This is a genomic window from Kribbella pittospori (assembly GCF_004331465.1).
Classification (GTDB): Bacteria; Actinomycetota; Actinomycetes; order Propionibacteriales; family Kribbellaceae; genus Kribbella; species Kribbella pittospori.
Genome location: NZ_SJKB01000001.1, coordinates 396,446 through 452,138 on the forward strand (window position 1 = coordinate 396,446; position 55,693 = coordinate 452,138).

At 68.1% G+C, this 55,693-nt stretch carries 54 protein-coding genes and 1 riboswitch (1 of these 55 only partly in view); of the genes, 33 read left to right on the forward strand and 21 right to left on the reverse strand.

Annotation, left to right across the window (positions count from 1 at the left end; all coding sequences use genetic code 11):
* The 4 genes from E0H73_RS01870 to E0H73_RS01885 all read right to left on the reverse strand — a co-directional run.
* On the reverse strand, window positions 1–160 hold the start of the coding sequence (locus E0H73_RS01870) for a hypothetical protein (RefSeq protein ID WP_131350322.1). Its footprint begins 380 nt before the window's first position; the window shows 160 of its 540 coding nt (coding positions 1–160); it begins with the start codon at window positions 158–160; the stop codon falls past the left edge of the window.
* 58 nt (window positions 161–218) lie between these two features.
* Window positions 219–1,103: a sigma-70 family RNA polymerase sigma factor gene (locus E0H73_RS01875; protein ID WP_131350324.1), complete on the reverse strand. Its 885-nt coding sequence runs from the start codon at window positions 1,101–1,103 to the stop codon at window positions 219–221.
* A gap of 160 nt (window positions 1,104–1,263) precedes the next feature.
* Window positions 1,264–1,770, reverse strand: coding sequence for an SRPBCC family protein (locus E0H73_RS01880; protein WP_131350326.1), 507 nt, complete (start codon window positions 1,768–1,770; stop codon window positions 1,264–1,266).
* Window positions 1,767–2,087, reverse strand: coding sequence for an ArsR/SmtB family transcription factor (locus E0H73_RS01885; protein ID WP_131350328.1), 321 nt, complete (start codon window positions 2,085–2,087; stop codon window positions 1,767–1,769). The genes E0H73_RS01880 and E0H73_RS01885 overlap by 4 nt, the downstream gene beginning before the upstream one ends.
* 104 nt (window positions 2,088–2,191) lie before the next feature.
* Here E0H73_RS01885 and E0H73_RS01890 point away from each other — a divergent pair, with 104 nt between their 5' ends.
* Both E0H73_RS01890 and E0H73_RS01895 read left to right on the forward strand, forming a co-directional pair.
* Window positions 2,192–3,061, forward strand: a complete 870-nt coding sequence (locus E0H73_RS01890; protein WP_165555459.1) for an exodeoxyribonuclease III — start codon at window positions 2,192–2,194, stop codon at window positions 3,059–3,061.
* Entirely contained in the window at window positions 3,061–4,182 is a 1,122-nt protein-coding gene (locus E0H73_RS01895) for a hypothetical protein (RefSeq protein WP_131350330.1), read from the forward strand. Before E0H73_RS01890 ends, E0H73_RS01895 begins: the two co-directional genes overlap by 1 nt.
* Here E0H73_RS01895 and E0H73_RS01900 read toward each other — a convergent pair.
* Window positions 4,175–4,675, reverse strand: coding sequence for a mycothiol transferase (locus E0H73_RS01900; protein ID WP_131350332.1), 501 nt, complete (start codon window positions 4,673–4,675; stop codon window positions 4,175–4,177). The two genes, E0H73_RS01895 and E0H73_RS01900, sit on opposite strands and share 8 nt — an antisense overlap.
* 74 nt (window positions 4,676–4,749) lie before the next feature.
* Between E0H73_RS01900 and E0H73_RS01905 the strand changes: the two genes are divergently transcribed.
* A complete protein-coding gene (locus E0H73_RS01905; protein ID WP_131350334.1) occupies window positions 4,750–5,781 on the forward strand; it encodes an aldo/keto reductase in 1,032 nt (343 codons plus the stop codon).
* On the opposite strand, the gene E0H73_RS01910 is transcribed toward E0H73_RS01905, so the two are convergent.
* Window positions 5,762–6,370 carry a hypothetical protein gene (locus E0H73_RS01910; protein ID WP_131350336.1) on the reverse strand — a complete coding sequence of 203 codons (609 nt, stop codon included), beginning with the start codon at window positions 6,368–6,370 and terminating at the stop codon, window positions 5,762–5,764. The genes E0H73_RS01905 and E0H73_RS01910 overlap by 20 nt on opposite strands.
* 26 nt (window positions 6,371–6,396) lie before the next feature.
* Between E0H73_RS01910 and E0H73_RS01915 the strand changes: the two genes are divergently transcribed.
* A complete protein-coding gene (locus tag E0H73_RS01915) occupies window positions 6,397–7,140 on the forward strand; it encodes a DUF5995 family protein (RefSeq protein ID WP_131350338.1) in 744 nt (247 codons plus the stop codon).
* Here the strand turns inward: E0H73_RS01915 and E0H73_RS01920 are convergent.
* Complete coding sequence (locus E0H73_RS01920) at window positions 7,137–7,841, reverse strand: M50 family metallopeptidase (RefSeq protein ID WP_131350340.1); 705 nt, start codon at window positions 7,839–7,841, stop codon at window positions 7,137–7,139. The genes E0H73_RS01915 and E0H73_RS01920 overlap by 4 nt on opposite strands.
* Window positions 7,842–7,981: 140 nt before the next feature.
* On the opposite strand from E0H73_RS01920, the gene E0H73_RS01925 reads away from it, so the two are divergent.
* Genes E0H73_RS01925 through E0H73_RS01940 form a run of 4 tightly spaced genes read left to right on the forward strand, consistent with a single transcriptional unit; the run spans window position 7,982 to window position 12,593 of the window.
* Window positions 7,982–10,057, forward strand: coding sequence for a S41 family peptidase (locus E0H73_RS01925; RefSeq protein WP_238163754.1), 2,076 nt, complete (start codon window positions 7,982–7,984; stop codon window positions 10,055–10,057).
* An 18-nt stretch (window positions 10,058–10,075) separates the two neighbouring features.
* On the forward strand, window positions 10,076–11,314 hold the full coding sequence (locus E0H73_RS01930) for an aconitase X (protein ID WP_131350344.1): 1,239 nt from the start codon (window positions 10,076–10,078) through the stop codon (window positions 11,312–11,314).
* Window positions 11,311–11,736 carry an aconitase X swivel domain-containing protein gene (locus E0H73_RS01935; protein WP_131350346.1) on the forward strand — a complete coding sequence of 142 codons (426 nt, stop codon included), beginning with the start codon at window positions 11,311–11,313 and terminating at the stop codon, window positions 11,734–11,736. The genes E0H73_RS01930 and E0H73_RS01935 overlap by 4 nt, the downstream gene beginning before the upstream one ends.
* Complete coding sequence (locus tag E0H73_RS01940; RefSeq protein WP_165555460.1) at window positions 11,733–12,593, forward strand: neutral zinc metallopeptidase; 861 nt, start codon at window positions 11,733–11,735, stop codon at window positions 12,591–12,593. Before E0H73_RS01935 ends, E0H73_RS01940 begins: the two co-directional genes overlap by 4 nt.
* Here the strand turns inward: E0H73_RS01940 and E0H73_RS01945 are convergent.
* Window positions 12,563–13,747 carry an MFS transporter gene (locus E0H73_RS01945; protein ID WP_131350350.1) on the reverse strand — a complete coding sequence of 395 codons (1,185 nt, stop codon included), beginning with the start codon at window positions 13,745–13,747 and terminating at the stop codon, window positions 12,563–12,565. The two genes, E0H73_RS01940 and E0H73_RS01945, sit on opposite strands and share 31 nt — an antisense overlap.
* Before the next feature lie 236 nt (window positions 13,748–13,983).
* On the opposite strand from E0H73_RS01945, the gene E0H73_RS01950 reads away from it, so the two are divergent.
* Complete coding sequence (locus E0H73_RS01950; protein ID WP_238163755.1) at window positions 13,984–14,805, forward strand: phosphatase PAP2 family protein; 822 nt, start codon at window positions 13,984–13,986, stop codon at window positions 14,803–14,805.
* Here E0H73_RS01950 and E0H73_RS01955 read toward each other — a convergent pair.
* Both E0H73_RS01955 and E0H73_RS01960 read right to left on the reverse strand, forming a co-directional pair.
* Window positions 14,748–16,952 carry a bifunctional SulP family inorganic anion transporter/carbonic anhydrase gene (locus tag E0H73_RS01955; protein ID WP_131350352.1) on the reverse strand — a complete coding sequence of 735 codons (2,205 nt, stop codon included), beginning with the start codon at window positions 16,950–16,952 and terminating at the stop codon, window positions 14,748–14,750. The two genes, E0H73_RS01950 and E0H73_RS01955, sit on opposite strands and share 58 nt — an antisense overlap.
* A gap of 174 nt (window positions 16,953–17,126) precedes the next feature.
* The gene (locus E0H73_RS01960; RefSeq protein WP_131350354.1) at window positions 17,127–17,774 is read right to left on the reverse strand and encodes a nuclear transport factor 2 family protein; all 648 of its coding nucleotides are present in this window, start codon (window positions 17,772–17,774) and stop codon (window positions 17,127–17,129) included.
* Between the two features lie 92 nt (window positions 17,775–17,866).
* Here E0H73_RS01960 and E0H73_RS01965 point away from each other — a divergent pair, with 92 nt between their 5' ends.
* Genes E0H73_RS01965 through E0H73_RS01975 form a run of 3 tightly spaced genes read left to right on the forward strand, consistent with a single transcriptional unit; the run spans window position 17,867 to window position 19,452 of the window.
* Window positions 17,867–18,247 (forward strand): winged helix-turn-helix transcriptional regulator, encoded by a 381-nt coding sequence (locus tag E0H73_RS01965; RefSeq protein ID WP_131350356.1) that lies wholly within the window; start codon window positions 17,867–17,869, stop codon window positions 18,245–18,247.
* A gap of 7 nt (window positions 18,248–18,254) precedes the next feature.
* Entirely contained in the window at window positions 18,255–19,028 is a 774-nt protein-coding gene (locus E0H73_RS01970) for an SDR family NAD(P)-dependent oxidoreductase (protein WP_131350358.1), read from the forward strand.
* Between the two features lie 37 nt (window positions 19,029–19,065).
* Window positions 19,066–19,452 (forward strand): MerR family transcriptional regulator, encoded by a 387-nt coding sequence (locus E0H73_RS01975; protein ID WP_131350360.1) that lies wholly within the window; start codon window positions 19,066–19,068, stop codon window positions 19,450–19,452.
* On the opposite strand, the gene E0H73_RS01980 is transcribed toward E0H73_RS01975, so the two are convergent.
* The 4 genes from E0H73_RS01980 to E0H73_RS01995 form a co-directional block, all read right to left on the reverse strand.
* A complete protein-coding gene (locus E0H73_RS01980) occupies window positions 19,433–20,158 on the reverse strand; it encodes a DUF427 domain-containing protein (RefSeq protein WP_131350362.1) in 726 nt (241 codons plus the stop codon). The two genes, E0H73_RS01975 and E0H73_RS01980, sit on opposite strands and share 20 nt — an antisense overlap.
* Before the next feature lie 70 nt (window positions 20,159–20,228).
* Window positions 20,229–22,298, reverse strand: coding sequence for a fibronectin type III domain-containing protein (locus E0H73_RS01985; protein ID WP_238163757.1), 2,070 nt, complete (start codon window positions 22,296–22,298; stop codon window positions 20,229–20,231).
* Between the two features lie 75 nt (window positions 22,299–22,373).
* Entirely contained in the window at window positions 22,374–23,000 is a 627-nt protein-coding gene (locus E0H73_RS01990; protein ID WP_131350366.1) for a GNAT family N-acetyltransferase, read from the reverse strand.
* 119 nt (window positions 23,001–23,119) lie between these two features.
* Complete coding sequence (locus E0H73_RS01995; protein ID WP_131350368.1) at window positions 23,120–24,658, reverse strand: MFS transporter; 1,539 nt, start codon at window positions 24,656–24,658, stop codon at window positions 23,120–23,122.
* 109 nt (window positions 24,659–24,767) lie between these two features.
* On the opposite strand from E0H73_RS01995, the gene E0H73_RS02000 reads away from it, so the two are divergent.
* Complete coding sequence (locus tag E0H73_RS02000; protein ID WP_202867168.1) at window positions 24,768–25,655, forward strand: LysR substrate-binding domain-containing protein; 888 nt, start codon at window positions 24,768–24,770, stop codon at window positions 25,653–25,655.
* Window positions 25,656–25,670: 15 nt separating this feature from the next.
* On the opposite strand, the gene E0H73_RS02005 is transcribed toward E0H73_RS02000, so the two are convergent.
* Complete coding sequence (locus E0H73_RS02005) at window positions 25,671–26,297, reverse strand: dihydrofolate reductase family protein (RefSeq protein WP_131350370.1); 627 nt, start codon at window positions 26,295–26,297, stop codon at window positions 25,671–25,673.
* 130 nt (window positions 26,298–26,427) lie between these two features.
* Between E0H73_RS02005 and E0H73_RS02010 the strand changes: the two genes are divergently transcribed.
* Window positions 26,428–27,288 (forward strand): LysR family transcriptional regulator, encoded by an 861-nt coding sequence (locus E0H73_RS02010; RefSeq protein ID WP_131350372.1) that lies wholly within the window; start codon window positions 26,428–26,430, stop codon window positions 27,286–27,288.
* On the opposite strand, the gene E0H73_RS02015 is transcribed toward E0H73_RS02010, so the two are convergent.
* Complete coding sequence (locus E0H73_RS02015) at window positions 27,285–28,097, reverse strand: UbiA family prenyltransferase (RefSeq protein WP_238163758.1); 813 nt, start codon at window positions 28,095–28,097, stop codon at window positions 27,285–27,287. The two genes, E0H73_RS02010 and E0H73_RS02015, sit on opposite strands and share 4 nt — an antisense overlap.
* A gap of 18 nt (window positions 28,098–28,115) precedes the next feature.
* Here E0H73_RS02015 and E0H73_RS02020 point away from each other — a divergent pair, with 18 nt between their 5' ends.
* Genes E0H73_RS02020 through E0H73_RS02030 form a run of 3 tightly spaced genes read left to right on the forward strand, consistent with a single transcriptional unit; the run spans window position 28,116 to window position 30,693 of the window.
* Complete coding sequence (locus E0H73_RS02020) at window positions 28,116–29,168, forward strand: type III polyketide synthase (protein WP_131350374.1); 1,053 nt, start codon at window positions 28,116–28,118, stop codon at window positions 29,166–29,168.
* A complete protein-coding gene (locus tag E0H73_RS02025; protein WP_131350376.1) occupies window positions 29,168–29,680 on the forward strand; it encodes an isoprenylcysteine carboxyl methyltransferase family protein in 513 nt (170 codons plus the stop codon). The genes E0H73_RS02020 and E0H73_RS02025 overlap by 1 nt, the downstream gene beginning before the upstream one ends.
* Entirely contained in the window at window positions 29,677–30,693 is a 1,017-nt protein-coding gene (locus E0H73_RS02030) for an NAD(P)/FAD-dependent oxidoreductase (protein ID WP_131350378.1), read from the forward strand. The genes E0H73_RS02025 and E0H73_RS02030 overlap by 4 nt, the downstream gene beginning before the upstream one ends.
* 231 nt (window positions 30,694–30,924) lie before the next feature.
* Here the strand turns inward: E0H73_RS02030 and E0H73_RS02035 are convergent, their stop codons facing one another.
* Window positions 30,925–32,472 carry a helix-turn-helix domain-containing protein gene (locus tag E0H73_RS02035; RefSeq protein WP_131350380.1) on the reverse strand — a complete coding sequence of 516 codons (1,548 nt, stop codon included), beginning with the start codon at window positions 32,470–32,472 and terminating at the stop codon, window positions 30,925–30,927.
* A 90-nt stretch (window positions 32,473–32,562) separates the two neighbouring features.
* Between E0H73_RS02035 and E0H73_RS02040 the strand changes: the two genes are divergently transcribed.
* The 3 genes from E0H73_RS02040 to E0H73_RS02050 all read left to right on the forward strand — a co-directional run bounded on the left by E0H73_RS02040 (window position 32,563) and on the right by E0H73_RS02050 (window position 35,535).
* Complete coding sequence (locus E0H73_RS02040) at window positions 32,563–33,828, forward strand: NAD(P)/FAD-dependent oxidoreductase (protein ID WP_131350382.1); 1,266 nt, start codon at window positions 32,563–32,565, stop codon at window positions 33,826–33,828.
* Between the two features lie 245 nt (window positions 33,829–34,073).
* The gene (locus E0H73_RS02045) at window positions 34,074–34,475 is read left to right on the forward strand and encodes a VOC family protein (protein WP_131350384.1); all 402 of its coding nucleotides are present in this window, start codon (window positions 34,074–34,076) and stop codon (window positions 34,473–34,475) included.
* Window positions 34,476–34,623: 148 nt separating this feature from the next.
* Window positions 34,624–35,535: a hypothetical protein gene (locus tag E0H73_RS02050; protein WP_131350386.1), complete on the forward strand. Its 912-nt coding sequence runs from the start codon at window positions 34,624–34,626 to the stop codon at window positions 35,533–35,535.
* Window positions 35,536–35,566: 31 nt separating this feature from the next.
* Here E0H73_RS02050 and trxA read toward each other — a convergent pair whose 3' ends face one another.
* Complete coding sequence (trxA, locus tag E0H73_RS02055) at window positions 35,567–35,956, reverse strand: thioredoxin (RefSeq protein WP_131350388.1); 390 nt, start codon at window positions 35,954–35,956, stop codon at window positions 35,567–35,569.
* A 152-nt stretch (window positions 35,957–36,108) separates the two neighbouring features.
* Window positions 36,109–36,984 (reverse strand): aldo/keto reductase, encoded by an 876-nt coding sequence (locus tag E0H73_RS02060; protein ID WP_131350390.1) that lies wholly within the window; start codon window positions 36,982–36,984, stop codon window positions 36,109–36,111.
* 769 nt (window positions 36,985–37,753) lie between these two features.
* Here E0H73_RS02060 and E0H73_RS02065 point away from each other — a divergent pair.
* The 8 genes from E0H73_RS02065 to E0H73_RS02100 all read left to right on the forward strand — a co-directional run bounded on the left by E0H73_RS02065 (window position 37,754) and on the right by E0H73_RS02100 (window position 47,954).
* Window positions 37,754–38,653 (forward strand): conjugal transfer protein, encoded by a 900-nt coding sequence (locus tag E0H73_RS02065; protein ID WP_165555461.1) that lies wholly within the window; start codon window positions 37,754–37,756, stop codon window positions 38,651–38,653.
* 49 nt (window positions 38,654–38,702) lie between these two features.
* On the forward strand, window positions 38,703–38,990 hold the full coding sequence (locus E0H73_RS02070; RefSeq protein WP_131350394.1) for a hypothetical protein: 288 nt from the start codon (window positions 38,703–38,705) through the stop codon (window positions 38,988–38,990).
* Entirely contained in the window at window positions 38,991–39,575 is a 585-nt protein-coding gene (locus tag E0H73_RS02075; protein ID WP_131350396.1) for a hypothetical protein, read from the forward strand.
* Window positions 39,572–42,760 carry an ATP-binding protein gene (locus tag E0H73_RS02080; RefSeq protein ID WP_131350398.1) on the forward strand — a complete coding sequence of 1,063 codons (3,189 nt, stop codon included), beginning with the start codon at window positions 39,572–39,574 and terminating at the stop codon, window positions 42,758–42,760. Before E0H73_RS02075 ends, E0H73_RS02080 begins: the two co-directional genes overlap by 4 nt.
* Complete coding sequence (locus E0H73_RS02085; protein WP_131350400.1) at window positions 42,757–44,760, forward strand: MraY family glycosyltransferase; 2,004 nt, start codon at window positions 42,757–42,759, stop codon at window positions 44,758–44,760. Before E0H73_RS02080 ends, E0H73_RS02085 begins: the two co-directional genes overlap by 4 nt.
* Before the next feature lie 156 nt (window positions 44,761–44,916).
* Window positions 44,917–45,702 (forward strand): hypothetical protein, encoded by a 786-nt coding sequence (locus E0H73_RS02090; protein WP_131350402.1) that lies wholly within the window; start codon window positions 44,917–44,919, stop codon window positions 45,700–45,702.
* A gap of 15 nt (window positions 45,703–45,717) precedes the next feature.
* Complete coding sequence (locus E0H73_RS02095; protein WP_131350404.1) at window positions 45,718–46,866, forward strand: VldE C-terminal domain-containing protein; 1,149 nt, start codon at window positions 45,718–45,720, stop codon at window positions 46,864–46,866.
* 41 nt (window positions 46,867–46,907) lie between these two features.
* Window positions 46,908–47,954, forward strand: coding sequence for a M48 family metalloprotease (locus tag E0H73_RS02100; RefSeq protein ID WP_131350406.1), 1,047 nt, complete (start codon window positions 46,908–46,910; stop codon window positions 47,952–47,954).
* Between the two features lie 108 nt (window positions 47,955–48,062).
* Here the strand turns inward: E0H73_RS02100 and E0H73_RS02105 are convergent, their stop codons facing one another.
* Complete coding sequence (locus E0H73_RS02105; RefSeq protein WP_131350408.1) at window positions 48,063–49,181, reverse strand: winged helix DNA-binding domain-containing protein; 1,119 nt, start codon at window positions 49,179–49,181, stop codon at window positions 48,063–48,065.
* A 211-nt stretch (window positions 49,182–49,392) separates the two neighbouring features.
* On the opposite strand from E0H73_RS02105, the gene E0H73_RS02110 reads away from it, so the two are divergent.
* The 5 genes from E0H73_RS02110 (at window position 49,393) to E0H73_RS02130 (ending at window position 54,805) form a co-directional block, all read left to right on the forward strand.
* Window positions 49,393–50,853: a M36 family metallopeptidase gene (locus E0H73_RS02110; RefSeq protein WP_131350410.1), complete on the forward strand. Its 1,461-nt coding sequence runs from the start codon at window positions 49,393–49,395 to the stop codon at window positions 50,851–50,853.
* Between the two features lie 40 nt (window positions 50,854–50,893).
* A complete protein-coding gene (locus E0H73_RS02115) occupies window positions 50,894–51,829 on the forward strand; it encodes an oxidoreductase (RefSeq protein ID WP_131350412.1) in 936 nt (311 codons plus the stop codon).
* A 62-nt stretch (window positions 51,830–51,891) separates the two neighbouring features.
* The gene (locus E0H73_RS02120) at window positions 51,892–53,496 is read left to right on the forward strand and encodes a CocE/NonD family hydrolase (RefSeq protein ID WP_131350414.1); all 1,605 of its coding nucleotides are present in this window, start codon (window positions 51,892–51,894) and stop codon (window positions 53,494–53,496) included.
* Window positions 53,497–53,643: 147 nt separating this feature from the next.
* Window positions 53,644–54,459, forward strand: a complete 816-nt coding sequence (locus E0H73_RS02125) for an aldo/keto reductase (RefSeq protein ID WP_165555462.1) — start codon at window positions 53,644–53,646, stop codon at window positions 54,457–54,459.
* A 3-nt stretch (window positions 54,460–54,462) separates the two neighbouring features.
* Window positions 54,463–54,530, forward strand: a riboswitch (guanidine-III (ykkC-III) riboswitch).
* Between the two features lie 20 nt (window positions 54,531–54,550).
* The gene (locus E0H73_RS02130) at window positions 54,551–54,805 is read left to right on the forward strand and encodes a CBU_0592 family membrane protein (RefSeq protein ID WP_131350418.1); all 255 of its coding nucleotides are present in this window, start codon (window positions 54,551–54,553) and stop codon (window positions 54,803–54,805) included.
* Window positions 54,806–54,815: 10 nt separating this feature from the next.
* Here the strand turns inward: E0H73_RS02130 and E0H73_RS02135 are convergent, their stop codons facing one another.
* Complete coding sequence (locus E0H73_RS02135) at window positions 54,816–55,661, reverse strand: hypothetical protein (RefSeq protein WP_131350420.1); 846 nt, start codon at window positions 55,659–55,661, stop codon at window positions 54,816–54,818.
* Between the last annotated feature and the right edge of the window lie 32 nt (window positions 55,662–55,693).

The following is a 55,693-nucleotide window of genomic DNA, read 5'->3' on the forward strand; positions in this document are numbered from 1 at the left end:
CGGTCGGCAGGTAGACGGCCGCGCGCGTCCCCGCGACCCACTTGCCGTTGGTCAGGCGGACGGCGGCCAGGATGTCTTCCTTGCCGCCAGGCGAGTGCCGGGACGCGATGGTCACCGCCTCGGTCAGCTCACTGGGCCAGGAACTACGCCTGAGTCTCACCTGCTCATCATCCCAGCCGCCACCAACCCAGCCCGCACCGCCCAGGTCTCCGCAGCGTTCAGGCGGCGTAGTCGCGGAGGTGGTGGTGGGCTCGGCGGCGCAGCTGGCGGAGGGCTTCTCGTTCGAGGGTGCGGACCTGGTCAGGAGGGAGGCTGAGTTGGCTGGCGGTCTCATCGATAGTGCTCGGTGTGTGGCCGCCCAGCCCGTAGCGGCGGTGGAGGACGGCTTGGTGCAGATCGTCAAGGAACTCCAGGTGATAGGCGATGTCCCGGCGGAGGCCGGCGTGCAGCACGACGGACTCGTCGTCGATCACAGGTTCGGAGTCGTCCAGATCGAGGGTCTCCGGATGGATCCGCCACGCCTGGGCGCGTTCCACCCGAGCCACCGACAGGCCGGTCTCCGTAGCGAGCTCTTGAGTGGTGGGATCGCGGCCGAGGGTCTGGGTGAGCTCGTGCCGGATCGATGCCAGCCGCCCGGAGTCCGTGTACGCCTGGGCAGGCATCCGGACCAGCCGCGAGCGGTCGGAGATCGCCCGCCCGATCGCCTGGCGGATCCACCAGATCGCGTACGTCGAGAACCGGTGGCCGAGGCGGTGGTCGAACCGCTCGACCGCCCGCATCAACCCGATGTTGCCTTCCTGGATCAGATCGAGCAGCGAGATGCCCTTCCCGGTGTACCGCCGGGCCAGCGACACCACCAGCCGCAGGTTGCACTCGATCATCCGCCGCCACGACTGCTTGCCGAGCGCGACCACCTGCTGCAGGTCGGCCGGGTCGTGCCGGCCCTGGTCGCCGGCCAGACGCTCCGCCGCGAGCAGCCCGGCCTCGATCCAGTACGAGAGCTCCTTCACCTCCTCCAGAGTCAGTAGTTCGTGGTTCCCGATGTCGCGCAGGTAGGCGACCAGTGCGGTCCGGTCAGCCGGCTCGCAGTCCAGTTCAGCCATCCGTTCCCCTCTCTCCTGCCCAAGAGAGTGCCGCGATTCGGCCGCCCGGAACGGACTGACTTTCCGTCGGTGGATAACTACGCGACGTCACCGCGGGCCTGTGGATGAACACCGGCCGCCACTGCAACAGAGCCGTATGATGCCCGCCGGAGAAGGAGATTCAGGACCAAGCAGGGTACGACGACGCCACCTCGGCGTACCGGTCCGACCAGTTGGGCACCGCAGCCCCCGCCAGATGCGCGTCCAGGCGGTCGAAGAAGGCATGCGTGCCAGGCATGAACCCCTGGGCATTCGTGACCGACAGGCCGGTGTGGGTGAAGGTCAGCAGGGTCCCGTCACCGTCCACGGACAGTTCGTACCGCACGACACTGTCCTCGACGATGCGCTGGTGCCACTCGTGCTCGAACACGTGCGGCGGGTCCCACACGAGGATGCGGCCTGTCAGGCGCTTGGCGTCGGGTGCGGCCGGTGGCTCGTCCGGCATCATCTCGATCGTGCCGCCGCTGCGCCCGTCGATCACGGTCTCGCCGAACCAGGCCTTGCGTTCCAGCGGATCGGTGAGCGCGGCCCACACAGCGTCGATCGGATGCGGCAGGTGGCGCCGGAACGTCATCGTCGCGCGGTCGCCGTCGATGATCAGGTCGCCGTAGCGGTCTTGCGTGGTCATTCGGTGGGCTCCTTCTGGTTGTCGGCCAAGTGGTTCTCGAGGGCGTCGAGGTGCCGCGGCCAGTACCTGCGGTAGCGGCTGATCCAGTTCTCGATCTCGATCAGGCGGTCGGCGCGCAGCGCGTAGATCCGGCGCTGACCGTCCGGCCGGACATCGACCAGACCGACCTCGCGGAGGATCCGCAGGTGCCGCGAGACCGCCGGCTGGGTGAGCTTGTGCAGGTGCGCGACCAGCTCACCGGCCGGCCGCTCGCGTTCGGACAGCAGGTCCAGCAGTTCCCGCCGGCTCGGCTCGGCGATCGCCTCGAAGACGTCCATGCCGAGAAGTATTACAGCAAGCGTATATACACTTCAAGTGATATGTCTCTGAGCCTACAACAACGGGGCTGAAATGGTCCGTCCCGAGGTCTACCGTTGGCCGGGTGCGAGTGGCTACCTGGAACGTGAACTCGGTCAAGCAGCGGTTGCCCCGGTTGCTGGGGTGGCTGGACGAACGGCAACCGGATGTGGTGTGCCTGCAGGAGACGAAGCTGGCGAACGACGCCTTCACCGCGTTGCTCGGTGATGAGTTGGCCGGCCGCGGCTACGAGACGGCTCTGTACGGCGAGGTGCAGTGGAACGGCGTAGCCCTGCTCTCCAAGGTCGGTCTCGAGGACGTGGTGACCGGCGTCGCCGGCGCGCCGGGCTTCCCCGATCCCGAGGCTCGCGCCGTCGCAGCGACCTGCGGTGGCATCCGGATCCACTCGCTCTACGTTCCGAACGGGCGCACCCCGGACTCCGATCACTACCACTACAAGCTCGCCTGGCTGGCCGCTCTACGCGACGTGATCGCCGCCGGTCCCGCCGACCAGATCGTCTGTGGTGATATGAACATCGCCCCGACCGACGCCGACGTCTTCGACCCAGCGGCGTACGTCGGTGAGACCCACGTGACCGCGCCGGAGCGACAGGCGCTGGCCGACCTGATGAGCGCCAAGGGCCTGCACGATGTCGTCCGCGATCGGTGGCCGGACAACCGCGTTTTCAGCTACTGGGACTACCGCGCCGGCATGTTCCACCAGGACCTCGGCATGCGGATCGACCTGATGCTCGCCACTGATCCGGTCGCCGACCGGGTGAAGGCGGCATGGATCGATCGCAAGGCCCGCAAGGGCACCGGTCCGAGCGACCACGCGCCCGTGATCATCGACCTCGATGTCGCGCCCGACGGCGATATCGGCCCGGTCGTGCCACCGCCGTCCGCGCCGCGGACCGGCCGCAAGTCCACCACCAAGCTTCCCCAGAATCGCTGATGCGTCGCCTGGTCGCGGCCATCGCGCTGATGGCAGTCCTCGCCGCGTGCAGCGGGGAGAAGAAGCAGCCACCGGCACCGCCCGCGGTGGCCTGGTCGAAGGTCGACGTCGGCTCGGAGCCCGTCGCACTCCGGGCGTACGGCGATCAACTGCTGATCGGCCTGCGGAATCGCGGCGCCAAGGTCGTCCCGGGTCTCGTCCTCCTCGACCAGGGGAAACAGACCCCGATCGCGATCAAGCCGAACCCGGCGAGCCCGTACGCCTACGAAGCGGTCTGGTACTCGATCGCCTACGACGGCAAGCACCTCCTCGCCCTCGGCGGCGCGTCGGGTGGCGCGCACTCGAACACCCGCTGGACCGTGTGGACGGGCTCGGTCGCCGGCGGCCTGATCGAGCGCCCGCAGGTCTTCTGGACCTTCGGCGGGCAGGACGCGGGCGACCTGTTCTCGGCCGTCATCACCTCGTCCGGCGGCCGCGCCCTCCTCGGATCCTGGGGCGGGGTCGAGACCGGCAACGACGCGACCGTCTGGCTGCCGCAGGGCGACGCCAAGTGGAACCGGCTGAGCTCGGCGAAGACCGCCCTGCAGAGTACGCCGTCCCTCCTCGTCGGGCCGGGCTTCGGGACGACGCTCGGCAAGAGCGTCGTGTTCGTCGGCTCCCAGGTGCGGCTCGCGCCGAACGTGGTCGCGCAGGAGGCCGCGGTCTGGCGATCGGCCGACCTCAACCAGGGCTGGACCCGGATCGTCCTGCCGGATCCCGGCAACCGCAGCCAGGCCAACACCGCGACCTGCAGCAAGGACTGCGTGATCTCCGGCTACGTGGACGGGAAGCTGGCGATCTGGCGGCTCGGTGCCGACGGCAAGGCGCAACGGCTCCAGGGGGTGCCGTCGATCCCGGTCGGCGACAAGGACAAGCTGCCGCCGCCGATCGTCGACGGTGACAAGATCGTCCAGATCGTTGCTCAGGACAACAAGGTGAAGGTTGTCACCGGGAACGGCGGCAGCTGGACGGTCCAGGAGTCGAGCGGTCCGCAGGGCCTGGTGACCGACGCAGCGGTCACCCAGGACCACAAGGTCTACCTCATCGCCGGCACGACGTTGTGGGAGACCACGCTCAGCTGAGCAGCCCCCGGACGTACGCCGCCTGTCCGATGTGCTCGAGGTCGTCGCCGATCACGCTGACCAGCCGCACGCCCATCGTCACCGGCGGCGTCCAGTTCCGGTCGACGATCTTGTCGAGATCGTCGTCGGTGACCAGCCGCAGGAACTCCAGCGTCCGCGCGTGCACGGCGTCGTAGTACCCGGTCAGCAACTCGGCCGACAGCTGCACCTGCCCGACCTGCTCGGAGGTGTGCCCGTAGCCGGTGTCGGCGGGATCGAACGGCAGCCCGAGGCGCTCGTGCCACCCGTCAGCGGTCAGGACCTGCTCGTACCCACCCACGCCGGCGACGTGGTCGTCCTGGATCCGGGTCAGGTGCCAGACCAGCCAGGCGATCGAGTTCGCCGAGTCGCCCGGCCGGGTCGCGAGCGTCTTCTCGTCCAGCCCGTCGACCACCCCGTGCACTTCCTCCTGGATCCGGCTGTATGCGTCGATCAGCAGTTCACTTGTGTTCATGGACAGCCACCGTAGTCCCCACTGCCGACAGTTCTAAGGTGGTCGCAGCAAGTCCGGACAAATGAGGAGCAACTGTGGAACACCGCACTCTGGGCGCCAGCGGAGCGATCGTCTCGACCTACGCGCTCGGCACCATGACGTTCGGCAATGAGACCGACGAAGCCGGCGCGCACGCGCAGCTGGACCGGTACGTCGCCGCCGGCGGCAACTTCATCGACACCGCGGACGTCTACACCGCCGGTGTCTCCGAGGAGATCGTCGGCAGCTGGCTGGCGAAGAGCAGCGCCCGCGACGACGTCGTCGTCGCCACCAAGGGCCGGTTCCCGACCGGCGACACCCCGAACGACGTCGGCACCTCCCGCCGTCACCTCCGCCGCGCCCTCGACGCGTCCCTGAACCGGCTCGGCGTCGACCACATCGACCTGTACCAGTTGCACGCCTGGGACCCGGTCACCCCGCTCGACGAGACCCTCGGCTTCCTCGAGGACGCCGTACGCGCGGGCAAGATCGGGTACGGCGGTCTGTCCAACTTCACCGGCTGGCAGTTGCAGAAGGCCTGCGACCTGATCGACCGCCGGGGCTGGTCGCGGCTCGTCACGCTGCAGCCGCAGTACAACCTGCTGGTGCGCGAGATCGAGTGGGAGATCGTCCCGGCCGCACAGGAGAACGGGCTCGGCCTGCTGCCGTGGTCGCCGCTCGGCGGTGGCTGGCTGACCGGGAAGTACTCGTTCGACGAGGAGCCGACCGGCGCCACCCGCCTCGGTGAGAACCCGGACCGTGGTGTCGAGTCCTGGCGTCGGCGCAGCACCAACCAGCGCGTCCGCGACGTGGTCGACGCGGTCCGCGAGATCGCGACCGCGCGTGGCAACTCGATGGCGCAGGTCGCCCTGGCCTGGCTGGTCGACCGCCCGGCGGTCACCTCGGTGATCCTCGGTGCCCGGACGATCGAGCAGCTCGACGACAACCTGGCTGCTGCCGACCTGCACCTGACCGCGGACGAGACCGAGAAGCTCAACCAGGCCAGCGATCCGGGCGCGGCGGACTACCCGTACGGCGGCCCGGGCGTCGCGCAGCGGGGTCGTCCGATCACGGGTGGGCGCGCCTGAACGGCGATCGCTCCACAGCCTTGCGGAGAGCGGCGTACGACGCGACCAGCGCGCGCCGCTCTGCCGCGAGGAGCGGGTCGTCGTGGTCGCATCCGGCTCGGACCCAGCGGTCGGAGAGGTCCATCGCCTCGACACGCTTCAAAGCTGCGGGCCGGATCGCCTCCGGATCGGCGTCGTACACGTAGGAATAGAGGTCGACCAGCGCGGCCGCCAGTTGGTCAGTTGTGACCGCATCGTCGTGCTGGTGGGCGCGATGAATGCGCCACCACTCGACCTCCAGCCGGGCCGCCCGCGCCGGGTCGAGCGGCAACTCGCCGTCCTGGGCGACAAGCTCGTAGAAGCGGCGCATGTACGCGCGGGCCGCGTCCGGCTGGTTGTCGGGGTACGGTGCCCATAACTGGTTGGCGCGCAGTACGAACCATGCTCCGGCCAGGGTCCGGCGGGGTGACATACCGAATGCGGCGGCGACCATTCCGACGGAGGCGCTGAGGAAACTCCGCCATTCGTGGCGGTAGTACGCGGCCCAGGCGTCGGTCTCGCGATTGCCGACAACCACCGGGTCGAAGGACCGTGGACCTGTCGCAGGCATGACCCCCTCCTCCACAGGAGACCCCGATGAACGATGGTAGTCCCGTGGCCGGCGTCATCGCCCGGATGCAGCAGCGGCTGGACGAGCTGCCGGACGACCTGGCCCACCGCCGGATCTTCCTCAGCACCTATCTCCGCACCACCCGAGCCGTTGGTGACGCCATCGATCTGGCGCGGTTCGAGGACCCGGCCTGGGTCGAGGACTGGGACGTGAAGTTCGCCGAGCTCTACCTGGAGGCCCACGATGCCGCCCTGAAGCCAGGCGCTCGGGTGTCACGTCCGTGGCGGCTGGCCTTCGACGCGCCGGCCGATATCCCGGCGCTGCGTCACGTGCTGCTCGGCATCAACGCGCACGTCAACTACGACCTCCCGCAGGCGCTCCTCGCGGTGATCAGCGACGCGGACTTCACCGACCCCTACCTGATGGAGCGACGGCGCCGCGACCATGAGCGGATCGACGGTGTGCTGGCCCAACGCGTCAGTGCGGAGGACGACGAACTCGGTGGTGCTCGGAGTCTGCTCGACCAGGTGCTGACGCCGCTCAACCGGCTGTCCTCGCGGCGCTTCCTGCGTGAGTCCCGGCAGAAGGTGTGGCACAACACCGTCGAGCTGCAGCACGCACGCAAGCAAGGACCACACGCGTACGCGACCCGTCTGGCGGAGCTGGAGCTGCTCAGCGCCGCCAAGATCGCCGATCTGCTACGTCCCGGACAAGTCCTGCTCCGTCTGGCCGTCACAGGCTTCGGTGTGACTCTGCCACCACCGGTTTAACCCGGCAGTACTCCGGACCACACCACTCCGAGCGCCAGACATCCCAACGTGACCAGACCGAACACGCCGACCCACATCAATGCGGGTACGCCGGTCAGCCGCCGCAGCTGATCCGCATCGGAGCTACGGCCTTGCCCGTAGCGGCGTGAGTGCTGCAATTCGAGTACGGCGCGAGGCGCGGCCAGCAACAGGAACCAGGTCAGCAGATAGGCGAATGCGGACTGGACCGACGGTGAGCCCCACCAGGAGATGCCGAACACAAGGGCGCCGAAGACAACGACCGACCAGAGGCCGTAGAGATTGCGGATCTGCAGCAGCAGAATCAGCAGTGCGACCAGCAGACCCCAGAGCATCGCAACGGCGTACCCGCGGCTCAGGACGAACGCAGCGGCGAGGCCGAAGAGGGCAGGCCCGGGGTAACCGGCCAGCAGTACGGCGATCATGCCCGGACCGGTCGGGTGGCCGCGCGACACGGTGACTCCGGACGTGTCGGAGTGCAGTCTGATCCCGGCCAGCTTCCGTCCGACCAGTGCGGCGATCAGTCCGTGCGCACCCTCGTGCGCGATCGTCACGACCTGGCGCGTCAGATGCCACAACGGCCGGAAGCCGATCAGCACCAGTGCGACGACACCGGTCCCGATCACCAGTCGCAGCGACGGATCCGGCTGTGCCGACGTGATGCTGTCCCAGAACTCAGTCACCCGCCCATCCTTGCAGCCCAGTGGTCAACTCCCGGCAGGGCAGGACGTTGACATCGCCAGATGCGCGGACGACGGTTGAGGGATCGCGGCCCGGGGAGGGGCCGCCGCATTGGGGGCGCGACATGTCACAGCCACGCAGCATGAAAGCCACGGGGAAGAAGGCGGCGGCGAAGAAGACCGCCACCCGCAAGAGCAGCGCCCGGCAGGAGCCGGCGAAAACCGCGACGGGAACGAAGCGCGCCGCCCGAACCTCCGCCGCGAAGAGGACCCGGGCAGCTGCGAGTTCCACCAGGACACAACGCACCGCGACCACGGCCGCCGCGCAGGCGGCCGCCGTACCGCTGCCGGACTTCCTCGGATCCGCCGGCACGTTGACACTTGTGCAGCGCACACAGCTGGTCGAGCAGGCGTTGCTGCTACTCGAACAGAACTACGTGCACCTGCCGCTCAAGGTCGCGATGCACGCGGTGAATCCGTTGCAGCGGTTGCGAGTGATGCGCGCGCGGATGGAACGCCAGACCGCCGCGACGATGGGACCGGAGTGGATCTTCCACCGGGAGATGTCGAGCATCTTCCACTCGGTCCGCGACCTGCACACCAACTACCTGCTGCCGGTCCCGTTCGCCGGCAAGATCGCGTTCCTGCCGTTCATGATCGAGAAGTGCTACGACTCGGCCGATGTCGAGCACTACCTGATCACCCGGACGGTGACCGGCTTCTCGGCGCCGCAGTTCGGGCCGGGCGCCGAGGTGACGCACTGGAACGGTACGCCGATCGCCCGCGCGGTCGCGCTGAACGGCGCCCTCTTCGCCGGCAGCAACGACGCGGCCAACCTCGCGCGAGGCCTGGAGTCGTTGACCCTGCGGCCGCTGGTGATCCAGTCGCCGCCGGATGAGGACTGGGTGACACTGTCGTACGTCGGTCTGGACGGCTCGACGCAGGAGTTGCGCGAGCAGTGGAAGGTCGCCACCAACCTGCCGCCGATGACGGACCTGGACGCGATCAGCGAGACATCGGCCTCGATGGGTCTGGACCTGGACTCGGACGAGAAGGCACGGGCGAAGAAGGCGCTCTACGTCCGCGATGTGGTCGAACTGGAAGGCGGTCAGAGCTCGGCCGAGCTGCAGACACCTGCAGCCGTCACCGGCGCCGATCTGCCGACCACGATGCCGGGCGTCTTCCGCGCCCGCGAGGTGGTCACGTCGTCCGGCACGTTCGGGCACCTGCGGATCTTCACCTTCAGCGTGCAGGACCCGGTCGCGTTCCGGAACGAGTTCGTCCGGCTCGCCGCCGCGCTGCCGCAGAACGGCCTGATCGTGGACGTCCGCGACAACGGCGGCGGCCACATCTTCGCCAGCGAGTTCACCCTGCAGACGATGACGCCGCGGCGGATCGCGCCGGAACCGGTGCAGTTCATCAGTACGCCGCTCAACCAGCGGATCTGCCGCCGGCACAAGGACAACCCGCTCGGCATCGATCTCGGTCCGTGGTTCGACTCGCTCGACCTGGCCACCGAGACGGGCGCGGCGTACTCGGCCGCGAAGCCGATCACGCCCGAGGACGGCGCGAACGACATCGGCCAGACGTACCACGGTCCGGTGGTGCTGATCACCGACGCCCGGGTGTACTCGGCGACCGACATCTTCGCCGCCGGATTCGCCGACCACGAGATCGGCCCGATCCTCGGCGTCGACGACAACACCGGCGCGGGTGGCGCGAACGTGTGGACCCACGGCCTGCTCGCCGCGCTGCTCAACGAACCACCTCCACCGGACGAGACCTCGCCGTACATCGCCCTGCCCAACGGTGCGAACCTGCGGGTCGCGATCCGCCGGACGCTGCGGGTCGGTGCGCTGTCCGGTACGCCGGTCGAGGACCTCGGGGTGAAGCCGACGGTGATGCACAAGATGACCCAGGCGGATCTGCTCGAAGGCAACGTCGACCTGCTGAACAAGGCCGGTTCGTTGCTCGCGGCCCTGCCGCACCGGCGGCTCGACGTCAAGACGACCTTCAGCGGTACGACGCTCACGGTCGCCCTGGAGGTGGACGAGTTGGACCGCGTCGACCTGTACCTCGACGATCGCCCGATCAGCTCCGAGGATCTGACCGGTCCGGAGCTCAGCATCGACATCCTCGAGGTCACCCACGGCCAGCTCCTGCGTGCCGACGGGTATCAAGCCGGTGCGCTGGTCGCCTCCCGCCGGACGAAGGTCTGAACGCTGTAGTTTCGAGGCATGCAGACGCTGCGCCTGACCGCCGAGGAAGAAGGAGTGCTCGGCGGTCAGGACGGTGACGGCGTCGCACTCGCGATGCGCGTGATCGTCAGCCTGGCCCGGATCGAGGGCGCGCCGCGGCTGGTCGAGATCACGTCTGCGCACGTCGACTCGTGCCTGTACCACGGCCAGGTCAGCCTCGACTTCGCTCACCGCCTGGTCGATCTCGGTGCAAAGGTGCGCGTCCCGACCACGCTGAATGTCGGCTCGATGGACCTCATTCATCCGGAGTTGGTCCGTGACCGCGACCTCGCGGCGTCCGGTCGCGAGCTCATGTCGGCGTACGTCGCCCTCGGGTGCACGCCGACGTTCACGTGTGCGCCGTACCAGTTGCCGAATCGGCCGGGCCTCGGTGAGCACGTCGCGTGGGCAGAGTCGAACGCGATCGTGTTCGCCAACTCCGTCCTCGGCGCACGGACCGATCGGTACGGCGACTTCCTCGACATCTGTGCTGCGATCACCGGACGGGCGCCGTACTCCGGACTGCAGACGACCGAGGCGCGGCGGGGGACCGTGACGTTCGACTGTCGTCCATTGGGCGATCGGTTCTTGCTGTCGGAGTTGGCATATCCGTTGCTCGGGCATCATGTCGGGTCGATGGTCGGCGGCGAGATCCCTGTGCTGGTGGGGATTCCGGCGTCTGCGGGCGAGGACGAGCTGAAGGCGTTCGGTGCTGCTGCCGCGTCGGCTGGGGGAGTCGCGCTGTTCCATGCGGTCGGGGTGACGCCGGAGGCTCCGACTCTCGCTGAGGCCATGGAGCTGCCGGTGCGCGAGGTCGAGCTCGACACGATGCGGGAGACGCGGCGAGCGTTGTCGACCTTCGCGTCGGGTGAACTCGATGCGGTCAGCGTCGGTACACCGCACGCGTCGTACGCCGAGTGCGCTCGTCTCGCTGAGTTGCTGACCGATGGGCCTCCGTTGAAGATCCCGTTCTATCTGTCGACCGGTCGTGCGACCCGGGCGCTGGCCGAGGAGAGCGGCGTACTGCGGACGCTCGAGGCCGCCGGAGTCACGGTCGTCGTGGACACCTGCACCTACGTGACGGCGATCCTGTCGCCGGAGTGGAAGAACGTGATGACGAACTCGGGGAAGTGGGCGCATTACGCGCCGGGCAACATCAACGTGTCCGCTGTCCTCGGCTCGTTGGAAGAGTGCGTCGCGTCGGCCCGCACCGGTCGCGTGATCCTCGAGGACGCATGATCACGGGCCGCACACTCAACCCCGGCACGGCGTCCGGCGAGGTGGTCCGCCTGACCGCACCCCTGTCCTTCTGGGGCGGGACCGACGAGAACGGCCGCATCATCGACGCACACCATCCCCAGTGCGGCGTCGTACTGGCCGGCCGCGTCCTGGTGATGGAGTCCGGCCGCGGCTCGAGCTCCGCCTCCAGCGTCCTGGCCGAACAGATCCGAGCCCACAACGCCCCCGCCGCCATCATCCTCGCCCGCCCCGACACAATCATCGCCCTAGGCGCCCTGATAGCCCACGAACTCTACGACCTCACCACCCCGGTCGTCGTCGTCGACAAACCGCCGTACGACGCCCTCCCGACCAACGGACTGTTGCAGGTTGATGCCGACCCGACGCAGGCCAGGATCAGTTGGTCTACAGTCACCCGGTGAACACCCGGGGTGCGGTCGCGCTGTGCGCGGCCCTCGTCTTACTCCTCGCCGGCTGCGCCAGGCAGCAGACCGCCGAGTCCCAGGCCGCCGATGAGGTCGCGAAGCTCCGCTCCGGACTCGCGAGCACGGTGCCGTCGACCGAGTCGACTGCGCCGCTCGCCGCGCCGTCCGAACCCGCGGCGCTGGCTTCGAACCCGATCTACCGCGTCAAGCTCACATCTCCTCGGTGTGCGGAGCCCCAGGTTGAGCCCACCTCTCTGACGAACGTGCGGACGTACTACACGCAGTTCGTCGCTTGCCTCAATGCAGCCTGGGCGCCGGCGATCCGCACGGCAGGCTTCACCTTCACCCCGCCGAAGCTCGTCGTCGTCCTCGGTCAGTCCCCGTCCTCGCCCTGCAACTTCGCGGACACAGAGGCCTACTACTGCGGCGGCACGATCTACATCGACGCCGAGTACGACATCACGGCCGAGGACCCCGACGTCAACCGTGCCTGGATGGCCTTCCTGATCGCGCATGAGTACGGCCACCATGTCCAGGCGCTGACCGGGATCCTGATCGCCCACTACCGTCTGGGCGAGAAGCTCAACGGTGTCGATGTCCAGCTGCAGGAAGACCGGCGCGTCGAGCTCCAAGCGGACTGCTTCAGTGGCGCCTATCTCGGCGCCGACCGTGCGACGATCCCGATCGACGACGAATGGCTCGAGGTCTGGGCCGACCTCTACTCCACCCTCAGCGATCCCGCGAACGACCACGGCAGTGGCGAACACCGCAGGCACTGGAGCCTCACCGGATTCACGGCGGCGGGCCCAGGCGCCTGCAACACCTACACAGCGGCCTCGTCCTTGCTCGGCTGATGCATGAGTACGGCGGTTGCGGCGAAGAGGAAGGCGCAGGCGGTGAGGGCCAGGGGGAGGGTGGTGAGGCGGGCGATGGTCGCTATGGCCAGGCCGCAGGTTATTTCGCCGAGGTATTTGAGTTGGGCAAGGAATGAGTGGGTGGTGGCGCGGATGTCGGCGGTGGTTCGGGCGTTGACCCAGACGGTGCCGATCACCTGGGTCAGCGGTTTGACGATGCCGGTGATCAGTACGACGGCGATCGCGCCGACGACCGGATCACGGGCGAACGCGAGCAGGAGCGTGCCGAGTACGCCGGCTGTGGCTGCGAGGGCGTAGTCGTTGCGGGCGTGGGCGCCGTCGATGCGATGGCCGGCCAGGCGCAGTGTGAACGCGCCGACGAGCAACCCGGCAACGCCGAGGCCGGTGAACCAGATGGTCGGATCCGGGTCGATAGGTAGGCCGAGGTCGATCAACTGGATCTGGAACAGCCGTCCGACCGACCAGGCGCCGTTCACGAGGAAGGTTGCCGCGAAGATCAGGCGGATCGCGCGACTGCGCCGTACGAGAGTGACGCCGCGGCGGAAGATGGTCCAGGACGCCGACCAGCGGGCGGTCCGGACCGGGACGAAGTGGTGCTCGGTGAACCTCAGCGCGACATAGAGCGCCAGCGAGACCATCGCAGCGCCGGCGATGACGATGGTCAGATCGCGGCGGGTCACCCAGGCGAGCAGGCCCAGCGCGATCAGGCCGGTCGCGGCGCCGGTCAGCTGTGCGCGAGCGGCGCGAGCGAGTACGGCGGTGATCCGGTCCGGCTGGTCGAGTTCGTCGGTGATCCAGGCGACGTCCGATCCACTCGCGAACGTCCACGAGATGCCCCAGAGCACCTGGGTCGTGAGGAGCGCGGGGAACGAGTCGACGAGCCCAGTGGTGAGCATCGCCGTACCCATCAGGACCTGCGAGATCACCAGCGACCACTTGCGGCTGATGGTGTCGGCGACCACGCCGGCCGGCACCTCGCAGACCAGGGCGAACCCACTCTGCGCCGAGCCGATCAGCACGAGCTGGGCCGGGGAGAGGCCGGCGTCCACGACCAGGTAGACGCTCGTGACCAGCCACCAGCCGTTGTGCAGCACGGCCCGCAGCCAGGTCCAGCGGATGAAGACCGTCACCATGCCCGCAGCGTCTCCCGGCCGGCGCAGGCGGTCTAGCGGATTTCTCACACCGATGTGAGTTGGTTCATATTCTTCGCAACTATAAGCAGCTTACGATAATTTGGAACGGTGGTGAAGGACGGCCAGTGCGGCCGGGATCACAGTCGAAAACGAATGACCGTTCTTGATTTTCGGGCGGCCATCGACGCAGGCTGGAATCTCAGAGAACGAGCGTTCGGTTTGAGGTGGGGGTCGACGTGGCGCAACTGACTCTGGAACGGGTGGAGCGCCGGTCGCTGCCGGTCGCGGTGAAGCCGCACGCCGGGATCTGGCGGATCGTGCGCGAGGTCGCCCTGCTGGCCGTGCTGTTCGGGGTGTACAACCTCGGACGGTTCCTGTCGGCGAACCACACGGGATCGGCCTTCCGGCATGCCGACGAGTTGATCCGCTGGGAGGCCTGGCTCGGCCTGCCGAGTGAGGCCGTGGTGCAACAGCACGCGTTGCGGATCGACGGTCTGGCCGACGTGGCCAACGCGTTCTACGCGAGCGTGCACTTCCCGCTGACCGCGATTGTTCTGTTGTGGCTGATGATCCGGCGGCCGGCCGAGTACGGGAAGGCGCGCTGGGCGCTCGCCTCGCTGACCGGGCTGGCGTTGATCGGCCACATGTTCTTCCCGCTCGCGCCGCCGCGGATGATGCCTGGCTGGGTGGACACCGGCGTACTGCTCGGACAGTCGGTCTACGGACCGAGCACGGATTCCGGGGTGGCGAACCAGTTCGCGGCGATGCCGAGTCTGCATGTCGGTTGGGCGTTCATGGTCGCCGTCTTCCTGATCCGGGCGACGCGGTCACGCTGGCGGTGGTTGTGGATCGCGCATCCGATCCTCACGTTCACGGTCGTCGTGGTGACCGCCAATCACTACTGGCTCGACGGGTTGATCGCGATCGCGTTGGCCGTGCCGCTGCTGCTGATCTTCGACAGTCGGCGGGTGCGCATCCCCGCCGACGTCGGTGAGCTTGCTCAGCGTTTGAACGACGAGCCCGCGGTGGCGAGCTCCTCGTCGGCCCGGACCAGGTAGGGCTCGCGATCGAGGACGAGCCGGGCCGCGGCCGCACGGAGGTCGAACCACAGCCCGATCAACTCCAGCCGTCCTTCGTCCTCGGCCTTCCGTACACAGGCGAAGCTGCGCAAGTTCGCGAGCTGTACGCCGACGTTCGCTACGGACAGCTTGTCCGCCGGAGACAACTTCACCCCGGTGGCCGGGTCGACGATGTCCGGCAGCCCGACCGCCCGTCGTAGCGACGGTTCGAGGTGGCGCAGCCAGTTCTGCAGACCGGTGCCGGCCGGTGCGTTCGCCTCCAGCGCGGCCGCGGCGGCACCGCAGTGCGAGTGACCGCAGACGACGATCGACTTCACCCCGAGTACGTCGACGGCGTACTCGATGGCGGCGTCGACCGAGCTGCTGTTCGAGCCCTTGGGTGGGACGAGATTGCCGACATTCCTGACGCAGAACTGGTCGCCGGGGCCGGTGGTCGTGATCAGGTTCGGCACGATCCGCGAGTCCGCGCAGGTGATGAACAGCTGCCCCGGGCGCTGCCCGTCGGCCGCGAGCTTCGCCAGCATCGGCCGGATCGGGTCGGCCGACGCCTCGAACTCACGAATGCCGTCCAGCATCGAGACCCGTTGGTCCGGCTCGGCGATCACCTGGGGGTGCCACGGCAACAATCGCCGGGCTGGATCCGAACGCATCGCGGCCCGGAACGCCACCCGGTTCAGCTCGACCGAACCACCGCGCGCGAGGTGCCCGCGCCGCCAGTCCTCGATCGCCTCGTACGCCGCGTGGTCGAGATGATGAACGTCGAGATCGACCCGAACCCGCGCACCTTCCGGGATCGACCGGAGCGTGCGGACCAGGGATGAGACTCCGAGGAACACCAGCGTGCCGCGGATCCGGATCGTCCACAGCCCGTCCTCCTCGATCGTGGTGACAGTCGCCCGGGCCAGTCGGTAGAGCACTCGCACAATCGCCAGTGCCAGACCCAGGAGTACGCCGTCGGCCAGTCCGAATACGGCGACGCCCGCCGCGGTCACGACGTACACGAGGAGCTCGTCATGTTTGCGCAAGGTGCGGATGTGAGCGAGCTGGACCAGGCGCAATCCGGTGACCAGCAGGACACCGGCCAGGGCGGCCATCGGGATCAGCTCGAGCATCGCACCGGCTGCGAGTACGAACGCCGCAATCCAGACACCGTGCAGGATCGCGGACGCACGGCTGCGCGCACCGGCCGCGACGTTGGTCGAGCTGCGTACGATCACGCCGGTCACTGGCATGCCACCGAGTGCGCCGGACACCGCGTTCGCGGCGCCTTGACCGATCAACTCGCGGTCGAGGTTGCTGCGCTTGCCTCGATGAAGCTTGTCCACGGCAACTGCCGACAGCAGCGACTCGACACTGGCGACGAGGGCAACGGTCAGCACCGCCGTGATGATCTCGATCGGAGTGCCGTCGGGCACCGCGGGCAGGACCAGCTCCTTCAGCGGCTGCTCCGGCAGATCGACGCGGGTGACGTCGGTCAGGAACGCCGCAGCCAACGCAGTGACTGCGACGACGGCCACCAGAGGCGCCGGAATCGCCTTTACCTTGGGCAGTCTGGGCCAGGTGAGGAGGATCGCGACGGTCAGTACGCCGACCAGCACCGAATGGGGGTGATGGGCAACGAGCTGCGCGGGAAGCGCCGCCAGATTGGCGATCAGGGAGCTCTGCGCCTTGCCACCGAGCACGACGTGCAACTGCTGGACGGCGATCGTGACGCCGATGCCCGCGAGCATGCCGTGGACGACGGCGGGGGACAGGGAAAGCGCGAGTCGCCCGACCCGGGTGATGCCCAGCAGGATCTGCAGCAGCCCGGCGGCGCAGGTGATCCCGGCGGTCGCGGCCCAGCCGAACTGGCCGACCAGACCCGCGACGACGACGGTCAGGCCCGCGGCCGGACCGCTGACCTGCAACGGTGATCCGCCGAGCGCGCCGGCGACCACGCCACCGACGACGGCGGCCACCAGGCCTGCGATCAGTGGGGCACCGGACGCGGCGGCGATCCCCAGGGAGAGCGGTATCGCGATGAGGAAGACCACCAGCGAGGCCGGTAGGTCATGGTGAAGGACTGACCTCCAGGTCGTGCGCTCAGGCACAGGACCGGAAGCCGGCGGGGGATGGGAGGTTGACATGGTCGGCACGGGTCCTCCGGCGTCGGTGCTCTGGGCAACTTGCTCTGGGCATCAGGCGTCGAAACAAAGAGTGTCGATCTGGTTACCCATAGTACTGGCCTGTTCAAGCCCGGAACAGAGACAAATTGCGAGTTCGTTGCCGACGGCCCCGACGTGCGGAAAGATGACGATTGCTCAGGGCATCGATGTCTTCGGGAACAGCACCCGGCGCGCGTGGTCGGTGTCGAGGTACTCGCGAACGGCGACGATCGCACCGTCCCGGACGGTGAAGACCGCGCCGCATCTGTTCAAGTAGGCCTCGCCTGATCGGGCGGTCGCCTGCGCGGTCCACTCGGCGAAGACCTGGTCGCCGTCGGCGAGTGTGTTCGTCAGCGTGATGGTCACCGGCGCTTCGGGCGCGAACAGCTTGCCCGCCACCGCGCCGAGGAACTCGTCGACCACCGTCTCGCGACCCTTCCACTCACCGGACAGCGGCAGGTCGCCCGGGTAGGTCCAGACCACGCCGGGTGCGAAGCTCGCGCGGACGGTCGCCAGGTCGCCGGCGGCGACGGCCTCGACGATACGCTCAGCCCACCCGGAGTGTGGCACGTGCGCCACCACTCGGGTGCCGACGGACGGACCGCCCGGAATCGTCCGGATCACTCGGCCGGCGACGTCCTTGCCGGGGCGCCAGCCGTCCCGCGGGTTCTCCAGTTGGAAGGTCTCGCCGCGGTTCAGGGAGTACGCCGCGACCTCGATCACGACCTCGCCGCGACCGGGTTCGACCTCGTCGACCTCGGCCACCACGACCTTGCCGGGTCCGACAGGTAGTACTGCTCTCATCTGCGTCGCCTCTCGTGCTTAGACTCGACTGCGACGCTGCGAACCGTTCGTGGCGGGCGGAAGACAGCACTAATTACTGCTCTAGGCACCTCATGGATACCGACCAGGTCAGAGGCAAGTGGGACGCCACGAAAGGCGCCTGCCCAACACGTCAGGTGCTGGGCCGGATCGGCGATACCTGGACGATGCTGGTGATCAGCACGCTGGAGAAGCACGGCACACTGCGGTCCGGCCAGCTCAAGCTGCTGATCGAGGGCGTCACACAGAAGATGCTCACCCAGACCCTGCGCCACCTGGAGCGTGACGGCATCGTCCAGCGGACGGTCGTCGCCACGGTGCCGGTGACTGTGACCTATACGCTGACTCCGCTCGGGCTGAGCCTGGCCGCGGCCGTCGCGACGATGCGGACCTGGGCCTACGACCACATGGACGAGATCGCCGCCGCCCGCGACGAGTACGACGCCGAAAGCTAGGAGACACGTGGATCTGCAATTGTCCGGCAAGACCGCAGTGGTCACCGGTGCGAGCAAGGGAATCGGGCTAGCGTGTGCGGAAGCACTCGCGTGGGAGGGCGTCACGGTGACCGGGATCTCCCGTGATCCCGCCAACCTGGCGAAGGCCCAGGAGGAGCTCGCCGCCAAGGGCCTGACGTACGCCGTGGAAGCGGTCGACCTCACCGATCCGGACGCGACCAAGGCTGCGTTCGAGCGCATCGGCGTACCGGACATCCTGATCAACTGCGCGGGCGCGGCCCGCCGTACGCCGGTCGATGAGTTGGACAGCAAGGCGCTGCATGCGGCGATGGAGGCGAAGTACTTCACGTATATGCACGCGACCGATGCAGTCATCCGCGGCATGGCCGAGCGCGGCAGCGGTGCGGTCGTGAACGTGGTCGGCCAAGGCGGCCGGCAGGCGAACCCGCTGCATATCGGCGGCGGCGCGGCCAACGCGGCGCTGATGCTGGCGTCCGTCGGCTACGCCAAGGCGTACGCCGGACAGGGCGTCCGGGTGAACGTGATCAACCCGGGCACGACCCGCACCGGTCGCGTTGACGAGGGCCTGGAGGCGGCGGTCCGCTCGACCGGCCGGTCGAAGGAGGAGCTGCTCGGTGAGATGGTCGCCGACACCCCACTCGGCCGGATCGGCGAACCCGAGGAGGTCGCTCGGGTCGCGGTCTTCCTCGCGTCGCCCGCCGCCAGCTACGTCACCGGCGCGATCATCCCGATGGACGGCGGCGTCACCTCCACCATCTAATGCCTGAGGCAACGCCAGGCCGGGCTAGATTCGACGGATGAGGATCGGCGATCTGGCCGCCCGCTTCGGGCTCGCGCCCCATGTCCTGCGGCACTGGGAGGAGGTCGGCCTGCTTACTCCGGCGGCGCGGATCGGTGGGCGGCGGCAGTACGACGAGTCGCACGTGGCGCGGGTGGTGATGATCCAGCGCGCCAAGGCCGGCGGGCTGAGTCTGGAGCAGATCCGGCGAATGTTCGAGGCGCCTGGCGGATCGGAGCGACGCGCGGTGCTGACCGAGCAGAACGCCCGGCTGGACGAGCAGATCCGGCAGGCACAGGAGTCCAAGCGGCTGATCGGGCACGCGCTGACCTGCGAGGCACCCGACTTCACCGAGTGCCCGCACTTCCACCAACTGGTGGACGAGGTCAGTTCGAGAAGGGGGTGATCGGGCGTTCCTGCGGTGCGCCGTCCAGTGTCAGGTCGACGTGTTCGTTGAAGAAGGCAACGAGTCCGGCGACCGGGAGCAGCGCCGCGGTGGGGAAGTCGTAGGACCAGGCCAGGTCGCGACCGCCGATCGACCAGTAGCCCGTGGTGCGGCCCTTGTACGGGCACGCGGTCCGGGTCTCGCTGGCGGTGAGGTGCTCGAAGTTCACCTCGGTCCGCGGGAAGTAGTAGCGCGGCGGCAGACCGGTCTCGAACACGATCACCGTCGATCGCGACTCGGCCAGCACCTTGCCGTCGTACTCGACCTTCACCTCGCGGCCGGAGCGGATCGCGTCGCACCGGGCGTACGGGTTGCGCGGGTGGACGAAGACCTCCTCGTCCTCCTCGAACCAGCTGTCCAGCGCGTCCCACTGGAACCGGACCCGGTCCTTCGCGATCCCGTCGTCGTACACCCACGCCTTGCCCGACCCGGCCGTGTGCACGCGCGCGACGCCGTGCTCGAACTCCTTCGTCTCACCGGTGTCAGTCAGTACGCCGTCCGCCACGTCGGCGACCGGGATGTAGTACTGCGGGTACGGCGGGAACTCCCACAGGTAGATCCCGTCCTGGGTGTCGAGAACGACGCGTCCGTCGAGCGTCGCGCGGATCCGCCGCGGGGCCGGAACGGTGTGACCGGGTGGGACGAGGGCAGCCGGGTAGTCGTTCATGACTCCAGTAAAGGTCGCGGGGCCGACCCGAGGGAAGGCCGGCCCCGCGGTGAGGTGGATCAGACGGTGGTCAGACAGTGATCCAGTCGATGTCGGCGATGTAGCCGTTCGGGTTGCTGACCTTGATCGAGTTGGCTCCGGCGGTCAGCTTCATCGGGAGGTACGTCACCTGCGGCGTACCCCAGTCGTTGTCGCCGAGGCCGTGGTAGTTGACCCAGTAGGAGTCGGCGTCGTTGACGGTGAGCATGCTCTGCCGGCTGGTGTCGCCGTCGGTGTAGGCGACCTTCACCAGGTAGGTGCCGGTGGTCGGGACGGTGATGTTGTGCAGCGTCACGGTGGCGTCGTACCCGATGTTGCCGATCTTCGAGCCGCCCGAGCACAGGTTGCAGCCGGAGATGCCTGCGTTCCCGGTCAGCGTGCTCGTCGACGCCTCGGCTTCGTACCGGACTGGCCCACCCGACTTCGAGGTGAACATCGTGACCGGTGCGCTCGCATCCGACGTACGGCCGCCCGACATACCCTTCACCGTGAAGGCGTACTGCGTCTGCGGGAGCAGCCCGGTCACCACGGCACTCGTGGTCGCGCTGGTCGCCACCTGCTTGCCGTCGGCGTACACCTTGTACGACGAGGCGCCGGTGCTCGGCCGCCAGTTGAGGCTGACCGTCGTACGGCTCACGTCGGTCGCGGTGAGGTCGGCCGGCTTGCTCGGCGAGTCCGTCTTCTCCGGCGTGATCTTGTACAGCTTCGAGCCGTGCGCCGGCAGTGCTGCGCTGACCTGACCGGAGACGTTCCGGGTGTTCTGGTTCGCCCAGATGTCGCGGACGGTCGCCTGGCCGGTGAGGCCGAGCTGGTCGAAGTTCCCGGTCACAGTCGCCGGGGTGTCGGCGAGGTTGAAGAGGGCGACGGTGACGCTGCCGTCGGCGTTCTTGGCGTACCAGGTCTGCTGCAGCTGGTCCTGGTTCAGCGGGCGGGCCGGGTTGCCGGACTGGTTGATCGCGATGACCTCGCGGTTGGTCAGCAGCTTCAGGCCGTACGCGTCCAGCTTGGTCATGTCGTCACCGACGAACAGCGGTGCGGCGTTGATCGCCCAGAACGTCATGTAGCTCTGCCGCTCGGCGTCACTGAGGCCGTCCATCTCGCCGACGCCGACGTTGATCGCGTCCAGGTTGTTCCAGTGACCTGGTCCGGCGTCGTCGATCCACTGTGGCAGATCCCACCAGCGTGCCTTCACCGAGCTGTCCCAGCGGACGATCGTGTCGCAGTAGCACTCCACGTCGGTGTCGATCCGCCAGCCGTTCGAGTTCTGCTTCCAGACATCGGCGTACCGGTGGCTGAGCGACCACGACAGCGTGTACATCATCGGGCGGCCGGCGTTCTGCACGGCGCGCCACCAGGCCTCGATGTCCTCGGTGTTGTTGTGGTTCGGGTCGTCCGGCGCGCCCTTCCACGAGCCCGGGCCGACGCCGTCCATCTTGATGAAGTCGACACCCCAGTCGGCGAACAGGTTCGCGATCGAGTCGGCATACTTCTGCGCGCAGGGGCTCGCGTAGTTGATCTTGTACGCCTGGTCCCAGCCGTTCGTGGTGCGCAGGTCCGGGTACACGATGTCGCGGGTGAAGCAGCCGGGTGCGTTGTAGATCGGCGTGTTGCCGTCGCGGTAGACGTCGAAGCCGAGGCCGACCACGGTGTAGATGCCGAACTTCAGCCCGAGCTTGTGGATGTCGTCGCCGACCGCCTTCATGCCGCGCGGGAACCGCTGCGCGTTCGCGATCGGGCGGCCGTACTCGTCGCCGCCGAGCTGCCAGCCCGCGTCGACGTTGATGTACTCGTAGCCGTACGGCTTGAGCTTGGTTGCCAGTGCATGCGCCTGGGTGAGGATGTTCTTCTCATTGATGAAGCTGCCGGGACCGTCGGGGTTCACGCCCGGGTAGTTGGTGGACTGCAGGCTCCAACTGCTCCAGCCCAGGTAGGGCTTGGCCGCGACCTGCGGGTACTTCGCGGGGACGGGTTTCTTGGCCTGAACGGCGGTCGGGACAGCAGAGCCCTGGACCGCATCGGCCGGGGCGGTCGCGGCGGCCGTCGACACCAGGGCGACGGCGGCGAGCACGGCAGCGGCGGTACGACGTCTGAGATTCAGCACGGTGGTCCTCCGGATGACCGGGGAGAGAGCGGACGCGGCCGAGCCTAGGGTCGATTAATTTACATCGTCAAGTATTCATCGCCGATGACTGTGTGTGAGGCGTTTCTCCAGGTGTTCACGGGCGGCCGGCCATTCGCCGTCGGTGATGGAGAACATCGCCGAATCCCGGAGGCGGCCGTCCTCGCCCGGAGCCCAGGACGGCGACCAGTTCCGCAGTACCCCCTCGAAATGTGCGCCGACGGACTCGATCGCCGCGCGGCTCCGCGCGTTGCGTGCGTCCGTCTTCAGGTCGACGCGCGTGACGTCCCAGACCTCGAAGGCGTGCCTGAACAGCAGGTACTTCGCCTCGGTGTTGATCCCGGTGCCCTGCGCCGAACCCGCCAGCCAGGTGAAGCCGACCTCGATGGCCCGCAGCCGCTCGCCGTCCGGCCACAGCCGCGGATCCCAGAACGACGTGGCGCCCACGACGCGGCCGGTCTCGACGGCGATCTGCGCGTACGGCGCCAGCTTGCCGGTGGCCGCACGCTCGAGTTGCGCGTCGATGTAGCCGGCCGCTTCTGTTGCCGTCGGCACCCAAGTGAAGGCGTACGACGCGCGGTCCTCATCACCCGCCGCGCCAAGCGCCTCCGCATGCCCAGGGGAGAGCGGCTCCAGCCGGACGCGCTCTCCTTCGAGCACCGGGCCATCCAGTACGAATCCCACGACACACCCCTCCTGGCCTAGACGAGGTGTCATCGTCGCAGCCGGCCGGTGGCGTGGACCGGATTTACCACGATCCGGGACAGGGCCGGGAGGCAGCTTCCCGGCCCTGTCCCGGTCGACTAGTGGTGCTGCGGACGCCGGCGCGGACGCAGCGGCCGGCTGTGTGGATCGGTGCGCGCGTGCTCGCGCCGGCTGAAGACGAACGGGCGCGACGGACGCTCCGCCGCCGGGTGAACCGTCGGCCGGGACAGCTGGATCGGCGCCTGCTCGAGGTTGACCCGGATCGGGCGCTGGTGCCAGGGCGAGCGGGTCCGCACCACGACCAGGCGGAACCCGCCGTCGCGGCGCAGCCGGAGACCGATCGCGATCGTCGCGATGGCCGGCACCAGACCGGCCAGCAGCAGGCCGTTGCGGGCGCCCCAGTGTTGGGCGATGAAGCCGACCGTCGGTCCGCCGATCGCGCCGCCCCCGATGAACACCAGGTTGTAGATCCCGGACACGCGCCCGCGCAGACCGTCCGGAGTGGTCAGTTGGACCATCGACTGCGCCGCCGTGAGGAACATCAGCGTCGCCATGCCCATCGCCGACAGCAGCGGGATGAAGGTCCACAGCGACGGCTGGATCGAGGCGACCATCTCGGTGATGGCCAGGATCGACGCGATGCCGACCAGGTTCCGCAGTCGCGGAGTCCGGATCCGGCGGGCGGACAGCAGCGCTCCGCACAGCGCTCCCGCGGCGACGACGGAGTTCAGTACGCCGTACCCGGTCGCGCCGGTGTGGAAGACCCGGTCGGCGAAGGCGGTCAGCGTCACCGGCAGGCTGATCGTGAACATGCCGTAGACACCGACCAATGCGATCGCCCACCGGACCGCCGGCTCCTGGAGCGCGTACCGGACGCCGTCGCGCAGGCCGTCCCGCATCCGCAGACCGGCGCTCGCCCGCCGGGCTGCGACCAGGCCGGGCATCTCGGACTCCCGCATCCGGAGCAGCGCGGAGATCGAGCCGAAGAACGTCACCGCGTTGAGTGCGAAGGACCAGCCGGTGCCGAGGGTGCCGAGCAGGATGCCGCCGAGCGCCGGGCCGATCAGGCTGCCCAGCTGGAACGTCGACGACACCATGCTGATCGCGTTGCGGACCCGGTCCTTGCCGACCAGTTCGGTGACGAACGACTGCCGGGTCGGATTGTCGACCGCGGTGGCCAGGCCGAGGATGAACGCCATCATGTAGACCTGCCAGACGTGCACCTGGCCGGTGAACGCCAGCACGGCCAGGATGCCGGCCAGGCTGCCCATCGTCGCCTGGGTGACGAGCAGGACCTTCCGCTTCGGGAAACGGTCGGCGATCACACCGCCGTACAGGCCGAACAGGAGGGTGGGGAGGAACTGCAGAGCGGTGGTGATGCCGACGGCGGTGGCGCTGCCGGTCAGCGTGAGGACCAGCCAGTCCTGGGCGATGCGCTGGATCCAGCCGCCGGTCGAGCTGACCAGCAGTCCGCTGACCAGGAGGCGGAAGTTGCGGACCTGCAGAGCGCTGAAGGTGTCCCGGAATCCGGGCCGGCGCTGCGTGGCCGGGATCTCGCCGGAGGCGGGCTTCGAGGTGGTGCGGTGGGTGTGGAAGTCGGGGACGGAAGGGACAGTACCGGTGGCCCGGGTGGTCAAGAGTGTTCCTAAGCGACGTGGACTGGTCAGGGGAGGACATGTCTATCCTCAGGGTTCGGTACTGGATTTCGACAGCGAATTACTCCTATTAGTCTTATAGCGTCACGTAATGGGAGGTCTCTCGATGTACGACCCGGACCAGCTCCGCACATTCCTGGCGGTGGCGCAGTCGCTCAGCTTCACGCAGGCCGCGGAGAGGCTGGGTATCCGGCAGCCGACCGTGAGTCAACATGTCCGCAAACTCGAGGCGGCGGTTGGGCGACCACTGTTCCTGCGCGACACGCGGACGGTCACTCTCACCGCGGACGGCGAGGCGATGGCCGGGTTCGCCCGGACCATCCTCGCCGCGCACGAGGAGGCGGCCGGGTACTTCACCGGCTCGGAGCTGCGCGGCCGGCTGCGGTTCGGGGTCACCGACGATCTGGCGCTGACCCCGCTGCCGAAGATCCTGCGTGACTTCCGCCAGCTCTACCCGCGGATCGACCTCGAGCTGACCGTGGCCCAGAGCCCCAATCTGCTCCGCCGGGTCGAGTCCGGACACCTCGACCTGGCCTACGTCAAGCACGGCGCCGGCGGTGGCTACGAGCCGAACGGACGCCTGGTACGCCGCGATCCGCTGGTCTGGGCCGGGATCGCGGGGACCCGGATCGCGCCGGACGGCCCGGTGCCACTCGTCGCGTACCAGGCGCCCAGCCTGAGCCGCTCCCTCGGTGTGCAGACGCTGGAACAGGCCGGCCGGACCTGCCGGATCACCTGCATCGTCCGCGGCGTGAACGGCGTACTCGCGGCCGTCCGGGCCGGGCTGGGGCTCGCGATCTTCGCGCGGTCGCTGATGCCGGCGGACCTGGTCGAGCCGCCGCCGAGCGCGGGGCTACCGGAGCTGCCGTCGATCGACCTGGTCCTGATCACCAACCCGCGCGCCTCCAAGGAACCGGCCGAGGCGCTGACGGCCGCGATCCTCGGAAGCAACGCACCGCTGAAGCCGGACGCCGCCTAGTGCGTCGCTTAGTGCTCAGGCGCGGGTGAACGTCAGGTGGGTGACTCCGCTCGGCGAGGAGGTCTGCTCGATCTTGTAGTCCTTCTCGACGCCCTCCAGCCCGTCCCAGAGGCGTACGCCGCGGCCGAGCAGGATCGGGACCACGACGACGTGCAGGTGGTCGATGAGCCGGGCAGCAAGGAAGTCGCGGATCACGGTGGGCCCGCCGCCGATGCGTACGTCCTGGTCGCCGGCGGCCTTGCGGGCGGTCTCGAGCGCCTCGGCGGGTGAGGTGTCGAGGAAGTGGAACGTCGTACCGCCCTCCATGTCGATCGACGGGCGGGTGTGATGGGTGAGGACGAACACCGGCGTGTGAAACGGCGGGTTGGGGCCCCACGCGCCCTTCCAGTCCGGGTCCTCGTGCCAGCCGGGGTGGCCCCACTTCCCGGCACCCATGATCTCGGCGCCGATCCCCGGGTCGTGCCGCTGGACGAAGACGTCGTCGACGCCCGCGGTACCGCCGGCCTCCCACCACTGGGTGGCGAACATCCATTGGTGCAGCCGGTCCCCGGCATGACCGAAATGCGCGTCGGGGCCTTGATCCGCTCCGGTGCCGAAGCCGTCGAGTGAGATGGAGAAGTTGTGGACGCGGGCGAGTGACATGGCGGGTGGGTCCTTTCCGTCTCTCGGTCGAGCCTGGTCGGATCAGCTCGGTCTTTGCATCGATCATGGCGGTCCCACGTCATGACGTCGAATGCCAAAATTGCGAGCTTTTCATAGATAAACTTGATCTATGCTCAACGTCACCCACCTCAAGGTGCTGGAGGCGGTCGCCCGTCACGGATCGGTGACCGGAGCCGCGAACGAACTGCACTACTCCCAGCCGTCGGTCAGCCATCACCTGGGCCGGCTGGAGGCCGCCACCGGAGCCAAGCTCATCCAGCGAGTGGGCCGCGGGATCCGGCTCACCCCCGAAGGGGAACTCCTGGCGCAACGCGCGACAGAGATCCTGGGGCGACTGGACGCCGCGTCTGTCGAACTGGAGGCACGGGTCGGACTTCGGGCCGGACGGGTGCGACTGGCCGGCTTCCAGACGGTCCTCAGCACCCTCGTGCCGAGGGCAGCCACCGAACTGGCCCGAACCCATCCGGGCATCGAGTTGAACCTTGTAGATGCCCACCCGGCCGATGGGCTGGAGATGCTGCGGGCAGGGCATGTCGATGTCGCCTTGATCTTCCGGCACACCGGCACGCCGTTCGAGGAGGAAGGGTTCCGGCTCACCCACCTGCTGGACGATCCCCTCTACCTCGTCAGTGACCAACCCGACCAGCGGCTCGAGGACCACCGTGATTCCGCCTGGGTCGGCGGATGCGAGCACTGCCGGGCCGCCACGATGACGGCCTGCGAGCGCGCCGGCTTCTCACCACGCATCGCCTTCGCCTGCGACGACACCGTCGTCTCCCAGGCGGTGGTGTCCGCCGGCATGGGGGTTGCCATCCTCAACGGACTCGCACTGCAGGCACACCAGGCGCCGGGCATCCACGCCACTGCGATCGACGGCTTCGCCCGCTCGATCTACGCCGCGACGTACGGCGATCCGCCGGATCCGCCCGCCACGACCGCCCTGATCGAGATCCTGTCTTCGCTGAACTAGGTGAGGGCGTCGCCGCGGATGACCAGCGTGATGATGCTGACCGCGGCGACGGCGATCGTGACCAGGAACGGCGCGTTCCGCCACAACAGGATCACAGCCAGCAGACCCGCCACCACGACCAGCGCGATCCACCCGACCACCCCGACAGGTCCGGCCGGTGCGATCACGAGCAGCCCGGTCGCCAGCGCAAGCGGTAGCGGAGCGAGCAGTCGCGCGTAGCGCCCAAGTCGTTGCGGCCAGCCCCTGACTCCGGTCGCCAGATCGTCCGCCATGTCCGGTACGACGTTTGCCAAGTGGGCACCGACGCCGAGAAGCGCGGTCGCGACTGTTGCCCACCAGGGCGCCCAGGTGCCCGCCGTGCCGAGCGTCACGAACGACGGCAGTGCGCCGAACGCAACGGCGTACGGGAGCCAGGAGATGACGGTGGACTTGAGACCCAGGTTGTACGCCCAGGCGCAGGCGACGAAGAGCAGATGCATCAGGCCGGCCGCGACGCCGTTGGCCAGCGACACCGGGATCGTGACGACCAGCATGATGCCGGCGGCCACAGCGAGCGTCCGCCGACTCACCAGTCCGCGGACGACAGGCTTGTCCTGGCGGTTAACAATGGTGTCGCGGGCGGCATCAATCGCGTCATTGCTCCAGCCGATCGAGAGGTGGCCGGTGAGGATCGTTGCGGCGACGAGGAGACATCCGGCCGGATTTCGCCCGGCCGACCAGGCGACGGCGGTGACGAACGCGGTGACGGCGATGGTCGGACCGGGATGGCAGGCAAGCGCCAGACCTCGCACCGTCCGCAGAACGCTCACGCACGTAACGATGCCACGATGACGCGGATCGCAGCCGTCCGGCCCGCGTTGCCGCCGTACCGCTATCCGCAGGCGGAGCTGACCGACGCCTTCGCCTCGATCTGTCTGCCGGACGGCCGCGGTACGGCGTTGCTGCGACGGCTGCACGCGAACGCGGGAGTGTCGTTCCGGCATCTGGCGTTGCCGCTGGAGCAGTACGGCGTACTCAAGGACTTCGGTGAGGCGAACGACGCGTGGATCGCGGCGGCTGTGGATCTGGGCGCGGAGGCAGTCGCGGGAGCGGTGAAGGACGCGGGGCTGACGTTGGACGACGTCGACGTACTGATGTTCACGACCGTGACCGGAGTGGCGGCGCCGTCGATCGATGCGCGGGTCGCGTTGCGGCTGGGGCTGCGGGAGGACGTGAAGCGGCTGCCCTTATTCGGGCTTGGGTGCGTGGGTGGCGCGGCCGGGATCGCTCGTTTGCATGACTACTTGAAGGCTTGGCCTACGCATGTCGCCGTACTGCTGTCGGTTGAGTTGTGCTCGCTGACGTTGCAGCGAGAAGACGCTTCGCTGCCGAACCTCGTCGGTGGGGCGTTGTTCGGGGACGGTGCTGCGGCTGTGGTGTTGACCGGGTCCGAGCATCCGGCGGCGTCTGGGCCATCCGTGCTGGCGACGCGGAGCCGGTTGTATCCGGACTCCGAGCGGGTGATGGGCTGGGACGTCGGCTCAGGTGGGTTCCGGATCGTGCTCGGCGCGGACGTGCCGGAGGTGGTGCGGCAGTACCTCGGTGATGATGTGCGCGGCTTCCTCGGGGACCACGGGTTGACGGTGCCGGACGTCGGGACCTGGGTCAGCCATCCGGGTGGGCCGAAGGTGCTGGAGGCGGTCTCCGAGACGCTCGATCTGCGGCCGGGTGCCCTGGACCTGACCTGGAAATCGCTCGATGCGGTCGGCAACTTGTCGTCGTCGTCGGTGCTGCACGTGCTCGGTGACACGCTGCGGCTGGATCCTTCTCCACAGGGCCCCGGGCTGTTGCTCGCGATGGGGCCGGGATTCTGTTCCGAGCTCGTCCTGCTGGAGTGGTGATGGACACCTTCTACGTCGTCTTCGTGTTGCTGGTCGCCGCCGAGCGGGTGGCGGAGCTGGTGGTCTCGCTGCGGAACGCGAAGTGGAGCTTCGCGCAGGGCGGAGTGGAGTACGGGCGCGCGCACTATCCGTACATGGTCGCGCTGCACACGGCGCTGCTCGGTGGGTGCCTGGCGGAGGCCGCGCACCGGCCGTTCATCCCGTGGCTGGGGTGGACGATGGTCGTGGTGGTGCTTTTGTCGCAGGCGCTGCGGTGGTGGTGCATCTCGGTGCTCGGTCATCAGTGGAACACGCGGGTGATCGTCGTACCAGGGTTGCGCTTGGTTGCCCGCGGCCCGTATCGGTGGATCCGGCACCCGAACTACGTGGCAGTGGTTGCCGAGGGCATCGCGTTGCCGCTGGTCCACACGGCGTGGGTGACCGCGGTGGTCTTCACGGTGCTCAACATCCCGTTGCTCGCGATCCGGATCCGCTCCGAAGAGGCCGCCCTGAACTCCGCCTTGGTCAAGTGATCGATCTCCTCGTCGCCGGGTGCGGTCCCGCGGGTGCGGCGACGGCGATCCGCGCGGCGCTGGCCGGTCTGTCGGTGGTTGTCGTCGAGCCGCGTGCCGCGCCGATCGACAAGGCGTGCGGGGAGGGGATCGCCCACAGCGCTGCGTCGTATCTGTCCCGTCTCGGCGTCGAGTTGGACGGCCGTCCGTTCTACGGCATTCGGTACCTCGACGGGCAGCATCAGGTCGACGCCCGCTTCCACGCGGGACCTGGGCTCGGAGTACGCCGTACGACGCTTCACGAGGCTCTGATGAAGCGGATGGCCGATTTGGGCATTCCCGTGGTCCAGACCCGCGTCGGCACCATCACCCAGAACACCACCTCAGTCACCGCCGCCGGCCACACCGCCCGCTACCTAGCCGCCGCCGACGGCCTCCACTCACCCATCCGCCGCCAACTCGACCTGGGTTCGACCTCCGCGGGGGATGTTCGCCGCGGACTGCGGCGGCACTTTCACGTCTCACCCTGGACTGATCTCGTGGAGGTGTACTGGTCACGTCTGGGCGAGGCCTACGTGACACCGGTCGCCAACGACCTGGTCGGCGTCGCCGTCCTCACCTCCGCGCGCGGCACCTTCGACTCGCACCTCAGCGCCTTCCCGTCCCTCGAGCGACGGCTGAAGGGCGCCCGCCCCGCAAACGCCGTCATGGGAGCCGGCCCGCTCCGCCAACGAGTTCGCAGCCGAGTCGCCGGTCGCGTGCTGCTCGTGGGCGACGCCGCCGGGTACGTCGACGCACTCACCGGCGAAGGAATCGCGGTCGCCCTACGCACCTCGGCCGAGCTCGTCGACTGCATTCTCAAGGACCGACCCGAAGACTACGAGGCTGCCTGGCGACGGGTCTCCTGGGAGTGCCGCCTGCTCACCGGCTCGTTGCTCTGGGCCCGGAACAGATCGTTGCTCGCTCCCCGCATCGTCCCCGCAGCCGCGCTGCTCCCCGGCGTCTACGCGCACATCGTGAACCGGTTGTCCTAGTGCCCTGCACTGGCAAAGATGTGAGGCCCGGCGATCGCTCAGACAACCGCCGGGCCCACGACGGCCCGAGCTTCCTGGTGAAAAGCTCGGACCCGGCCTTTCCAGCCGCCTGGTGAACGGCTGGACCGGCTGCTGAGTACGACTCAACCAGCCGCATGTTGCCCAACCGTTGCCAGAATATGAAGCCTTGTTACACAGGGCTGTGGCGAACCTCTCAGTGCGTTCGGGAACTCAGTGCTCGGTCCGCACGGCGGCGATCTGCAGTTGCAGCGCGAGGCGTTCGCGCGGATCCGAGAGATCCAGCTCCGCGATCTCGCCGATCCGTTTCATCCGGTGCCGCAAGGTGTTCGTGTGCAGGTGCAGCTGCCGCGCCGCCCGCTGCGGCTGACCCGGGTACTCGAGCCAGGCCTGCAACGTCTCCACGAATCCGGTGCTGTGCTCGATGTCGTGCCGCAGCAGTGTGGCGAGCGGTCCGTCCATCTTGGTCGTGTCCAACGAGGTGACGGCTCGGTGAACAGTCAGCACATGCCACGCCTCTTCAACTCTCAACGCTGGTCCGGGCGCGAGTCCCCGACGTACCAGGCCGAGCAGCTCGACCGCCTCGGCGCGTGAGCTCGGCAGATCGGCCGGACCACGTGCCGGACCGCCTGCAGCAGCGACGGTGCCGGGCGTGGCCTTCGCCTGTTCGGTGACGAGCTTGCTCAGCCAGGTCCACGACCCCGGACCCTCGTTGTCCGTGACAACAGCGAGCACCGTCCCGTCCAGGTCGGCCAACTGCGGCTCGCTCCACCCGTACCGACGACCGGTCGACTCCCAGAGGTCGAGCTGCTGCGGTACGTCGTACCCGTCGGGCGACCCGAGCGCGACAACCCGCCACGGCTGCGGTGGGAGCCGTACGTCGACCGGATTGTCGGGGGAGAACTGCCGGAGGATGGTCCGCAGCCGGTCGATGGCACTCCGTCGCGCCACATCGGCCTGGGCACGCAGCCGCAGCAGATGGAGAGCCAGCACCGACGCAGCGTTGCTCAGCTCGGTGGTGACCTCCTCACTCACCGGACCGTCCACCACTGCCCAGATCGACCCCAGCCACTCCCCACCAGCTCGCACGGGTACGACCAGTCGCGGGCGGATGCCGTTCGGTCCGTCGGGCACCAGGAACGGTTCGCTGGAGCGCGCCAGCCGGCGGAAGATGCCTCGGGCCCGGAAGTGTGCGATCACCTCGGCCGGGACGCGGCGGCCGACGATGGTGGAGACGCGGGTGGGGTCGGTGAAGTCCTGCCCGGAGGAGTACGCCAGCACGCGCGACTGGTTGTCCTCGATGGTGACGGGCGCGTCCACGATCGCTGCGGCGGCGTCTGCGAGTGCGAAGAGCTCCTGATGTACGCCGGCGTCCCCAGCGGCGGGGGAGTCGGGCGCAGCCGCCCTGTCGATCACACCGCGGAGCAGCCACACCACGTGCGCCCAGGTCACACTCGGCTGCAGTGCGACGAGCGTGAGCTGCCAGCGCTCGGCTGCCGCGACCACGGTGGGTTCGTGGGCGAGCGTCGTACGCACGACGACGCCAGAGGCGCTGCCGGCCGTGCACCGCTCGACCAGTTCGACGGCGTCCTCCGCTCCGCGCAGGCCGAGGCCCAGCACCAGGTCACCGGGCTGACCGGTCGCCGGCTCCTGCGGATCGGCCAGGAAGACGTCCCGGACCTCTCCGTCGCCCTTGCCGGTCACCACCACCTCGAACAGGGCTGGGCCGACGGCGATGATGAGGTCAGGCGCGGTGATCATCAGGTTATTGTGCTCTGCACACAGTCATTTGTCCCGTCAGTGGTGTGATCGCACCATGACAGCGGATGGTTGACGACGCACCATCGATACATGGTCGCTGCTGGTTCCACTCACATCGTTCCCGATCGCGTCGCTGTCGTCGGCGCGGGCATGGTCGGACTCGCCACCGCCTGGTTCCTCCAGGAAGCCGGCGTCGAGGTCACCGTGCTCGATCGCGAGGGCGTCGCCGCGGGTGCGTCCTGGGGCAACGCAGGCTGGCTCACGCCCGGCCTGGCCACCCCACTGCCGGAGCCGGCCGTCCTGAAGTACGGCGTCCGCGCGGTGCTGAGCCCCTCCTCACCGGTGTACGTTCCGCCGACGGCGAGCCCGCGGCTCCTCAAGTTCCTCACCCGCTTCGCTCGCAACAGCACCGCCGGACGCTGGAAGACCGCGATGGAGTCGCTGGTCCCGATCAACCGGCAGGCCCTGAACGCCTTCGACCTGCTCGGCAAGGCCGGCGTCGAGGCGGAGACGTACGAGGCGAAGTCGTTCCTGGCCGCGTACCGGACCGAGGCCGAGCGCAGCGTGCTGCTCGAGGAGATCGAGCAGATCCACGCCGCGGGTCAGGGCATCGAGTTCGAGGCGATCACCGGTGACGACGCCCGCGAGATCGAGCCGTCGCTGTCCGACGAGATCGGCGCCGCGATCAGGCTGCACGGGCAGCGCTTCATCAACCCGGGCGAGTACGTCCAGTTGCTGGCCGACTCGGTCACCGCGCGCGGCGGGCAGATCATCAGCGGCGTCGTGGTGAAGGACATCGTGGACGAGATCCGCGGCGTCCGGCTGATCACCGGCGACGGTGAGACCGACCCGTTCGACGCCGTGGTGATGGCGACCGGCGCGTGGCTGAACGACCTGGCCCGGGAGTTCGGCGTACGCACCGTCGTGCAGGCGGGGCGTGGCTACAGCTTCAGCGTGCCGATCGCTCACGTGCCGGCCGGTCCGGTGTACTTCCCGGCGCAGCGCATCGCCTGTACGCCGCTGGGCGACCGGCTGCGCGTGGCCGGGATGATGGAGTTCCGCAAGCCGGAGGCCAAGCTCGACCCGCGCCGGATCGACGCCATCGTCGATGCCGCCCGTCCGCTGCTGCGCGACGCCGACCTGGACGCCCGTACCTTCGAGTGGGTCGGCCCTCGGCCCTGCACGCCGGACGGCCTGCCGCTGATCGGTGCGACCGCGTCACCGCGTGTCTTCGTCGCCGGTGGACACGGCATGTGGGGCATCACGCTCGGCCCGGTCACCGGTCAGCTGCTGGCCGAGACCATCACCACCGGCCGCACGCCGGACGAGTTGCGTCCCTTCAACCCGCTCCGCTGAGTCGCGAGAGGGCGATCGCCGATTCTCGGCATCGCCCACCCCGGCTGACCGACGCCTCGGGCGCCAGGTGACCCTCCCGGACGGCAGACCACCCCGTCCTCGAGCTCCACTGCCGGTCACCTCCGCCGCCCCGGTCAGCCCCAAGAGCGGGCCCTGGCTGAGATCCCCTGCCCAGGGCCCGCTCTTTCGTTTTCTGTCGGTCCCGCGTGTCAGGGTGTTCTCCTCAACGACGAGGAGGGCCTCTCATGGTGCTGCGGTGGTACACGGTTGTGGTCGATTGTCACGACGTGCGGAAGCAGGCCGCCTGGTGGGCGGAGGCGCTCGACTGGAAGACGATCTACGAGACCGACACCGAGTGTGTGAACATCCCCGGCTGGGTTGACGAGGACGCCATGCGCAACACCCCTTGGGAGCGGATCGGGCCGGGCATGGTCTTCGTCCCCGTGCCGGAGGGCAAGACGGTGAAGAACCGCCTGCATCTCGATCTCGCACCGCACACCAGCCAGGACCGCGACGCCGAGATCGCCCGCCTGGAAGCGCTCGGCGCCAGTCGCGTCAACGTCGGTCAGCCCGACGAGCCCAGCTGGACGGTCCTCGCTGACCCCGAAGGCAACGAGTTCTGCGTCCTCAGCTCGCGCGACGCCTGACGCACGCGGCGCCACGCATGGCTGGATTCTCGCGGGCGGACAGACCACTCGACCCGCGGTTGCAGCATCCTGCCGTCAGGTGGTTGCCGAACGGGCGCCCCGCGGAGCACGATCGGCTGAACGCACGACGAGCTGAGAGGCAGCCCGGATGTCCGACGATCGCCCTGCAGGTCCGGACCGCGGTTCGACGAGCGGCTCGTGGCCGTACACCCAGGAGCCTGTCCCACCCGGAGGCGGCAGCGACCTCCATACGTTCGAGCTGCACCAAGCCACCACCCCGCAGCCCACCAACCCTCAGCATGGCTCGCCGAACCCCGGGCCCAGCGTTGGTCCTCGCCGGCAGCCGGCCACGCAGTCTTCGACCGACTCGACCCTGAGGCGGCTGTCTGTCGTCGCCCGGATCCTCTGGCTCTCGGCCGGAGGTGCTTTGTGCGCTGCCGCGATCGTCGGACTCTTCGTCGGTGTAGGCGAAGTCGAGTTGCTGATCGTGCTCGGAGGCGGGGTCGTGCTCGCGATCATGCCGGCGGTCGTGGATCGCATCCGGTCGATGAAAGCGGGGCACTTCGAGATCCAGCTGATCGAGCAGATCGCCGGCAACGCGCGCAAGAGTGCGGAGATGCTGCGACGACTCGGGATGGAGCACGAGCTCGACGCCTACGCGACCATCTACACCGAGATGCGCGGCGCTGAACTGACCGAGGTCCGGGGCGCGATGCTCGACCGGATCGTGCAGCGGGTGTCGAATGCATCCGCGGTCGAGAAGTTCGACCGGGGCGAGGTGAAGGACATGTTCACGCTCGGCTCGCCGATCGTCCGCGTGCTGGCCCTCGGACTGATGGAGGGCGATCTGTCACTGATCGACAGCGAGGTCCTGGTCGAGGCCCTCAAACGACCTCTGACCGGGAACGAGCACTACCACGCGCTCAAGCTGGTGCTGGGCGGCTGGGGCCACTTCTCGGCCGCCGAGCGCGCCAAGCTCAAGGACGCGATCGACTCCAACCAGCAGATCCAGTACGGGCCGGGACGGCGCGAGCTGGCAGAAAGAATCCGGAAGCTCTGAGCGAGCTCCCGGATTCTTTGAACTGTTTGAATCAGTGCGTGTGCGGCTCGGTGCCGTGCTCCGCCTCATGGGCGGCGATCTGGGCCCGGACCTCTTCCATGTCGACCGCACGCAGCTGGCCGATCAGGTCTTCCAGGTTGGCGGCCGGAAGCGCGCCGGGCTGGGAGTACAGGACGACGCCGTCGCGCACCGCCATCAAGGTCGGGATCGACCTGATGTCGAACGCTTGGGCCAATTCGGCCTGGGCTTCCGTGTCGACCTTGCCGAACGTGATGTCCGTGTGCTGCTCGGACGACTTCTCGAACACGGGACCGAACATCTTGCACGGGCCACACCACTCTGCCCAGAAATCAACCAGGATCAGGCCGTCGCTACCGACCACCTCGTTGAAGTTGTCCTGGGTCAGCTCGACCGTTGCCACTACGACCTCCGAAGTTAGACGACTACGGATCCTTCAACACCGCCCCGCCCCGCAGTGTTCCCGGGCAGTACGGCGTACCAGATCAGTGACCTCGTACGCCGTACGGATTGCCCGCTATCCGGATGCCGGACTGTGACCTGGGACACGCGGAATCAGATCGGAATGTCCACGAAGGGTGACGTGTAGTCCTTGACCTCGTCCAGGATCGACGCCGCTGCCTCCGGGGTGAGGTCGGCCCGCTCCCGCTCGGCGACGATCATCTGCTGCAGCAGCCGGGTCTCGCCGGCCGTGGCCAGGCCGGTGATCTCTGGGTGACCGTTCAGCAGCCAGGCGGTCGCGGCAGTGATGTAGCGCTGTTCGTCGAACGGCCGGTACCAGGTGCTGTACGACTTCTCCTCGCCCTCCCGCCAGTTGCGCCGGGCAATCATCTTGATCGTCATCAGCGCCGCGTCGGAGGCCTTGATCGCCTCCACCAGCGCCGCGTAGTCGGCGGCGTACTGCGGGTCCGTCGAGAGGCGGTAGTTGAGAGGTGTGAGAACGCTGTCGAAGTCGAACCGGCGCAGGCCCTCGGTATGGACCGACGGCGCCTGGGCGGTGTGGCCGGTGATGCCGATGGCCCGGACCATGCCCTCGTCCTTGGCGCGGATCGCCGCCTCCAGCGAACCACCCTTGCCGGTGACGAGGTCGAGGTTCTCCAGATCGCAGACGGCGTGCATCTGGATCAGGTCGACATGGTCGGTCTGCAGCCGCTCCAGTGACCTGTTGATCTCGCTCCAGGCCTCCTCGAAGGTGCGGCGGCCGGTCTTGGTGGCGAGGAAGATGCGGTCGCGGATCTCCGGCATCCGCGGGCCCAGCCGCAGCTCGGCGTCGCCGTAGTCCGCGGCGACGTCGAAGTGGTTGATGCCGGCGTCCAGGGCCTCCTGGATCGAGGCGTCGGCCCGATCCTGGTCGACCCCGCCGAGCGAGGCCGCGCCGTAGATCAGCACCGAGCTCTCGTGCTCGAGTCTGCCCAGTCGGCGTGTTTCCATCCTGGTCCTCCAGGGGTAGCAGGGATACATCGGACCCTATGCCCGGAGTATGCCGTTTTGACCCCTCGCCACGGGAGAGTTTTCCACAGGCTGGACCCGCCGATCCGTTACTATCTGTGATCACTTGATCTGTTCTTTACCATGTTGTTCGCACGCATCTTCGAACCTGTCCGCGGCGTGTGGCATGGTGTGCGCTGCCCGATCGACCGGAGCGGGCATGAGAGAGGAGCTATGACGACGGTGCCGAAGGTGTCACTCTTGCTCGATGAGCGTGACACTGCCCGCGAGCTGGGTAACAGTATGGCTGCGGGGAGCAATGGAGTATCCGGATCCTGGTCTCAGGTCTCCCGGAGGACAGTTGCTTGCCGTATTCTCCCGGCTACTGTCCGCGTAACTGCTGTCTGAGGGGCGGGTAGCGATGAGTTGGTGGCGAACGTTGCTGAATCTGCCGCCAAGAGGTGAGCATTGGTCGGACCAGCGGCGTACGAAGAAGCCGGGTAAGGGACGGCCGCAGAACACCGCACCGGAGTGGTGGGATCACCCGGATGGTCCGGTGTCACCCACGCCTCGCCAGGCACAGGGCGTAGCGGCGCAGTACTCGACTCCGCAGCAGGCTCCACCGCCGGCCGGCGGTGTGATGGCACCACCACGTCGTCCCTCCTCCCGTCCGGCTGAGCCTTCGCAACCTGGTCAGCGCCCACCCGAACGTTTGAAACAGCGATCGTCTCACGGTTCGCACGCCGCACCGGCCCCGGCCCCGGCCCGTGAGGTGTACGAGCCCGGCCAGGCGCCATGGTCGACCGAGTCCGAGTCGTCGTTCTCCACCTGGGCGCGCCGCTTCTTCCGCGGCCTGGTGGTCGTCGTGCTGCTGCTGGCAGCGATCAGCGGCGTCCGCTCGTGGGTGGCCCCGAACAAGGCGCCCGAGACCGTCGTGAGCGGGCAGAACAGCTTCCCGTCCGACGAGGCTCGCGCGGTCGCGACTCGCTACGCGGTGTCATATCTCAACTGGGACGAGGACGAACCGGATGCCCGGCCGGCCCAGATCGGGCTTGACCTGGCCGCCGGACTGGACAGCCGCGCCGGCTGGAACGGCCGCGGCAAGCAGACTGCCGACCGTGCCTACCCGGGCCAGGTCACGGTCGACTCCGGCGGCGTCACCGCAGTGGTCGACGTACGAGTGGAAGTCCGTCCGTATGCGAAGAAGGGAAAGGTGTGGACCGCTGGGGCGGCCACGTGGGAGCGGGTGTCCGTTCCGGTCGCCCGGACCGCATCGCGGGTGGTGGCCAGTGGGCCGCCGACGTTCGTTCCGGATGTGCGCGTGCCGCTGCCGGACAACATGCCCGAGGCCAGCGCTCCGGACGACGACCTGACCGCGGCCACGCTGAAGGACGCAGAGGCCTTCTTCGGTGCGTACGCGGAGTCGGACAACAAGGTTTCGGCGGTGACCGCGCCAGGCTCGACCATCCGCAGCCTGAACGGTGCGGTGAAGTTCGGTGAGCTGAAGGACTGGCAGGTCTATACCGGCAATGACGACGAGCGGCGGGCGACCGCGGCCGTCACCTGGGACGGGGCGGGTGACACCACCCTCGACCAGACGTACACGCTCACGTTGAGGCGTACTGTCGCCACCGACGGAGCACAACGATGGCAAGTGGCTGCCGTCGGATGAATCCAGCGACTGGCCATCGGATCACCAAGGCAACAAGGGAGACACCGCAATGACGACTCACGAACTGGCCGCGAGCGTGGTGCAGCTCGCCGCGCCGCTGGCCGACCCCAATGTCCCCACGGGTGCGGACTTCAAGGACTGGGTGCTGGTCATCGCGGGGAACATCTTCATCGCCATCCTCGTGCTGCGGGCCATCGGGCACTACTTCAAGCGCGAGTGGGGCGAGCTGTTCGGGCACATTGCGGCCGGGGTCCTGGTCGGCGGGCTGATCTACGCCAACAACCAGACCATCAATGTGCTGAAGGGCTTTTGGGGATTGCTGTCCGGAGGTAGCTGAATGCGCGTCGGCCGTACCCTGACCCACCACTTCGAGATCGAGACCCGGCAGTACGACCTGCTGGGTATCGACCTGGGTGAAGGCGCCCGGCGCCGGATGATCATCTTCGGTGCGGTGATCATCGTGCTCTGGGTGGCACTGCTCATCCCGTTCATCGGGGTCCCGCAGAAGGGCACTGTGAGCCTGTACGTCGTTCCGCCGTTCGTGATCACCGCGTTCGGCTGGCGCCCCGGTAAGTTCCACGAACGCCGCCGCCGCGTGACCGAGTGGGCGCTGGCCGTCCGCTACGCGTTGCGCGCCCACCGCCCGATCATCGGTCTCGGCGCCCGGGCCGCCGACAAGACGGAGTACCTGCCATGGCGTGAGCGCGTCGCGACCCAGAAGGTGGCCAACCTGGCGAAGGCCAGAGTGACGCCGGAGTGGGAACGCGAGGTCGTGGTGGAGCTGGATCCGATGGTCCGCGCAGGTGCGGACATCACTGTGAACCAGCGGGCCCGATTGCTCGGGGCGGACCACGTGCAACGGGTTAGTCGCAGGAATTCGTCATCAGGGCTGAGCCGATCGGAGCGGAAGGGCCAACGATGAAGATCGCTGACAAACTCCTGAACCTGGTCGGCGTCGGCCGCGAGCGCGGTCTACCGCCGCCTCGCCTGGTGGCCATCGCCGACGGCCTGCTGGTGACCGAGCGCAGTGCCGAGGCGTGGTTCCTGATTTCGGTGGCGAACACCGACCTGGCCACCGAGGCGGAGCAGGACGCTGCCCTGGACGCCGCGGTCAGTGCTGCCGCGACCATCCTGGGTGACCGACTCAGCCACCTGAAGGTGGTCTGGGGCCGCTCCACCGGCCAGGACTACATCGACTCCGTCGCCGGCCACTACCGGCTCGGCGACCACGAGGCCTGGGCGCAGACGCGCGCCGACCGCATCGACGAGATGCGGATGCCCGAGCGGTACGTCGCGCTCGGCGTACATCTGTCAGACCGCGACCCGCGGGCGACCGCGCAGGTGCGCGGTTCGATCAGCGACGCCCTCGGTACGACCTCCTGGCGGGTCAGCGCTCGTGAGCTCGCGCACCTGGACGAGCGGGTCCGCAAGCTCGCCCGGCAACTCGGCTCCACCGTCTGGCGGGCGCACACCGCGCCGGCCGAGGTGATCTCCTGGCTGGTCAGCCGCGAGATGCACCGCGGCGCCGTCGCCGCTCCACGCCGCGGTCTGATCACCGGTGCCGCGCTGGCCCGGCTTACGTCCGGCCGAGTCGTGCCGTACACCGATCACCTGCGCATCTACGACGCTCGCGGCCAGATCGCGGCGTACACGACTGTGCTGGCGATGACGGACTTCCCCGAGGAGCTCGAGACGCCGGGTGCGGGGGAGTGGCTGCGCACGCTGTCCGAGATCAAGGCGATCGACGACGACGGCGACGAGATCGACGTCACCGTCGAGGCCTCGGTGCGCTTCCGCGTGCTGACCAAGAAGACGGCTCGGAGCCTGGTCGACGAGACCCGCAAGAGCGCCAAGGAACAGCGCCGGTCCGCCGCGAAGGGCACTGCGGAGGAGACCGCGGACGAGATCGTCGAGACCGAACGCATCATGCGCGAGGTGAAGCGAGACATCAACCGCAGTGGCCTGACCCTGGTCGAGGACCACCCGCGTCTGCTGGTCAGCGCGGACACCCGCGAGGACCTCGAGGCGTACGTCGACGCCGTCATCGCGCACTACGCCGACCGCGGTATCACCGTGGCCCCGGGTGCTGACGAGCAGCGTGACCTGTGGCTGGAATCCCTGCCAGGCGACCAGTTGCGCGTGCCCGACCTCGGGCATGTGCGTGAATCGACCGCTTTCTTCGGCTCCTGGTTCTGGGGCGGTGCATCGATCGGTGACGCCACTGGTCCTGCCATCGGCTATCTGACCGGGTCGACGCCCGGTCTGGTGCGTTTCGATGCGGCCGCCGGTTCTGCGCTTGGTGACGCCACGACGACGCTGTTCCTGGGCCGGTCCGGTCGAGGCAAGACGACTGCCGCCATGATGGGTGGTCTCGACTCCGCCTTCGCCGGCGCCTGGGTGCCGCTGCTCGACCTGAAGGGCGACGCGGCCGGTGTGTCCGCAGTCGCCGCGGAGTACGGCGTACCGACTGCTGTCATCGAGATCACGGCACAGTTCTCCGGTGCTGCGGACCTGCTGCGCGTGCTGCCTGTCGACGACGCGTTGCTGCAGGCTCCGTCGCAGCTGATGTTGTTGCTGCCGCCGCATCTGCGTGGAGCGGCCGAGGCTCCGGTCGTTGCTGCGACCCGTGCGGAGATCCAGTCGCCCGATCCCTCGTCCTGGGGTGTCATCCAGCGGCTGTGCAACGCTGACTCGGAGACGACCCGGACCGTTGGGTTTGCGTTGCGCGACCTGGTGGAGACCGGCCTGGGTTCGGTCGTCGCCGGTCCGCCGTCCGGTCTGTCGTCGCTGACTACCAATCCGGGCCTGTGGGTCGTTCAGATGCCCGGTCTCACGCTGCCCTCACCTGAGTCGGCGCCGGAGTCCTGGTCCCCGATCGAACGTGTCGGTATGGCCTGTCTGCGCGGTTGCCTGGCGTGGATGGTCCGGACAACCGGCCGTCGCGAGTTCCGTGGCCGGTCGAAGGTCGTCATCGTGCCTGAGGTCCACCTGCTCACGAAGACCCCTGACGGCGCGTCCTTCCTGGACTACATCGCCCGTGTCGGCCGTGCGCTCGGCGCATCCCTGGTGCTGGACACCCAGGACCCCGCGTCAATCCTGAAGCTTCCGGGTCTGGTCGAGCAGATCACCACGCTGTTCGCCTTCAGCCTGCGTTCCCGCGAGCAGGTCGACTCGCTGCTCGAGCTCCTCGGTCGCCCGCAGACACCGCCGTACCAGACGCTTGTCCGCGGCATCAACACCGCCGCCAACGGCAAGAGCATCCGCCACGGCCACTGCATCATGCGCGACCGCTGGGACGAGGTAGCCACCGTCCAGATCGACATCCCGAGCGAACGCGTGGCCGCACTCCTCCGCACCACCCCCGAGTCCGAACACGACGTCCAGCAGCCCCAGCCCGTCATAGCGGCCCACGAACCCGAAGACCCCTTCGCCGAAGACGAAGAAGAAACCTTCGAACCAGCCGCCACCGCCACAGCCCAAGCCGAGGCCCACACCCAGGACCCGCCCCCGACCGAGCCCCCCGCCCCGGCCTACTCGCCCAACGGCTCCCCGGCCCCGGGCTACACCCAAAACGGCGCAGCCACCCCTGCGACGCCCCCTGCCCACACGCAAGACGCCGCGGCCGACCCCGCCTACACACCCAACGGCTCAGCCGCCCCCGCGTACGCCCCGAACGCCTCAGCCGACCCTGCATATGCACCGAACGCCTCGGCCGACCCTGCCTACGCACCAAACGGCTCGACCGATCCCGCCCCCGCACCAGAGGCACAACCTGCCCCCACGTCGGCACCAACCGACCCCAACCAATCACCCCCGGCCTCAGCCGACCACCCAACCGCCCCGATGGCGCCAGCCGAGCCCCAACCCACCTCAGCTGACCCCTCCACCGGCCCCCAACCAGTAGCCCAGCAAAACGGCCACCCGCCCATCCCCAACGGCCACGACCACGACCACCACCACCCCACCCGCTACGAATCCCCCATCGGCCCCGACGAGGTCTACGACCAAGAGGCAGACGAAGCCGCCTACAACGAGGCCATGTACCAACCCACCCCCGACGACGACCCCCAGCGCCCCTCCTCCAACAACAAGGAGCACGTCGCATGAGATGGCAGCGCCGAACCCGCACGGCGCTAACCGTCCTCGCCATCTCCCTGATAGTCACCAGCCAGGTCGCCCTCGCCGCCGACCCCAAGCCAGGCCCCACCAACCCCGCGGGATTTGGTGACCTGCTCCCGACTCCTGACCTGACGCACGGCGACACGAGGACGCTGTTCGAGCAGTACGGTCCGATGACTTACGGACTGGACTTCGAAACCAGCATCCGCGACCCCCTGCAGGCGGTCTTCAACGGCTACGCCTACATGGTGATGATGTACATCATCGCCATCACCCGTGCGGCGATCTCGGTCGGCTGGTGGCTGTTCTCGTTCACCGACGTCAAGCCGCTGACCGACGCCACCGCGACGACGATCGGGGCCTCAAGCAATCAACTCGTCGGTTGGTTGCTTCCTTCGGCTCTCGCCTTCGGCGCCGTCGCGGCCTATACGCAGCGCAGGGCCAGCGGCAGCGCGATGGGCCAGCTGGTCTGGGTGCTCGTCGCCGGCGTGCTGAGCGTCAGTTTCGCGGTGGCACCCGCGATGTGGCTGCGCGGAATCGACGGAGCCCGCCAACTGGGCGCGGAAACCATCATGACGACCTCGGCCGACGCGATGGGGCCGACGATGCAGAGCCCGTTGGCTTGGCCCGAGCCCGGCTTCACCGGGCCACCGAAAGACACCCTGCTGAGAAAGTCCGCCGATGCAACCTGGCGCGGTTTTGCCGTGACACCGTGGTGCATCGCGGAATTCGGATCGGTGGAGGCGTGCGGCCGGTACGGGAAGGGCATGCTCGACGCGGGCACGGATGGGGATGCGCGCAAGAAGTACATCGATTCCGTCATCAAACCGGCCGAAGGCGGCGACGACGCCGCGACGGTGAAATGGGTGAAGGGCGAGAACCCGTTCGGGCGTATTTCGGTGGTCATGCTCGCCGCGATCGCGGCGACGTTGTTCGCATTCCTGACCATTTCGCTGGCATTCACCGCTTTGATGGCGTTCATCGGGTGCTTGCTGTTGCTGGTCGTCGGGGTCTTCTTCGCCTGCCTGTGGATCATTCCCGGCAAGCCGAGGCAGTGGGGCTTGAACTGGTTCGAGGCCTTGATAGGTCTGGTCATCCAGTCGTTCCTCGCCATGCTGGTGTTCGGGACGACCCTGACCTTGGTCACCGTGATCTTCAGCCTGACCGGTGTGCTCGGCTGGCTGCCGGTCACCGGATTGGCCATTGCGGTCTTGATCGCCGCGTTCAGGTTGCGCCGACTGCTCGACAACCTCACGTCGCTGATGCGGCCGGGATCCGGGAGCATCCTCCTCGGCGGTCTCGCCCGTAAGGGCGCCCTCGGGGCGTTCAGACGACTGGCGGGTGCTGTGGGTGGCCGCGGTGCAGCTCCGGCCATGACCGAGCGGCGAGAACGCAGCGGAGGCAACGGTGTAACCGGGCCGCAGAGAGTTTCCTCAGTACGTGTTTACCGGCAGGCGCCCGCCTTGAACGCTCTACCGCGTGGTGGCGCGAGCAGCTCGCCGTACGAATTGACTCCAGGTGCTGACCGGCGGCGGACCGACGCCGCTGCTGGTCCGGCCGGACCAGCAGGTGGACAAGGCGCAGCCGGTGCCGGCGGGAGACTTGCCGCCGCGGCACATCCGACACGGAGCACCTCTGCACTCAATCTCGCCCGCTCTCGCGGTCAGAGCAAGGATGCTGACAAGCGCCGGACCATCACGGTGACCGCCGCGGGAGTCGCGGCCGCCGGCAGTTCATCGACCAGCGGCGCCTCGAGGCGCGCCGCGGCGGATGCGCCGAAGGGCCGGCATTCTCGGCAGGCTGCGATGCCCGCCAACGAGCTCAGACATCAGCAGCCGCGTGTCCACACGCATTCTGCGAGTCTGCGGGAGGGACCGCCCAAAGGGCAGCGATCGCGGCGCAAGCCACCGACCTCTCAACAGCGGAGATTCCGGGAGTACTCCACTGTCACGAAGGACGGCGTGACAATGCATGTGCCGCGTAGGTGATGCCTGATGGCTCGGAGATCACGATCGCCTCACGACCGCCGCGAAGGTAACGGCCGGCCACGTCACAGTGCCCCGGACTCGAGTCCGCCGGACGACACTGTCCGCGGACACCCGTCAGATAAGCGGCCGGATGCGCCCGACGGCTGGCGCTCGTTGATGAGCACGGACTACGACTATCCGGAGGAACTGGACGAGCTCAGTGGCCGCGAGCGTCGTCGCGCGAAGAAGAGCTGGCGGCGCGACGATCATGCACAGCGGATGGCTTGGCTGCGCAGCCAACGACAGGCCGAGCCGACCAGCCCAGCGGTCATCGTCGTCCTGGTGGTCATCCTGGCCATCGTGATTCTCGGCCTGGGCGGTGGTCTGCCGCGCCTGTTCGGCGGCGAAGACACGGATGGGGGATCCCCGGTCGGGCTGCTGACACCGGGAAGCACTGTCGTCGTACCGACGGCTCCATCCAACAATCAATCGAGCCAAGCTGCCCCGACCGCGACGACATCGGCCCTGACGACCCCGCCGCCTGAGACTCGGCGACCGTCTGCGCAAGCGACGGCCTCGGCGACCGGTGTAGTTGGCGCCTGGGCGCGAGTGTTCTACACCCGCGACCCGAGCGCCGAGGACTATGCCGCGCTGGTCGGCAAGGCCTCGAAGTACATGACTGAGGATGTGGCCTCGAGCTTCACGTCGGCGGGCGATCCCACCTACGACGCTCTGAAGGCGGATGGTGGAAAGTCGACGGTCATCTCTGCCCCGGTGAGCGCGCCGCCGCCCAACGCGGAGGCGCCCGTCGACACTCCGGAGCGCATCACGCGCTTCGTGAAGGTCACGATCAATGTCACGGGCAAGAATGCTCAGCGCATCGACGTACCCCTGCTTGTCACTCTCGTGAACCAGAACGGCCAATGGGTCATCAGCGACGTGTCTGGCGGTACGGGGCCATGACAGTGGGGGATCGCGATGTTCGACGAACGTGATGTCGGGCGGGGGTTCCTGGCGGTCGCGAGCAAGAGCGTGTACGTCAAGGGCGCGGTTGCGCTCGTCGTGGTCGGGATCGTGAGTCTGTTGATGGTTGCGCCTTTCGGCGGAACGACTCAGCCGCAGGCGGCGTGCCTTCCGCTGCCACCGGGACAAGCCGGCGGTCCTGTTCCAGCAGGCTGGATTCACAAATCCCAGCAAGACTTCGCCAAGCTCATCGACCAGGTCGCCATCGAGCGTGGTCTGCCCGGCAAGGCGACCCTGATCGCGTTGATGACGGCTCTGGTCGAATCGAATCTGCAGAACTTGTCGTACGGCGACGCAGACTCCGTTGGGCTGTTCCAGCAGCGTCCGGCTGCCGGATGGGGAACAGTCGCGCAGATCATGGATCCGCACTATGCAGCCGACGCTTTCTTCGGCGGGTCCGCAGCTCCGAACCCGCCTGGTTTGGTGGACATCAACGGCTGGCCGACGATGCCTCTTGGTGACGTCGCTCAAGCTGTTCAGGTGTCGGCATTCCCCGACCGCTATGCACTGCGGGAGCAGGAGGCGCGACAGATCGCGTCGGAGGCCGGCATCGACCTGACCCGTGCGGGGAATCCGTACGCCGGTCGATCAGGCGCACCTCCTCCGGGCTCGGCGAATGAAGGCGTGCTGGATGATGACGACTGCGGTGGGCAAGGTGGCGGTCTGGTCGAGAACGGACCGATCAATGGAGTCTGGCCCGAGCAGACGGCAAGTGTCACCGACCCGAGTGGCACCGGCGGAATGGTGACACCGCGAACGGCGGCCTGGATCGCCGAGGCCCGCAACAACCTGGGAACCCTCAGCATGAGTTGCTGGGACGCCCACGTCTGGAACCCGACCAGCGACCATCCGCGCGGGAAAGCCTGCGACGTCATGGTCGGAGCCGACGCCAGGAAGTCCGCCCCGGCTCGAGTCCGCGGCGACCAGATCGCCAACTGGGCGGTCAAGACCGCGGCGCAGACCGGGGTGCACTATGTGATCTGGTACGGCAAGATCTGGTCGGCTCGACGCGGCACGTGGATCCCGTACAACGGCGGCGGCGTCTACAACCCCACCGACGCCACCGGTGGCCACTTCGACCACGTCCATGTGTCGATGTTCTGACACGGACGTCAAGCCTTGCCCATGCAGAAGGAGAATCTCGGATGACCGGCCCCGGTGACCCACCTGAGGACAGCGCGTGGGAGTCCGGCCAACTCGAGCCCACGCGGCCGCCGGGACCTGGTGGCCCGCCGGCGGTGCCTCCGAACCCGCAGTGGATCCAACTGCCTCCCGACGCGGCTGGAGCCGGCCGCGATGCCGGTTCCCAACGCGCCCGGGTCGACGTTTCCACCGCGACTCTCCTGCTGTCGGCGTTGCCTTGGTACTTCTGGAGCTTCGCCATCGTCTCGTGGATCGTCGGGCTGCTCGGCTTCGGCTGGGGATGGATCGTTGTCGTCGCCTGGATGCTGTCCGGAGCGGTTGTCTTCGTTCGGCCCGTCGAGGACATGCTTGCCCGCTACCTGTTCCGACTTCGGCAGCCGACCCTCGTGGAGGAGCAGCGACTGCAGATGGCTTGGCGACAGGTGATCGACCGAGCCGGTGTGCCGCAAGGCAGGTACACGCTGTGGATTCAGGATTCCGAAGAGGTCAACGCAACACCGACCCCGGGACACGTTGTCGGCGTGAGCCGCTGGGCGCTCTACACACTGCCTCCGGCGCACCTGGAAGCGGCGCTGGCTCATGAACTCGGTCACCACCTGGGCGGACGGGACTGGTTGAGCCTGCTCAGCTTCTGGTACTCGATCCCGGCGCGGTGCGCGCTGATCGGAGTACGGGCCCTCGGCCGGTTGATGCTGGCGGTTCCCGCCGTCGGATGTGTGGTCGTCACCTTCGTGTTGCTGGCGTACTCCGGAGTCCTGTTCGCCGTCCTGTTGCTCGACGACAGCTTGCTCCTGCCGCTGCTGTTCCTCACGCCGTTCGTCGCGCCGCCGATCCTTGCGTGGCTCAGCCGGCGCGACATCATCCGCGCCGATCGCCGCGCCGCCGAGCTGGGCTACGGTGCGACGCTCATCCAGGTTCTGTACGGCTGGCAGTTCCAGCACCAGCAGATGTTGGGGCGCGACGGCAACCGCCGCCGCCAGTTGATGTCGAGCTACCCATCTCTCACCGATCGCGCCCATTCCCTGGAGCACTTCCTGCAGTCGAGATGATCTCGCCCCAGCAGCAGACCGCGGCGAACGGAGCTGGATCCATGCGCCGCGGTCTGATCGGCATCGTTGGTGTTAGCGCACCTCCGCCGATCTGAGGAGCGTAGCGGATCAGGGGTGGGCGAATCTGATTTCGTGGGTTGCGTTGGGGGCGGTGAAGGTCAGGAGGTTGTGGGCTTCTGACTCGATCGCGGAGCGGGCGGCGCGCGTCAGTTTGGTGATGGGGTCGATTTCCAGGTGGGCGGTTTTCTTGGATTTGGTTTGTTTCCACAGGGCGGTGGCTTGGCCGTTGTGGAGGACTGAGCCTCGGGTCAGGACCTCTTGGAGGGTTAGTTGTTGGCGGGTTTGGTTGTCTATCCAGCGGGTTCGGTCGGCGTGGGACAGGAGGAGGTTGTCGAATTCTGGGAGGAAGCGGGTGGGGGCTTCTGTGTCGGGAGATGGGAGGGGGATGGTGGGGAGGTCGTAGAGGGTTCGGCCGGTGGTGAGGTCGGTGTAGGTGCGGAGGTCCAGGCGGTCGAAGATCTCGTTGAGGCGGGTTAGGCCGGACCAGGTTTGGGCGTCGGCTACTGAGGCGGGGCCGTAGGCGGCCAAGTAGCGGAGGACCAGCCGCTCTAGAGACGGGACCGGGTCGGTGGAGGCGGCGGGGTCCACGGGGGAGTTGAGCCAGAGGTCGGCGGTGGACATGGCGGGGTTGCCGCCCTTGCCCCAGATGCCGCGAGGTGGGGTCTGGATGGTGGGGAGCAGGCAGCGTACGGCGTGGGCCAGTGCGGCGGGTTCGCGGTCGGGCCAGAGCGGGCCGAGGTGCTCACGCAGTTGTACGGCGGTCGCCGGGCCGGCGGTCATGCGGTCAATGCCGGCCCGTAGTACGGCGTCGATATCGAGACCCTCGAGGCGGTGCCGGCCGTACGTCATGTTCTGGAACACCTCCCGCTCGAGCCTCGGCTGGATCAGCGGCCGGAACGCGAGGAAATCGCGGCTCGACATCAGGTGGATCGTCGCCCGCATCATCGAACCGCGAACCGCCCGCCGCTCTTCCAGCAGTTTGGCGAGTTCGTCGGTCTGGAAGGACTGCAGTCTTGTCCACAATCCGACGTACGGCGCGAGTGGTGACTGTGCCTGCATGCCGACGAGATGCTCGATCGCCTCCAGCGCGGTCGCGTCCCGGCGTTCGAGCAGCCACTGCCGCTCCAGGGTGGCGCGATTGAGGGCCTGCAGGCTCAGCTTGGTCATGGCGGGATCCTCTCCTGTCCGTCGGGTTCGACGATAGGAGAAGAAGCGGCCAAGATCGGTCCTCTATTCACCAGCAAGGTTTTCCCTTGCGACGCCGGACTGGCGGGAACTTCCGCTTCCCAGCGGGTGCCCGGGCGAACTAGGGTCTCGACGGATCGTAGTTGTTGCGTTACGCAACACGAACAGGTTCGTCGACTGTGGGAGGGAACGTATGACGAAACGCCGCAAGGCGGTCGTGGCCGTCACCGCCGGACTGGCCACCATTTCGCTCGGGCTGTCCGTCACCAGCGCCGCGGGAGCCGCGCCGGAGACCACGACCCTGGGCAACCTGAAGTTGATCAAGACCAAGACGTCGCTGCTCGGCAAGCACTACTGGTACCAGCAGACCTTCAAGGGCCTGCCCGTCGTCAACGGGTACTACGCCAAGCACGAGACCAAGGGCGGCGGTGTCGAGATCGCCGACGGACGGGACGCCATACCGTCGAATCTGGACGTGTCGGCAAAGGTGCCTGCGGCAACAGCGACGAGCAGCGCGAACAGTGTGGTCAGCGCTCGCGCCGCCCGGACCCGGATCGCCGGGCCGCACAAGGACGCCGTGCCGGCGCCGACCGCCACCCAGGGCGCGGCCCAGCTGGCCGTCGTCGGTGGCAAGGACGCGCGGTTGGTCTGGAAGGTCACCAGCAAGTCGGCCGAGGGCGTCAGTGAGTCCCTGGTCGACGCCAAGAGCGGGACCGTGGTCGAGTCGAAGGTGGTCAGCCAGAACGTCGACGGTCACGGTTCGGTGTTCGACCCGAACCCGGTGGTCAGCGAGCAGAACGAGAAGCTGACCGACCAGAACGACAAGAACCAGGATGCCCTGTTCCTGGCCCAGAAGAACGTGATCCTGCGGAACCTGGACGGCTCCGGCAAGCTCAACGGGGCCTATGTGAACATCGCCGAGGCCAAGGGCGGGGTCGCGCAGAGCAAGAACAACACCTTCGTCTACCAGCGCGCGAACAACAAGTTCGAGCAGGTGATGGCGTACTACCACGTGAACCAGACGCAGGAGTACATCCACCAACTGGGATTCACCGAGGTGAACAACGAGTCGCAGGACTTCTCGATCAACACCTTCGCCGGCGACAACTCGTTCTACGACCCGTCGACGGACATCATCACGATGGGCGAAGGTGGCGTCGACGACGCCGAGGACGCCGAGGTGATCTGGCACGAGTACGGTCACGCGATGCAGGACGACGTCGTGCCGGGCTTCGGCGAGTCGCTCCAGGCCGGCTCGATGGGTGAGGGCTTCGGCGACTACTGGGCCGTCACCATGTCCGAGCCGGTCAGCAAGGGCTTCGAGCTGCCCTGCGTGATGGACTGGGACGCGACGTCGTACACCAGCACCGAGCCGCACTGCCTGCGTCGTACCGACACCGGCAAGACCACCGACGACATCGTCGGCGAGGTGCACGACGACGGTGAGATCTGGTCGAACGCGCTCTGGGACATCAACCGGGCGCTCGGCCGGACCAAGGCCAACAAGGTCATCCTCGAGGCGACGTTCTTCTACGACCCGGACACGTCGTTCGCCGCCGCGGCCCAGGACACCGTCCAGGCCGCCCGGCTGCTCTACGGCAAGCCCGCCGCGCAGCAGGTGACCGACGCCTTCAAGGCGCGCAAGATCCTCTGACGGTCGCTCCAGGTTGTGCGCCCGCAACTACTGTGGGCGCATGACCTGGAGTACGGCGGACATCCCCGACCTGACCGGACGACGGGCGCTGGTCACCGGCGCCACCAGCGGCCTCGGGTACGAGACGGCGCTCGAACTGCTGAGACACGGCGCCGAGGTGCTCATCGGCGCGCGCAATCCGGAGAAGGCCGCCAAGGTCTCCCAAGCCCTTGCCGACGCAGCCGGCCGGCAGCCCACCGTCGTCGAGCTGGACCTGGCCGATCTGGCGAGTGTCGAGCAGGCGGCCGGCAAACTCACCGCGACGTACGACGCGCTCGATCTGCTCGTGAACAACGCCGGCGTGATGGCGACGCCGTATTTGCAGACGAAGGACGGGTTCGAGCTCCAGATCGGCACCAACCATCTCGGGCACTTCGCCCTCACCGGCCGGCTGCTGCCGTTGCTGCTCCAGGCGCCCGCGGCCCGGGTCGTGACGGTCAGCTCGTTCATGCACACGACCGTTCGCGGGATCACGCAGGCGGACTTCCGGCGACCGGCCGGCGGCTACTCCAAGTGGGACGCGTACGGGAAGTCGAAGCTCGCCAACCTGCTCTTCATGCTCGAACTCGACCGCCGCGCCCGCGCCGCCGGCGTGAACCTGCTCAGCGCCGGCGCACATCCCGGGTACGCCTCCACCCACCTGCAGACCAACGGGCCCGAGCTCGCGGGCCAGCAGTTCATGGCCAAGGTGATGAGCATCGGGAACACCCTCTTCGCGCAGACCGCCGCGGCAGGCGCCTGGCCGAGCCTGTACGCCGCGACCAACCCTGACCTGAGTCCCGGCTCGTACGTCGGTCCAGGCTTCCTCGGGTGGCGCGGCAAACCGGCGATCGCGCGTCCCACCCGCACCGCTCGGGACCCCGGCCTTGCCGAGCGGCTCTGGGAATGGTCGATCGAGGCAACCGGAGTGGATCCGGCACTCACTGTGCCGAGGTAGTGACACAGTGACAGCTTTCTGGTTACCCTCCGGTAATTCTCGATGGACGCCGGAGGTCTCACGTGCGCAGACTCGCAGCCGCCCTCGCTGTCGCCCTTGCCGTTGCGCTGGCCCTGATCACCATCGGTCCGCGTGCCGAGGCCGACCAGTCCGCGCCAGGCTTCAGTACGTCGTACCAGCGCATCCCCGGCGCGGACGGGACCGGGATCGGCGCTGTCGTGCTGACGCCGACCGGCCAGGGCGACGGGCCGTTCCCGCTCGTGGTGATGCCGTCGAGCTGGGGCGTGCCGAACGTCGAGTACGTCGGTCAGGGCGCGAAGCTGGCCAGGTCCGGCTTCCAGGTCATCGCGTACTCGAGTCGCGGCTTCTGGGACTCCGGCGGCGGCATCGACATCGCGGGCCCGCCGACCGTCGCCGACGTCAGCAAGGTGATCGACTGGGCCGATCAGCACACACCGGCCGACACCAGTCGGGTCGCCGCGGTCGGGATCTCGTACGGCGCCGGCACCTCGCTGCTCGCGAGTGCGCAGGACCCGCGGATCAAGGCGGTCGGCGCGATGAGCGGCTGGGCCGACCTGATCGCGTCACTCGATCCGAACGACACGGTCGCACTCCAGTCCGTCGCCGGCCTGCTTGCCCTCGGCAACATCACTGGCCGGCCGGGTCCGGAGATGGCCTCGCTGCAGACCAAGTTCGTCACCGGGAACTTCGACGGCGCGATCGCCGAGGCCAAGCAGTTGGCGCCGGTCAGGTCGGCCGCGACGATGGTCGACCAGATCAACGCGAACGCGCCGGCCGTGTTCCTTGCCAATGCGTTCGAGGACTCGATCTTCCCGCCCTCGCAGTACACCGACTTCTTCACTCGGCTGACCGGCCCGAAGCGCCTGCTGCTCGCGCACGGCGACCATTCGACGCCTGAGGTGCCTGGCGCGATCGGCCTGCCCAACGAGACCTGGGACGAGCTCGCGGCCTGGCTGCGGCACTACATCGCCGACGCGGACAACGGCGCGGACGCCGAGGCGCAGGTCCAGCTGAGGTCGCAACGCGGCGTCTGGCGCGGGTACACGAACTGGGTCGCCGTCGGGCAGCCGCGTACGGCGTACCTCACCAAACCGACCGGGTTGTCGCGGACAGGCACACTCCAGCCCAAGGCCTCGACGGGGTGGACCAGCAACATCGCCGCTGGTGTCCCGACCCTGGCGGACAGCGGCGTGGCGCTCGTTTCCGGCGCACTGCAAGGGCTTCTGTCGATCCCGACCGCGGTCGCGACTCCGCTCGTCGACAGGTCGTTCGCGGGCGTCTGGTCCAGCCCGGTCTACACCAGCGGCGCCATCGTCAACGGCACGCCGAAGCTGCATCTGACGGTCAAGCCGTCCGGGCCGAACACCTCACTCTTCGCCTATCTGTACGACGTCAACGCGCTCGGCGTCGGCTCGTTGATCGCGCACAAGCCGTTGACCCTGCGTGGCGCGACGCCTGGCAAGGCGGTGCCGGTCGACATTCGCCTCGAGGCGACCAGTTGGGAGGTCCCGGCCGGCAACCACCTGGTCCTCGTGGTGGACACGGTCGACCCGCGCTACCTCGGCCGCAGCGCCCTCGGTACGTCGGTCACCTTCGGCTCCCCGGCGGGCGACCCATCCCGGATCAGCATCCCTGTGATCGCGTGACCGCACCTACCGCAGGTCGCGACCGATGCCCCAGGCAAGCTCAGAGCGTCGCAGTACCGGCGGGTTGAGGCGGGCGATTCGGGATGCGAAGTCGTCGCATCTCACCGATCCTGGTAGGTACTGCCGACCATGGGAGGTGACAGTGCGATGGCCGCTCCCAGCCGTGCGCTCGCGCCCACCTCGGTGAGTAGGTTCCGGCCACCCCGCTTCGGGCTCAGCGGATCGCGCCTGGGCGAGCCGGGTCCGGACGGTGACGCGCTCGCGACCGTGGATGCGGCGTACCAGGCCGGCATCCGGTTCTTCGACACCTCCCCGACGTACGGAGAGTCGGAACGACGTCTTGGTACGGCGCTGCAGCGGCGGCCGCGTAGTGAGTTCCTCGTGTCCACCAAGGTGGCGGGTGAGGACGCCGGTGCGTCGGTGCGGGCGAGTGTGAAACGTCTGGGGCTTGCGGTCGACCTGGTCTTCGTCCGGGATGCCGACGAGTCGGCGTACCCGGTGCTGGACGAGTTGCGGCGCAGGGGAGAGATCAAGGCAATCGGAGCGGCCTCGGGGGACTGGCGGCTGCTCGACGGACTGGTGCGCGATGTGGACCTCGATTGTGTGTTGCTGGCCGGGCAGTACTCGCTCCTCGATCAGTCCGCGGCACCGCTGCTGGATCGTTGCCTGGCCCGCGGTATCTCGGTGATCGTGTCCGGCATCCTGACCCGGCCGATCCTGCAGAGCGAGAAGTCCAGCGATCCCGTCGCGATCCGGGCACGGCGCATCTCCGCGGTCTGCGAGCGGTACGGCGTTTCGTTGCCGCAGGCAGCACTCGCCTTTCCCGTAAGGCATGCCGCGGTCGCGTCCGTGCTGATCGCGGCGGCCAGCCCGGCCGAGATTCGCGCCGACGCGGCTCTGGTCCGGCAGCCGGTGCCGGCCACCTTGTGGCGGGATCCGGAATTGTTGCGATTGGTATCCTGACCGGAGGATCCGCGGTCTGCGGTTCCCCGGTCGAGTGGCGTCGTACCCGGTCCATGACAAGACGGCGCCCGCCCCAGGAGGGGCCACTCCGATGCATGTCATCGACATTCTCGAGATCGCCGGCGCGGTCACCATTCTGGTCGCCTTCGCGGCGGCCCAGGCGGGCAAACTCCGTCAGCGCACGCTCGCGTACCAGTTGCTCAACCTGCTCGGCTCCGGGGTGCTCGCGGTGATCGCCGCGGTCGAGTCCTCGTGGGGCTTCCTGCTCCTCGAGGGCAGCTGGGCAGTGATCAGCCTGATCGGCCTACTCACCCTCAATCGAGGCCGAGAGCCCGCCACTCACTGAGCTACCCGGCTCAGAACTTGTCGCCGGGGTTGGTCGGCGGCGTTCCCGAAGTCGGCGAACCCGTGGGGGTCCCGGTCGTCGGCGTCGTGCTCGTGGTCGGCGTCGGTCCGGTCGACCCGGTGTTCGGCGGCGGGGTGGTCGGCGTGACCGTCACCGTCACCGTGTTGCTCGGCGTCGGGATGACCGGCTCCGGCTCCAGCGGCTCGGCATTGCGGAACAGCAGCCAGGCCAGGAACACGGCCAGGGCCATGATGAGCGCCATCGTCACCAGCGCGAAGATCAGCGCCCAGCGCGACGCCGGGCGCAGGATGTTCGGCCACGGCAGCGGCCAGATCCGGAACAGGCCTGGCCGGCGGCGGCCCTCCCAGTAGTGCCGGAAGTCCGGCCCACGGACTCGTCCGTTCTGCGGGATCCGATCCATCAGTACGGCGGACAGCACGTCCTCGCCGCGGCGCTCCGCGATCAAGCGCTCGTCCGACGCCGCGCTGGTCCCGTCGTCGATCCGGATCGGGCCGAGCGCGACCCACAACGCCAGGTCGTCGTCGTCCGAGTCGTTGTGCGCCAGTACGGCGTCGTCCGGCAACTCGTCGACCGCGTTCACGAACCGGTCCCGGGCAGCCGCGTCGTCTGCGGAGCCCTCGGTCATCATCGCGACCACCGCACTCCGGCCGTCGTCGGCGCTGGCGGTGTACAGGTAGCCGGCCGCGTTCGCGCCGAGACGACCGCGCAGCCAGTACTCACCGACCCGCGGCGGATCCTCCGGCAGCAGCGGCAGTGCCTCCGGGATCACCCGCCCAGGCGCGTCCTCCGGCGCATCCGCCGAACGCACCTCAGCCTGTGATTCCGTCGCAGTCATCACCTCCAATCCCACCACATCCCTGGTAGCAC

What these genes read in the sequence shown, in the direction of transcription:
- E0H73_RS01875 (WP_131350324.1), bottom strand. Translation starts at nt 1,103, where the DNA reads ATGGCTGAACTGGACTGCGAGCCGGCTGACCGGACCGCACTGGTCGCC.
- E0H73_RS01880 (WP_131350326.1), bottom strand. Translation starts at nt 1,770, where the DNA reads ATGACCACGCAAGACCGCTACGGCGACCTGATCATCGACGGCGACCGC.
- E0H73_RS01885 (WP_131350328.1), bottom strand. Translation starts at nt 2,087, where the DNA reads ATGGACGTCTTCGAGGCGATCGCCGAGCCGAGCCGGCGGGAACTGCTG.
- E0H73_RS01895 (WP_131350330.1), top strand. Translation starts at nt 3,061, where the DNA reads ATGCGTCGCCTGGTCGCGGCCATCGCGCTGATGGCAGTCCTCGCCGCG.
- E0H73_RS01900 (WP_131350332.1), bottom strand. Translation starts at nt 4,675, where the DNA reads ATGAACACAAGTGAACTGCTGATCGACGCATACAGCCGGATCCAGGAG.
- E0H73_RS01910 (WP_131350336.1), bottom strand. Translation starts at nt 6,370, where the DNA reads ATGCCTGCGACAGGTCCACGGTCCTTCGACCCGGTGGTTGTCGGCAAT.
- E0H73_RS01915 (WP_131350338.1), top strand. Translation starts at nt 6,397, where the DNA reads ATGAACGATGGTAGTCCCGTGGCCGGCGTCATCGCCCGGATGCAGCAG.
- E0H73_RS01925 (WP_238163754.1), top strand. Translation starts at nt 7,982, where the DNA reads ATGAAAGCCACGGGGAAGAAGGCGGCGGCGAAGAAGACCGCCACCCGC.
- E0H73_RS01930 (WP_131350344.1), top strand. Translation starts at nt 10,076, where the DNA reads ATGCAGACGCTGCGCCTGACCGCCGAGGAAGAAGGAGTGCTCGGCGGT.
- E0H73_RS01935 (WP_131350346.1), top strand. Translation starts at nt 11,311, where the DNA reads ATGATCACGGGCCGCACACTCAACCCCGGCACGGCGTCCGGCGAGGTG.
- E0H73_RS01945 (WP_131350350.1), bottom strand. Translation starts at nt 13,747, where the DNA reads ATGGTGACGGTCTTCATCCGCTGGACCTGGCTGCGGGCCGTGCTGCAC.
- E0H73_RS01955 (WP_131350352.1), bottom strand. Translation starts at nt 16,952, where the DNA reads ATGTCAACCTCCCATCCCCCGCCGGCTTCCGGTCCTGTGCCTGAGCGC.
- E0H73_RS01960 (WP_131350354.1), bottom strand. Translation starts at nt 17,774, where the DNA reads ATGAGAGCAGTACTACCTGTCGGACCCGGCAAGGTCGTGGTGGCCGAG.
- E0H73_RS01965 (WP_131350356.1), top strand. Translation starts at nt 17,867, where the DNA reads ATGGATACCGACCAGGTCAGAGGCAAGTGGGACGCCACGAAAGGCGCC.
- E0H73_RS01975 (WP_131350360.1), top strand. Translation starts at nt 19,066, where the DNA reads ATGAGGATCGGCGATCTGGCCGCCCGCTTCGGGCTCGCGCCCCATGTC.
- E0H73_RS01980 (WP_131350362.1), bottom strand. Translation starts at nt 20,158, where the DNA reads ATGAACGACTACCCGGCTGCCCTCGTCCCACCCGGTCACACCGTTCCG.
- E0H73_RS02000 (WP_202867168.1), top strand. Translation starts at nt 24,768, where the DNA reads ATGGGAGGTCTCTCGATGTACGACCCGGACCAGCTCCGCACATTCCTG.
- E0H73_RS02005 (WP_131350370.1), bottom strand. Translation starts at nt 26,297, where the DNA reads ATGTCACTCGCCCGCGTCCACAACTTCTCCATCTCACTCGACGGCTTC.
- E0H73_RS02010 (WP_131350372.1), top strand. Translation starts at nt 26,428, where the DNA reads ATGCTCAACGTCACCCACCTCAAGGTGCTGGAGGCGGTCGCCCGTCAC.
- E0H73_RS02020 (WP_131350374.1), top strand. Translation starts at nt 28,116, where the DNA reads ATGACGCGGATCGCAGCCGTCCGGCCCGCGTTGCCGCCGTACCGCTAT.
- E0H73_RS02025 (WP_131350376.1), top strand. Translation starts at nt 29,168, where the DNA reads ATGGACACCTTCTACGTCGTCTTCGTGTTGCTGGTCGCCGCCGAGCGG.
- E0H73_RS02035 (WP_131350380.1), bottom strand. Translation starts at nt 32,472, where the DNA reads ATGATCACCGCGCCTGACCTCATCATCGCCGTCGGCCCAGCCCTGTTC.
- E0H73_RS02040 (WP_131350382.1), top strand. Translation starts at nt 32,563, where the DNA reads ATGGTCGCTGCTGGTTCCACTCACATCGTTCCCGATCGCGTCGCTGTC.
- E0H73_RS02045 (WP_131350384.1), top strand. Translation starts at nt 34,074, where the DNA reads ATGGTGCTGCGGTGGTACACGGTTGTGGTCGATTGTCACGACGTGCGG.
- E0H73_RS02050 (WP_131350386.1), top strand. Translation starts at nt 34,624, where the DNA reads ATGTCCGACGATCGCCCTGCAGGTCCGGACCGCGGTTCGACGAGCGGC.
- E0H73_RS02060 (WP_131350390.1), bottom strand. Translation starts at nt 36,984, where the DNA reads ATGGAAACACGCCGACTGGGCAGACTCGAGCACGAGAGCTCGGTGCTG.
- E0H73_RS02070 (WP_131350394.1), top strand. Translation starts at nt 38,703, where the DNA reads ATGACGACTCACGAACTGGCCGCGAGCGTGGTGCAGCTCGCCGCGCCG.
- E0H73_RS02075 (WP_131350396.1), top strand. Translation starts at nt 38,991, where the DNA reads ATGCGCGTCGGCCGTACCCTGACCCACCACTTCGAGATCGAGACCCGG.
- E0H73_RS02080 (WP_131350398.1), top strand. Translation starts at nt 39,572, where the DNA reads ATGAAGATCGCTGACAAACTCCTGAACCTGGTCGGCGTCGGCCGCGAG.
- E0H73_RS02085 (WP_131350400.1), top strand. Translation starts at nt 42,757, where the DNA reads ATGAGATGGCAGCGCCGAACCCGCACGGCGCTAACCGTCCTCGCCATC.
- E0H73_RS02090 (WP_131350402.1), top strand. Translation starts at nt 44,917, where the DNA reads ATGAGCACGGACTACGACTATCCGGAGGAACTGGACGAGCTCAGTGGC.
- E0H73_RS02095 (WP_131350404.1), top strand. Translation starts at nt 45,718, where the DNA reads ATGTTCGACGAACGTGATGTCGGGCGGGGGTTCCTGGCGGTCGCGAGC.
- E0H73_RS02100 (WP_131350406.1), top strand. Translation starts at nt 46,908, where the DNA reads ATGACCGGCCCCGGTGACCCACCTGAGGACAGCGCGTGGGAGTCCGGC.
- E0H73_RS02105 (WP_131350408.1), bottom strand. Translation starts at nt 49,181, where the DNA reads ATGACCAAGCTGAGCCTGCAGGCCCTCAATCGCGCCACCCTGGAGCGG.
- E0H73_RS02110 (WP_131350410.1), top strand. Translation starts at nt 49,393, where the DNA reads ATGACGAAACGCCGCAAGGCGGTCGTGGCCGTCACCGCCGGACTGGCC.
- E0H73_RS02115 (WP_131350412.1), top strand. Translation starts at nt 50,894, where the DNA reads ATGACCTGGAGTACGGCGGACATCCCCGACCTGACCGGACGACGGGCG.
- E0H73_RS02125 (WP_165555462.1), top strand. Translation starts at nt 53,644, where the DNA reads ATGGCCGCTCCCAGCCGTGCGCTCGCGCCCACCTCGGTGAGTAGGTTC.
- E0H73_RS02130 (WP_131350418.1), top strand. Translation starts at nt 54,551, where the DNA reads ATGCATGTCATCGACATTCTCGAGATCGCCGGCGCGGTCACCATTCTG.
- E0H73_RS02135 (WP_131350420.1), bottom strand. Translation starts at nt 55,661, where the DNA reads ATGACTGCGACGGAATCACAGGCTGAGGTGCGTTCGGCGGATGCGCCG.